48 protein-coding genes, 2 tRNA genes and 2 rRNA genes (2 of these 52 running past the window's edge) are annotated in these 57,671 nt (G+C 60.4%); 28 read left to right on the top strand and 24 right to left on the bottom strand.

Features of this window, described 5'->3' with window-relative positions; genetic code table 11:
• The 6 genes from PF1751_RS03255 to aptA form a co-directional block, all read right to left on the bottom strand.
• Positions 1-2,368, bottom strand: a 23S ribosomal RNA gene (locus tag PF1751_RS03255) (it extends 524 nt beyond the left edge of the window).
• 249 nt (positions 2,369-2,617) lie between these two features.
• Positions 2,618-2,693, bottom strand: a tRNA-Ala gene (locus PF1751_RS03250).
• A 30-nt stretch (positions 2,694-2,723) separates the two neighbouring features.
• Positions 2,724-2,800 (bottom strand) — tRNA-Ile (locus PF1751_RS03245).
• 82 nt (positions 2,801-2,882) lie between these two features.
• Positions 2,883-4,419 (bottom strand): 16S ribosomal RNA (locus PF1751_RS03240).
• The 16S and 23S rRNA genes sit together here with 2 tRNA genes alongside, the layout of an rRNA operon.
• Before the next feature lie 565 nt (positions 4,420-4,984).
• The gene (locus tag PF1751_RS03235; RefSeq protein WP_042570908.1) at positions 4,985-6,481 is read right to left on the bottom strand and encodes a CoA-acylating methylmalonate-semialdehyde dehydrogenase; all 1,497 of its coding nucleotides are present in this window, start codon (positions 6,479-6,481) and stop codon (positions 4,985-4,987) included.
• A 39-nt stretch (positions 6,482-6,520) separates the two neighbouring features.
• Positions 6,521-7,870, bottom strand: a complete 1,350-nt coding sequence (gene aptA / locus PF1751_RS03230; RefSeq protein WP_010213406.1) for an omega-aminotransferase AptA — start codon at positions 7,868-7,870, stop codon at positions 6,521-6,523.
• A gap of 125 nt (positions 7,871-7,995) precedes the next feature.
• On the opposite strand from aptA, the gene PF1751_RS03225 reads away from it, so the two are divergent.
• The 6 genes from PF1751_RS03225 (at position 7,996) to PF1751_RS03200 (ending at position 14,002) form a co-directional block, all read left to right on the top strand.
• The gene (locus PF1751_RS03225) at positions 7,996-8,916 is read left to right on the top strand and encodes a LysR family transcriptional regulator (protein WP_010213407.1); all 921 of its coding nucleotides are present in this window, start codon (positions 7,996-7,998) and stop codon (positions 8,914-8,916) included.
• A gap of 88 nt (positions 8,917-9,004) precedes the next feature.
• Positions 9,005-10,399, top strand: a complete 1,395-nt coding sequence (locus PF1751_RS03220) for a uracil-xanthine permease family protein (RefSeq protein ID WP_010213408.1) — start codon at positions 9,005-9,007, stop codon at positions 10,397-10,399.
• An 87-nt stretch (positions 10,400-10,486) separates the two neighbouring features.
• Entirely contained in the window at positions 10,487-11,146 is a 660-nt protein-coding gene (locus tag PF1751_RS03215; RefSeq protein ID WP_010213409.1) for a TetR/AcrR family transcriptional regulator, read from the top strand.
• Positions 11,147-11,158: 12 nt separating this feature from the next.
• Positions 11,159-11,740, top strand: coding sequence for an IMPACT family protein (locus PF1751_RS03210; protein WP_010213410.1), 582 nt, complete (start codon positions 11,159-11,161; stop codon positions 11,738-11,740).
• A 35-nt stretch (positions 11,741-11,775) separates the two neighbouring features.
• On the top strand, positions 11,776-12,462 hold the full coding sequence (locus PF1751_RS03205; protein ID WP_010213411.1) for an SDR family oxidoreductase: 687 nt from the start codon (positions 11,776-11,778) through the stop codon (positions 12,460-12,462).
• 184 nt (positions 12,463-12,646) lie between these two features.
• Entirely contained in the window at positions 12,647-14,002 is a 1,356-nt protein-coding gene (locus tag PF1751_RS03200) for an 8-oxoguanine deaminase (protein ID WP_044286591.1), read from the top strand.
• Here the strand turns inward: PF1751_RS03200 and PF1751_RS03195 are convergent, their stop codons facing one another.
• Positions 14,003-15,094 (bottom strand): calcium:cation antiporter, encoded by a 1,092-nt coding sequence (locus PF1751_RS03195; RefSeq protein ID WP_010213414.1) that lies wholly within the window; start codon positions 15,092-15,094, stop codon positions 14,003-14,005.
• 194 nt (positions 15,095-15,288) lie between these two features.
• On the opposite strand from PF1751_RS03195, the gene PF1751_RS03190 reads away from it, so the two are divergent.
• Entirely contained in the window at positions 15,289-16,242 is a 954-nt protein-coding gene (locus tag PF1751_RS03190; protein WP_044286590.1) for an adenosine deaminase, read from the top strand.
• Positions 16,243-16,266: 24 nt separating this feature from the next.
• On the opposite strand, the gene PF1751_RS03185 is transcribed toward PF1751_RS03190, so the two are convergent.
• On the bottom strand, positions 16,267-16,956 hold the full coding sequence (locus PF1751_RS03185; RefSeq protein WP_044286588.1) for an ArsR/SmtB family transcription factor: 690 nt from the start codon (positions 16,954-16,956) through the stop codon (positions 16,267-16,269).
• 137 nt (positions 16,957-17,093) lie between these two features.
• On the bottom strand, positions 17,094-18,020 hold the full coding sequence (locus PF1751_RS03180; protein WP_021493193.1) for a LysR family transcriptional regulator: 927 nt from the start codon (positions 18,018-18,020) through the stop codon (positions 17,094-17,096).
• A gap of 118 nt (positions 18,021-18,138) precedes the next feature.
• Between PF1751_RS03180 and PF1751_RS03175 the strand changes: the two genes are divergently transcribed.
• The 3 genes from PF1751_RS03175 (at position 18,139) to PF1751_RS03165 (ending at position 19,919) form a co-directional block, all read left to right on the top strand.
• Positions 18,139-18,432, top strand: coding sequence for a putative quinol monooxygenase (locus tag PF1751_RS03175; RefSeq protein WP_010213420.1), 294 nt, complete (start codon positions 18,139-18,141; stop codon positions 18,430-18,432).
• Between the two features lie 144 nt (positions 18,433-18,576).
• The gene (locus PF1751_RS03170) at positions 18,577-19,590 is read left to right on the top strand and encodes a zinc-binding alcohol dehydrogenase family protein (RefSeq protein WP_044286585.1); all 1,014 of its coding nucleotides are present in this window, start codon (positions 18,577-18,579) and stop codon (positions 19,588-19,590) included.
• A gap of 146 nt (positions 19,591-19,736) precedes the next feature.
• Positions 19,737-19,919 (top strand): hypothetical protein, encoded by a 183-nt coding sequence (locus PF1751_RS03165; protein WP_010213424.1) that lies wholly within the window; start codon positions 19,737-19,739, stop codon positions 19,917-19,919.
• An 8-nt stretch (positions 19,920-19,927) separates the two neighbouring features.
• Here the strand turns inward: PF1751_RS03165 and PF1751_RS03160 are convergent, their stop codons facing one another.
• Entirely contained in the window at positions 19,928-21,121 is a 1,194-nt protein-coding gene (locus tag PF1751_RS03160) for a multidrug effflux MFS transporter (RefSeq protein WP_010213426.1), read from the bottom strand.
• A gap of 85 nt (positions 21,122-21,206) precedes the next feature.
• Positions 21,207-21,404, bottom strand: a complete 198-nt coding sequence (locus PF1751_RS03155; RefSeq protein WP_010213427.1) for a heavy-metal-associated domain-containing protein — start codon at positions 21,402-21,404, stop codon at positions 21,207-21,209.
• A gap of 147 nt (positions 21,405-21,551) precedes the next feature.
• On the opposite strand from PF1751_RS03155, the gene PF1751_RS03150 reads away from it, so the two are divergent.
• From PF1751_RS03150 to cueR, 3 genes are all read left to right on the top strand, one after another.
• Positions 21,552-21,932 carry a hypothetical protein gene (locus PF1751_RS03150; RefSeq protein WP_010213428.1) on the top strand — a complete coding sequence of 127 codons (381 nt, stop codon included), beginning with the start codon at positions 21,552-21,554 and terminating at the stop codon, positions 21,930-21,932.
• 66 nt (positions 21,933-21,998) lie between these two features.
• The gene (locus PF1751_RS03145) at positions 21,999-24,200 is read left to right on the top strand and encodes a heavy metal translocating P-type ATPase (RefSeq protein ID WP_044286584.1); all 2,202 of its coding nucleotides are present in this window, start codon (positions 21,999-22,001) and stop codon (positions 24,198-24,200) included.
• On the top strand, positions 24,197-24,598 hold the full coding sequence (gene cueR, locus PF1751_RS03140; RefSeq protein WP_044286583.1) for a Cu(I)-responsive transcriptional regulator: 402 nt from the start codon (positions 24,197-24,199) through the stop codon (positions 24,596-24,598). Before PF1751_RS03145 ends, cueR begins: the two co-directional genes overlap by 4 nt.
• A 145-nt stretch (positions 24,599-24,743) precedes the next feature.
• Here the strand turns inward: cueR and PF1751_RS03135 are convergent, their stop codons facing one another.
• Positions 24,744-25,640, bottom strand: coding sequence for a PA4780 family RIO1-like protein kinase (locus PF1751_RS03135; RefSeq protein WP_010213433.1), 897 nt, complete (start codon positions 25,638-25,640; stop codon positions 24,744-24,746).
• 124 nt (positions 25,641-25,764) lie between these two features.
• A complete protein-coding gene (locus PF1751_RS03130) occupies positions 25,765-27,042 on the bottom strand; it encodes an acetyl-CoA C-acetyltransferase (RefSeq protein WP_044286582.1) in 1,278 nt (425 codons plus the stop codon).
• 114 nt (positions 27,043-27,156) lie between these two features.
• Between PF1751_RS03130 and PF1751_RS03125 the strand changes: the two genes are divergently transcribed.
• The 4 genes from PF1751_RS03125 (at position 27,157) to PF1751_RS03105 (ending at position 33,175) form a co-directional block, all read left to right on the top strand.
• Positions 27,157-28,500: a 3-oxoacyl-ACP reductase gene (locus PF1751_RS03125; RefSeq protein ID WP_044286581.1), complete on the top strand. Its 1,344-nt coding sequence runs from the start codon at positions 27,157-27,159 to the stop codon at positions 28,498-28,500.
• Positions 28,501-28,502: 2 nt separating this feature from the next.
• Positions 28,503-29,351 (top strand): MaoC family dehydratase, encoded by an 849-nt coding sequence (locus tag PF1751_RS03120; protein WP_021493199.1) that lies wholly within the window; start codon positions 28,503-28,505, stop codon positions 29,349-29,351.
• A 301-nt stretch (positions 29,352-29,652) separates the two neighbouring features.
• Positions 29,653-31,320 (top strand): collagen-like triple helix repeat-containing protein, encoded by a 1,668-nt coding sequence (locus PF1751_RS03110; protein ID WP_167337363.1) that lies wholly within the window; start codon positions 29,653-29,655, stop codon positions 31,318-31,320.
• Between the two features lie 172 nt (positions 31,321-31,492).
• Positions 31,493-33,175, top strand: a complete 1,683-nt coding sequence (locus PF1751_RS03105) for a ShlB/FhaC/HecB family hemolysin secretion/activation protein (RefSeq protein WP_010213441.1) — start codon at positions 31,493-31,495, stop codon at positions 33,173-33,175.
• 28 nt (positions 33,176-33,203) lie between these two features.
• Here PF1751_RS03105 and PF1751_RS03100 read toward each other — a convergent pair whose 3' ends face one another.
• Both PF1751_RS03100 and PF1751_RS03095 read right to left on the bottom strand, forming a co-directional pair.
• Positions 33,204-33,608 carry a response regulator gene (locus PF1751_RS03100; protein ID WP_010213443.1) on the bottom strand — a complete coding sequence of 135 codons (405 nt, stop codon included), beginning with the start codon at positions 33,606-33,608 and terminating at the stop codon, positions 33,204-33,206.
• Positions 33,609-33,666: 58 nt separating this feature from the next.
• A complete protein-coding gene (locus PF1751_RS03095; RefSeq protein WP_010213444.1) occupies positions 33,667-33,858 on the bottom strand; it encodes a Flp family type IVb pilin in 192 nt (63 codons plus the stop codon).
• A gap of 332 nt (positions 33,859-34,190) precedes the next feature.
• Between PF1751_RS03095 and cpaB the strand changes: the two genes are divergently transcribed.
• The 8 genes from cpaB to PF1751_RS03055 are packed head-to-tail and all read left to right on the top strand — an operon-like array spanning position 34,191 to position 41,612.
• Positions 34,191-35,132, top strand: coding sequence for a Flp pilus assembly protein CpaB (gene cpaB, locus PF1751_RS03090; RefSeq protein WP_010213445.1), 942 nt, complete (start codon positions 34,191-34,193; stop codon positions 35,130-35,132).
• Between the two features lie 19 nt (positions 35,133-35,151).
• Positions 35,152-36,369 carry a type II and III secretion system protein family protein gene (locus PF1751_RS03085; protein WP_042570898.1) on the top strand — a complete coding sequence of 406 codons (1,218 nt, stop codon included), beginning with the start codon at positions 35,152-35,154 and terminating at the stop codon, positions 36,367-36,369.
• Positions 36,366-37,559, top strand: coding sequence for a CpaE/TadZ family protein (locus PF1751_RS03080; protein ID WP_010213447.1), 1,194 nt, complete (start codon positions 36,366-36,368; stop codon positions 37,557-37,559). Before PF1751_RS03085 ends, PF1751_RS03080 begins: the two co-directional genes overlap by 4 nt.
• Positions 37,556-38,827 (top strand): TadA family conjugal transfer-associated ATPase, encoded by a 1,272-nt coding sequence (locus PF1751_RS03075; protein ID WP_021493204.1) that lies wholly within the window; start codon positions 37,556-37,558, stop codon positions 38,825-38,827. The genes PF1751_RS03080 and PF1751_RS03075 overlap by 4 nt, the downstream gene beginning before the upstream one ends.
• Before the next feature lie 10 nt (positions 38,828-38,837).
• A complete protein-coding gene (locus PF1751_RS03070) occupies positions 38,838-39,719 on the top strand; it encodes a type II secretion system F family protein (protein WP_010213449.1) in 882 nt (293 codons plus the stop codon).
• 1 nt (position 39,720) lies between these two features.
• Positions 39,721-40,608 (top strand): type II secretion system F family protein, encoded by an 888-nt coding sequence (locus PF1751_RS03065; protein WP_010213450.1) that lies wholly within the window; start codon positions 39,721-39,723, stop codon positions 40,606-40,608.
• 10 nt (positions 40,609-40,618) lie between these two features.
• On the top strand, positions 40,619-41,329 hold the full coding sequence (locus PF1751_RS03060) for a tetratricopeptide repeat protein (RefSeq protein WP_042570897.1): 711 nt from the start codon (positions 40,619-40,621) through the stop codon (positions 41,327-41,329).
• A gap of 10 nt (positions 41,330-41,339) precedes the next feature.
• Positions 41,340-41,612 (top strand): DUF3613 domain-containing protein, encoded by a 273-nt coding sequence (locus tag PF1751_RS03055; RefSeq protein WP_042570896.1) that lies wholly within the window; start codon positions 41,340-41,342, stop codon positions 41,610-41,612.
• Here PF1751_RS03055 and PF1751_RS03050 read toward each other — a convergent pair.
• On the bottom strand, positions 41,609-42,397 hold the full coding sequence (locus tag PF1751_RS03050) for a response regulator transcription factor (RefSeq protein WP_010213453.1): 789 nt from the start codon (positions 42,395-42,397) through the stop codon (positions 41,609-41,611). The two genes, PF1751_RS03055 and PF1751_RS03050, sit on opposite strands and share 4 nt — an antisense overlap.
• A gap of 125 nt (positions 42,398-42,522) precedes the next feature.
• Positions 42,523-42,972 (bottom strand): prepilin peptidase, encoded by a 450-nt coding sequence (locus tag PF1751_RS03045; RefSeq protein ID WP_010213455.1) that lies wholly within the window; start codon positions 42,970-42,972, stop codon positions 42,523-42,525.
• Positions 42,973-43,044: 72 nt separating this feature from the next.
• On the opposite strand from PF1751_RS03045, the gene PF1751_RS03040 reads away from it, so the two are divergent.
• Complete coding sequence (locus PF1751_RS03040) at positions 43,045-43,488, top strand: TadE/TadG family type IV pilus assembly protein (RefSeq protein ID WP_044286579.1); 444 nt, start codon at positions 43,045-43,047, stop codon at positions 43,486-43,488.
• The gene (locus tag PF1751_RS03035; protein ID WP_021493206.1) at positions 43,485-46,211 is read left to right on the top strand and encodes a PAS domain-containing sensor histidine kinase; all 2,727 of its coding nucleotides are present in this window, start codon (positions 43,485-43,487) and stop codon (positions 46,209-46,211) included. Before PF1751_RS03040 ends, PF1751_RS03035 begins: the two co-directional genes overlap by 4 nt.
• Here the strand turns inward: PF1751_RS03035 and PF1751_RS03030 are convergent.
• From PF1751_RS03030 to pbpC, 6 genes are all read right to left on the bottom strand, one after another.
• On the bottom strand, positions 46,208-48,154 hold the full coding sequence (locus tag PF1751_RS03030; RefSeq protein WP_044286578.1) for a pilus assembly protein TadG-related protein: 1,947 nt from the start codon (positions 48,152-48,154) through the stop codon (positions 46,208-46,210). The genes PF1751_RS03035 and PF1751_RS03030 overlap by 4 nt on opposite strands.
• A gap of 155 nt (positions 48,155-48,309) precedes the next feature.
• Positions 48,310-48,867, bottom strand: coding sequence for a DUF4136 domain-containing protein (locus PF1751_RS03025; protein ID WP_010213466.1), 558 nt, complete (start codon positions 48,865-48,867; stop codon positions 48,310-48,312).
• Positions 48,868-48,912: 45 nt separating this feature from the next.
• Positions 48,913-49,515: a DUF4136 domain-containing protein gene (locus PF1751_RS03020; RefSeq protein WP_010213468.1), complete on the bottom strand. Its 603-nt coding sequence runs from the start codon at positions 49,513-49,515 to the stop codon at positions 48,913-48,915.
• Positions 49,516-49,539: 24 nt separating this feature from the next.
• Entirely contained in the window at positions 49,540-50,289 is a 750-nt protein-coding gene (locus PF1751_RS03015; RefSeq protein WP_010213471.1) for a methyltransferase, read from the bottom strand.
• Positions 50,282-50,590: a MazG-like family protein gene (locus PF1751_RS03010; protein WP_010213473.1), complete on the bottom strand. Its 309-nt coding sequence runs from the start codon at positions 50,588-50,590 to the stop codon at positions 50,282-50,284. Before PF1751_RS03010 ends, PF1751_RS03015 begins: the two co-directional genes overlap by 8 nt.
• Positions 50,591-50,741: 151 nt before the next feature.
• Positions 50,742-53,054, bottom strand: a complete 2,313-nt coding sequence (gene pbpC, locus PF1751_RS03005; RefSeq protein ID WP_032883097.1) for a peptidoglycan glycosyltransferase PbpC — start codon at positions 53,052-53,054, stop codon at positions 50,742-50,744.
• Positions 53,055-53,284: 230 nt separating this feature from the next.
• On the opposite strand from pbpC, the gene PF1751_RS03000 reads away from it, so the two are divergent.
• Positions 53,285-53,578, top strand: a complete 294-nt coding sequence (locus PF1751_RS03000; RefSeq protein WP_010213476.1) for a hypothetical protein — start codon at positions 53,285-53,287, stop codon at positions 53,576-53,578.
• Positions 53,579-53,677: 99 nt separating this feature from the next.
• On the opposite strand, the gene PF1751_RS02995 is transcribed toward PF1751_RS03000, so the two are convergent.
• A protein-coding gene (locus tag PF1751_RS02995) for an alpha-2-macroglobulin family protein (RefSeq protein WP_021493209.1) crosses the window boundary here: on the bottom strand, positions 53,678-57,671 show its 3' portion. It continues 905 nt past the right edge of the window; 3,994 of the gene's 4,899 nt are visible here — the last part of the coding sequence; the start codon falls outside the window, past its right edge; the stop codon is at positions 53,678-53,680.

The following is a 57,671-nucleotide window of genomic DNA, read 5'->3' as shown; positions in this document are numbered from 1 at the left end:
ACTTTCGTACCTGCTCGACGTGTCTGTCTCGCAGTCAAGCGCGCTTTTGCCTTTATACTCTACGACCGATTTCCGACCGGTCTGAGCGCACCTTCGTACTCCTCCGTTACTCTTTAGGAGGAGACCGCCCCAGTCAAACTACCCACCATACACTGTCCTCGATCCGGATAACGGACCTGAGTTAGAACCTCAAAGTTGCCAGGGTGGTATTTCAAGGATGGCTCCACGCGAACTGGCGTCCACGCTTCAAAGCCTCCCACCTATCCTACACAAGCAAATTCAAAGTCCAGTGCAAAGCTATAGTAAAGGTTCACGGGGTCTTTCCGTCTAGCCGCGGATACACTGCATCTTCACAGCGATTTCAATTTCACTGAGTCTCGGGTGGAGACAGCGCCGCCATCGTTACGCCATTCGTGCAGGTCGGAACTTACCCGACAAGGAATTTCGCTACCTTAGGACCGTTATAGTTACGGCCGCCGTTTACCGGGGCTTCGATCAAGAGCTTCGCGTTAGCTAACCCCATCAATTAACCTTCCGGCACCGGGCAGGCGTCACACCCTATACGTCCACTTTCGTGTTTGCAGAGTGCTGTGTTTTTAATAAACAGTCGCAGCGGCCTGGTATCTTCGACCGGCATGAGCTTACGGAGCAAGTCCTTCACCCTCACCGGCGCACCTTCTCCCGAAGTTACGGTGCCATTTTGCCTAGTTCCTTCACCCGAGTTCTCTCAAGCGCCTTGGTATTCTCTACCCAACCACCTGTGTCGGTTTGGGGTACGGTTCCTGGTTACCTGAAGCTTAGAAGCTTTTCTTGGAAGCATGGCATCAACCACTTCGTTAACTAAAAGTTAACTCGTCATCAGCTCTCGGCCTTAAGATCCCGGATTTACCTAAGATCTCAGCCTACCACCTTAAACTTGGACAACCAACGCCAAGCTGGCCTAGCCTTCTCCGTCCCTCCATCGCAATAACCAGAAGTACAGGAATATTAACCTGTTTTCCATCGACTACGCTTTTCAGCCTCGCCTTAGGGACCGACTAACCCTGCGTCGATTAACGTTGCGCAGGAAACCTTGGTCTTTCGGCGTGGGTGTTTTTCACACCCATTGTCGTTACTCATGTCAGCATTCGCACTTCTGATACCTCCAGCAAGCTTCTCAACTCACCTTCACAGGCTTACAGAACGCTCCTCTACCGCATCACTTACGTGATACCCGTAGCTTCGGTGTATGGTTTGAGCCCCGTTACATCTTCCGCGCAGGCCGACTCGACTAGTGAGCTATTACGCTTTCTTTAAAGGGTGGCTGCTTCTAAGCCAACCTCCTAGCTGTCTAAGCCTTCCCACATCGTTTCCCACTTAACCATAACTTTGGGACCTTAGCTGACGGTCTGGGTTGTTTCCCTTTTCACGACGGACGTTAGCACCCGCCGTGTGTCTCCCATGCTCGGCACTTGTAGGTATTCGGAGTTTGCATCGGTTTGGTAAGTCGGGATGACCCCCTAGCCGAAACAGTGCTCTACCCCCTACAGTGATACATGAGGCGCTACCTAAATAGCTTTCGAGGAGAACCAGCTATCTCCGAGCTTGATTAGCCTTTCACTCCGATCCACAGGTCATCCGCTAACTTTTCAACGGTAGTCGGTTCGGTCCTCCAGTTAGTGTTACCCAACCTTCAACCTGCCCATGGATAGATCGCCCGGTTTCGGGTCTATTCCCAGCGACTAGACGCCCTATTAAGACTCGCTTTCGCTACGCCTCCCCTATTCGGTTAAGCTCGCCACTGAAAATAAGTCGCTGACCCATTATACAAAAGGTACGCAGTCACCTAACAAAGTAGGCTCCCACTGCTTGTACGCATACGGTTTCAGGATCTATTTCACTCCCCTCTCCGGGGTTCTTTTCGCCTTTCCCTCACGGTACTAGTTCACTATCGGTCAGTCAGTAGTATTTAGCCTTGGAGGATGGTCCCCCCATATTCAGACAAAGTTTCTCGTGCTCCGTCCTACTCGATTTCATGACTAAGAGATTTTCGCGTACAGGGCTATCACCCACTATGGCCGTACTTTCCAGAACGTTCCGCTAATCTCAAAGCCACTTAAGGGCTAGTCCCCGTTCGCTCGCCACTACTAAGGGAATCTCGGTTGATTTCTTTTCCTCAGGGTACTTAGATGTTTCAGTTCCCCTGGTTCGCCTCTTGCACCTATGTATTCAGTACAAGATAACCATCTTATGATGGCTGGGTTCCCCCATTCAGACATCTCCGGATCAAAGTCTGTTTGCCGACTCCCCGAAGCTTTTCGCAGGCTACCACGTCTTTCATCGCCTCTGACTGCCAAGGCATCCACCGTATGCGCTTCTTCACTTGACCATATAACCCCAAGCAATCTGGTTATACTGTGAAGACAACATTCGCCGAAAATTCGAATTTCTCAATTAAGAGAACTCACAAATTTTACCTTAGCCTGATCCGTTACCAGTGAAAGTAACGTTCAGTCTATCTTTCTATCACATACCCAAATTTTTAAAGAACGATCTAATCAAAGACTAGAAATCAACATTCATCATCAACCCGATGGAATGCTCATTTCTAAGCTTTCAAAACTTTCAGAAGCAGTAGTGGTGGAGCCAAACGGGATCGAACCGTTGACCTCCTGCGTGCAAGGCAGGCGCTCTCCCAGCTGAGCTATGGCCCCGTATTTCTACAGGCGTTTCCCACACAAAATTGGTGGGTCTGGGCAGATTCGAACTGCCGACCTCACCCTTATCAGGGGTGCGCTCTAACCAACTGAGCTACAGACCCAATTTCGGGCTGCTTCTTATCGTCTTCTTCAATGAATCAAGCAATTCGTGTGGGAACTTATGGAGCAGCTGATGTCGTCGATTAAGGAGGTGATCCAGCCGCAGGTTCCCCTACGGCTACCTTGTTACGACTTCACCCCAGTCATGAATCACACCGTGGTAACCGTCCTCCCGAAGGTTAGACTAGCTACTTCTGGTGCAACCCACTCCCATGGTGTGACGGGCGGTGTGTACAAGGCCCGGGAACGTATTCACCGCGACATTCTGATTCGCGATTACTAGCGATTCCGACTTCACGCAGTCGAGTTGCAGACTGCGATCCGGACTACGATCGGTTTTATGGGATTAGCTCCACCTCGCGGCTTGGCAACCCTCTGTACCGACCATTGTAGCACGTGTGTAGCCCAGGCCGTAAGGGCCATGATGACTTGACGTCATCCCCACCTTCCTCCGGTTTGTCACCGGCAGTCTCCTTAGAGTGCCCACCATTACGTGCTGGTAACTAAGGACAAGGGTTGCGCTCGTTACGGGACTTAACCCAACATCTCACGACACGAGCTGACGACAGCCATGCAGCACCTGTCTCAATGTTCCCGAAGGCACCAATCTATCTCTAGAAAGTTCATTGGATGTCAAGGCCTGGTAAGGTTCTTCGCGTTGCTTCGAATTAAACCACATGCTCCACCGCTTGTGCGGGCCCCCGTCAATTCATTTGAGTTTTAACCTTGCGGCCGTACTCCCCAGGCGGTCAACTTAATGCGTTAGCTGCGCCACTAAAAGCTCAAGGCTTCCAACGGCTAGTTGACATCGTTTACGGCGTGGACTACCAGGGTATCTAATCCTGTTTGCTCCCCACGCTTTCGCACCTCAGTGTCAGTATTAGTCCAGGTGGTCGCCTTCGCCACTGGTGTTCCTTCCTATATCTACGCATTTCACCGCTACACAGGAAATTCCACCACCCTCTACCATACTCTAGTCAGTCAGTTTTGAATGCAGTTCCCAGGTTGAGCCCGGGGATTTCACATCCAACTTAACAAACCACCTACGCGCGCTTTACGCCCAGTAATTCCGATTAACGCTTGCACCCTCTGTATTACCGCGGCTGCTGGCACAGAGTTAGCCGGTGCTTATTCTGTCGGTAACGTCAAAACAATCACGTATTAGGTAACTGCCCTTCCTCCCAACTTAAAGTGCTTTACAATCCGAAGACCTTCTTCACACACGCGGCATGGCTGGATCAGGCTTTCGCCCATTGTCCAATATTCCCCACTGCTGCCTCCCGTAGGAGTCTGGACCGTGTCTCAGTTCCAGTGTGACTGATCATCCTCTCAGACCAGTTACGGATCGTCGCCTTGGTGAGCCATTACCTCACCAACTAGCTAATCCGACCTAGGCTCATCTGATAGCGCAAGGCCCGAAGGTCCCCTGCTTTCTCCCGTAGGACGTATGCGGTATTAGCGTTCGTTTCCGAACGTTATCCCCCACTACCAGGCAGATTCCTAGGCATTACTCACCCGTCCGCCGCTCTCAAGAGAAGCAAGCTTCTCTCTACCGCTCGACTTGCATGTGTTAGGCCTGCCGCCAGCGTTCAATCTGAGCCATGATCAAACTCTTCAGTTCAAACATCTTTGGGTTTTTAAGAAACCCTAAACTTGGCTCAGCAATCGTTGGTTACATCTTTGATTTCTCGCGGAGTAACTTGTGATGCTGATAATCTTGTTGACTATCAGTCTGACTCCACAAGCACCCACACGAATTGCTTGATTCAGTTGTTAAAGAGCGGTTGGTTAAGATCTTTCGTCTCAACCGAGGCGCGCATTCTACAGCAGCCTCATTTGCTGTCAAGTGATTATTTTCAGAAGTTTTCGAAGAATTCTTCAACAACTTCAACCACTTGCGCCTTCGATCTCTCGTTAGCGGGAGGCGAATTCTACAGCGTTACACGCTGCTGTCAACACCTCTTTTTCAACTCCCTTTTGGCTTCGATGAACTGAAGCAACCTGCTGCCGAAACCTACATAACTCATTGTTTACCAAGGAGTTTTCCGTTTCGACTGCGCCGGAAGTGGGGCGAATTATAGACGTCTGGAATCTGCCGTCAACACCTTTTTCATATTTCTGTCATATCGGTCAAAAAACCCCAAAAAAGCGAAAGCCGGCCCCGAGGGGCCGGCTTTCTACTTGCATTACGACAAGCTAGGGAAAGCAAACTGCGACGCTTCATGACTGGCACGTTGCGGCCAACGCTGGGTGATTGCTTTCCGACGGGTATAGAAACGCACCCCATCCGGCCCATAGGCATGCAGGTCGCCAAACAACGAACGCTTCCAGCCACCAAAGCTGTGATACGCCACCGGCACCGGCAGTGGAACGTTCACGCCCACCATGCCCACTTCAATCTCGTCACAGAACAAACGTGCGGCCTCACCATCGCGAGTAAAGATGCAGGTGCCATTGCCATATTCGTGATCGTTGATCAGTTGCATTGCCGCTTCCAGGCTATTCACCCGAACCACGCACAGCACCGGGCCAAAGATCTCTTCCTTGTAGATGCGCATCTCAGGCGTCACACGGTCAAACAGGCTGCCGCCGAGGAAGAAACCCTCCTCATGTCCGGCAACACTCAAGCCACGACCATCAACCACCAACTCAGCACCCGCCGCCACACCGTCCTCTATATAGCCACTGACTTTGTCACGTGCTTGCCCCGTCACCAGCGGCCCCATATCCAGGCCGCAGGACGTGCCCGCGCCGATCTTCAGCGCCTTGACCTGCGGCACCAGCTTGGCAATCAACGCATCCGCCACCTGCTCGCCCACGCACACGGCCACCGAGATCGCCATGCAGCGCTCACCGCAAGAACCGTATGCCGCCCCCATCAAGGCACTGACGGCGTTATCCAAGTCCGCATCCGGCATCAGCACCGCATGGTTCTTCGCACCACCCAGCGCCTGGACGCGTTTGCCGCGCTTGGTCGCTTCGGAATAGATGTACTCGGCAATCGGCGTCGAACCCACGAAACTCAACGCTTTCACTTCCGGTGCTTCAATCAGCGCATCCACAGCGCCCTTGTCGCCATGCACCACGCTCAATACGCCTTTAGGCAGACCGGCTTCCTGCAGCAGTTGTGCGATCAACAACGTCGAACTCGGATCACGCTCCGATGGTTTCAGAATGAAACAGTTGCCGCACACGATCGCCAACGGATACATCCACAGCGGCACCATCGCAGGGAAGTTGAACGGCGTAATACCAGCAACTACACCCAGTGGTTGGAAATCCGACCACGCATCGATGTTCGGTCCTACGTTACGGCTGTACTCGCCCTTCAGAATCTCCGGCGCCGAGCACGCGTACTCGACGTTTTCAATGCCGCGCTTCAATTCGCCGGCGGCATCTTCCAAGGTCTTGCCATGCTCTTCGCTGATCAATTGCGAGATACGTGCTTCGTTCTGCTCCAGCAATTGCTTGAAACGAAACATCACCTGCGCACGCTTGGCCGCAGGGGTGTTGCGCCAGGCAGGGAACGCCGCCTTGGCCGAGTCAATTGCCTGCTGGATGGTTTCACGGCTGGCCAACGGCACTTGGTGGATCACCTGGCCGGTGGACGGGTTGTACACGTCGGCACTGCGACCGCTGTCGTTGACCAACTCACCGTTGATCAAATGCTGGATAAGGCTCATGCAGGGCTCCTGAAAAATTGTTCTATATAGAAGGAGAAATCAGTCGATCTTGTTCAGCACTTCGCCGACCGCATCGAACAGGCGATCCAGGTCCTGCGGCTTGCTGTTGAAGGTTGGGCCGAACTGCAGGGTGTCGCCACCAAAACGCACGTAGAACCCGGCTTTCCACAAGGCCATGCCGGCCTCGAATGGACGCACGATCGCATCGCCGTCACGCGGAGCAATCTGGATCGCGCCGGCCAGGCCGTAGTTACGGATATCAATGACGTTCTTGCTGCCCTTCAGGCCGTGCAGCGCATTTTCAAAGTGCGGTGCGACTTCGGCTACGCTCTGCACCAGGTTTTCCTTCTGCAGCAGGTCCAATGCCGCCAGCCCGGCCGCGCAAGCGACCGGATGCGCCGAGTAGGTGTAGCCGTGGGGGAATTCCACCGCGTACTCAGGCGTCGGCTGGTTCATGAACGTCTGATAGATCTCGCTGCTGGCAATCACCGCGCCCATCGGGATCGCGCCGTTGGTGACTTGCTTGGCGATGCACATCAGGTCCGGGGTCACGCCGAAACTGTCGGCACCGAACATCGAGCCAGTACGACCGAAACCGGTGATCACTTCGTCGAACACCAACAGGATGTTGTGCTGATCGCAGATCTCACGCAGACGCTTGAGGTAACCCTGTGGAGGCACCAACACGCCGGCCGAACCGGCCATCGGCTCAACAAACACGGCGGCGATGTTCGACGCGTCATGCAGCTCGATCAACTTGAGCAGTTCATCGGCCAGCGCAATACCGCCCTGCTCCGGCATGCCACGGGAGAATGCATTGCTCGCCAACAAGGTATGCGGCAGATGGTCAACATCCATCATCGCCTGACCAAACATCTTACGGTTGCCGTTGACGCCGCCCAGGCTGGTACCGGCGATGTTCACTCCGTGATAACCCCGGGCACGGCCAATCATCTTGGTCTTGGTGGCCTGACCTTTTAGACGCCAGTAAGCACGCACCATCTTCACCGCCGTATCGGCGCACTCGGAGCCGGAGTCAGTGAAGAACACATGGTTCAGATTGCCAGGGGTCAGGTCGGTGATCTTTTCCGCCAATTGGAAGGACAATGGATGACCGTATTGAAAGCCCGGCGAGTAGTCCAGCGTGCCCAATTGTTTGGCCACCGCTTCCTGGATTTCCTTGCGGGTATGCCCGGCGCCGCAGGTCCACAGGCCCGACAACGAGTCGTACACTTTGCGACCCTTGTCATCAGTCAACCAGCTACCTTCGGCCGCCACGATCAGGCGCGGGTCACGCTGGAAGTTACGGTTGGCGGTGTACGGCATCCAGTGCGCGTCCAGCTTCAATTGGCTGGCCAGGGACGAAGGGGCGTTTTCGGGCATGTTCATCAGCAAAACCTCGCAAGGCAAAAGGCAGCGTCGGGATTGAAAAGCGTTCTTGCAGCTAAGTTGCCACGGGGATAAAGTCGGTGAAATCCAACTTTTCTAACCTTCAGTCAGGCCGTTACTAAACTATGAGCATCCGTCGACCCGATCCGCTGGCCCAAGTCAGCGACTTCGATATTCGCCTGCTGCGCATCTTTCGCAGTGTGGTGGAGTGCGGAGGCTTCTCGGCGGCGGAGACTGTGCTCGGCATTGGGCGCTCGGCCATCAGCCAGCAGATGAGCGACCTGGAACAACGCCTGGGATTACGCCTGTGTCAGCGCGGGCGCGCCGGATTCTCCCTGACCGAAGAAGGCCGCGAGGTCTATCAGTCGGCGCTGCAACTATTGAGTGCCCTGGAAAGCTTTCGCACCGAGGTCAACGGCCTGCACCAGCATTTGCGCGGCGAGTTGATCATCGGCCTCACCGACAACCTCGTCACCCTGCCCCACATGCGCATCACCCACGCACTTGCACAGCTGAAGGAGCGCGGCCCGGATGTGCAGATCCAAATTCGCATGATCGCCCCCAACGAAGTCGAACAAGGCGTACTCGATGGACGCCTACATGTGGGGGTCGTGCCCCAGGCCAGCGCCCTATCGGGGTTGGAATACCAGCCGCTGTACAGCGAACGCTCATTGCTCTACTGCGCCGTTGGCCACCCGCTGTTCTATGCCGACAATAAACAGCTGGACGATGCCCGCGTTGATGCCCAGGACGCCATCGCCCCGACCTTCCGCCTGCCTGCCGAGATCCAGGCCCACTACCAGGCGCTCAACTGCACCGCCAGCGCTTCCGACCGTGAAGGCATGGCGTTCCTGATTCTCACCGGCCGCTACATCGGCTACCTGCCCGACCACTACGCCAGCCTGTGGGTGCAACAAGGCCGACTGCGAGCGCTGAAACCCGCTACACGTTTTTACGATTTAAGCCTCGCATCGGTCACGCGCAAGGGACGCCGCCCTCATTTGGTGCTGGAAAGCTTTCTGGAAAGTCTCGCGGCTACCCGCTAACTCGGCTCCAAGCCAAAAAGCTGAGCAGTTGGACAGTTTTTTGCAGAAGCACAAGGACCTTGAACCGTCCGACGCGAGTTTGCCCACCATGCCACCAGAATCCACCAGCCCCAGCGACCTGATCTACGGCCTCAACGATCGCCCGAAACCCGCCCCTGCCTTTCTCGCCGCACTGCAACATGTACTCGCCGCATTTGTCGGCATCATCACCCCGCCGCTGATCATCGGTTCCACCCTGGGCCTGGCCGATCATTTGCCCTATCTGGTCAGCATGGCGTTGATGGTTTCCGGTGTAGGTACCTTCATCCAGGCGCGTAGGCCATTTGGCATCGGTGCCGGGATGATCTGTTTGCAAGGCACCAGCTTTGCGTTTCTCGGCGCGGTACTGTCGGCGGGATTCCTGGTGAAGCAACGCGGTGGCAGTCCGGAAGACATCATGGCGATGATCTTCGGCGTGTGCTTTTTCGGCGCCGTGGTGCAGATCGTGCTGAGCCGCTTTATCGGACAACTGCGCCGAGTCATCACGCCTTTGGTTACCGGGATTGTCATCACCCTGATCGGCATCAGCTTGATCAAGGTGGGTATCACTGACCTCGGCGGCGGTTTCAACGCCCCCGACTTCGGCGCCCCCACCAATCTGGCGTTGGGCCTGTTCGTCGTACTGACGATCATTCTGCTCAACCGCTGCAACACACCTTGGGTACGCCTCTCGGCAATCATCATCGGCTTGGCCCTCGGCAGTCTTGCAGCCTGGTTCAGCGGCAAGCTCGTGCCTCAAGCCCTCCCCGACCTGCCCCTGATCAGCCTGCCGGTCCCATTCCGCTTCGGTTTCAACTTCGACTGGAGCGCTTTCCTGCCGATTGCGCTGATTTATCTGATCAGTAGCATCGAAACCGTCGGCGATCTCACCGCCAACTGCATGATCGCCCGCCAGCCCATCAGCGGCCCTTCTTATATAAGCCGGCTTAAAGGTGGCGTTCTCGGCGATGGCGTGAGCTGCATGATCGCCGCCACCTTCAGCGCCTTCCCCAATACCACCTTCGCGCAGAACAACGGCGTGATCCAACTGACCGGTGTAGCCAGCCGTTACGTCGGCTTATATATCGGCGCGCTGTTGTTTTGCCTCGGCTTGTTTCCAATGATTGGCGCGGTGCTGCAGCAAATCCCCAAACCGGTATTGGGCGGCGCCACCCTGGTGATGTTCGGCAGCGTGGCCGCCGCCGGCGTGCGCATCCTCGCCCAGGCGCCCCTGGACCGGCGCAGCATGCTGATCATCGCCACTTCGTTCGGCGTTGGCCTGGGTATCGCCGCCCAACCGAACCTGCTGCACCTTATGCCGACGCTGGTACAGAATCTGTTCGACTCCGCCATCACCAGCGGCGGGCTGACCGCCATTGTGTTGTGCCTGTTATTGCCCGAAGCCGGAACAACCGAGACCGCCGCAAACCACACACCGGAAAGCGACACACTGGAACCGCTTTGACGGTTTTATTGCATCAGGACTTGTCTGAGGCTTGAGGGTGGGTTATCTGTGCACACGTCGTCTCTATCGATCAGCACGGAAACCTCCATGAGCCTCGAAGTTCCTGCCCACAGCAATCACGCCGGTAAGCCCGCCAGCCGCATTCGGCAAAAGAACGAACAAGCGATACTCCAGGCTGCTGAAGATGAGTTCGCGCGCCATGGCTACAAAGGCACCAGCATGAACACCATTGCTGCCAGCGCCGGGCTGCCCAAGGCTAACCTGCATTACTACTTCACCAACAAGCTGGGCCTGTATATTGCGGTGCTCAGTAACATCCTCGAACTGTGGGACAGCACCTTCAACACCCTGACCGCCGAGGATGACCCTGCCGTAGCCCTCACCCGCTACATCCGCACCAAGATGGAGTTCTCGCGGCGCCAACCCCAGGCCTCGCGGATTTTCGCGATGGAGATCATCAGCGGTGGCGAATGCCTTACCGAGTATTTCAGCCAGGATTACCGTGCCTGGTTCAGTGGCCGTGCGGCGGTGTTCCAGGCCTGGATCGACGCAGGCAAGATGGACCCGATCGACCCGGTGCACCTGATCTTCCTGCTGTGGGGCAGCACCCAGCACTACGCCGATTTCGCCACCCAGATCTGCCGCGTCACCGGTCGCACCAAGCTGACCAAGCAGGATATGGAAGACGCTGGCACTAACCTGATTCACATCATTCTCAAGGGGTGCGGCATCAAGCCGGCCCCGTAGACGAAGCGACTTATGCCTTTCACGCTCACCGGCCTTTGCGAGTTTCGCGAAGAAATACGCAAAAGCCGCTTTATTACCCTCGCGGCTCCCATCACCAGCCCGCAGGACGCACAGGCGTTTTTCGAGCAGCACAGCGACTTGAATGCCACACACAACTGCTGGGCCTGGAAGCTCGCCGACCAATATCGCAGCCATGACGACGGCGAACCCGGCGGCACCGCTGGCCGGCCAATACTGGCAGCCATCGAGGCACAGGGCTTTGATCAGGTCGCGGTGCTGGTGATTCGCTGGTACGGCGGCATCCAGTTGGGCACCGGCGGTCTGGCCCGAGCCTACGGCGGTGGCGCCAATAAATGCCTGCAGACGGCCGAACGCATCGAACTGATAAGCCGCGTGCCTTTGAGTTGCGCTTGCGGTTTCGCCGAGCTGAACCTGGTGAAGCTGCGCGTTGCTGACCTCGGTGGACTGGTGGTTGAAGAAACCTTCACCGCCAACGGCGTCGAGTTGCAGCTCGCCTTGGGCGAAGCACATATTGACACCCTGCAGATTCAACTCGCCGACCTCAGCCGTGGGCGTATCCTGCTACAACGCTGAACACCCTGAACCGCGACTCTTAAAGGAAGCTTTTCATGTCTACGCCAAAAACCGCATTGATCATCGGCGCCTCCCGTGGGCTGGGCCTTGGCCTGGTCAAGCAACTGCTCCAGCAAGGCTGGGACGTGACCGCCACCGTGCGTGATCCAAGCAAGGCCGACGCCCTGAAAGCCGTGGGCCCGGTACAGATCGAGAAGCTCGACATGGACGATCAACAAGCCGTGATCGCCCTGAGCCAACGCCTGAAAGAACGCACCTTCGACCTGCTGTTCGTCAACGCCGGCGTCAAGGGCCCCGCCAATCAGGAGCCGGGCCACGCCACGTTGGCAGAAGTCGGCCAACTGTTCTTCACCAACGCCGTAGCACCGATCAACCTGGCCCAGCGCTTTGTCGGGCAAATCCGCAAGGACACGGGCGTGCTGGCCTTCATGAGTTCGGTACTGGGCAGTGTGACCATCCCCGACGGCTCTGACCTCGCCTTGTACAAAGCCAGCAAAGCGGCACTCAATTCCATGACCAACAGCTTCATCACCCAACTGGGCGATCACACGTTGACCGTGCTCTCATTGCACCCGGGCTGGGTGAAGACCGACATGGGCGGCGAAAACGCGCACATCGACGTCGACACCAGCGTACGCGGCCTGGTGGAACAGGTGAACGCCTACACTGGCAAAGGCGGCCATCACTTCATCGATTACAAAGGCGACACCATCGCCTGGTAAATGCCCGTACGCTGTAGGAGCGGTCTTGCCCGCGATGGTCTCAAGGGCATCGCGCTCCTACAGATAGACCCGAACATGGACTACAAGTAAACTTTGCACCTCGCCCTCACCGGCGACCCTGGATCAGCAGACAGGGCAACACTGAGCTGGCAAACCTGAACCCATCATTCAGAGGAGCCGGCCAATGCCTGCGACCCGTATCTGGTTAAAAAACCCCCTCGCGATTTTCACTGCCAACGGCCTCGACGCCCGTGGCGGCCTGGTGCTGCAAGACGGTGTGATCACCGAACTGCTGGCCCAAGGCCAAGAGCCCGCACAGCCCTGCGCCCAAGTGTTCGATGCGCGTGAGCATGTGGTCCTGCCGGGGCTGATCAACACCCACCACCACTTCTATCAAACCCTGACTCGCGCTTGGGCGCCGGTGGTCAATCAGCCATTGTTTCCCTGGTTGAAAACCTTGTACCCGGTTTGGGCGCGGCTCACCCCGGAAAAACTCGGCCTCGCCAGCAAAGTTGCGTTGGCCGAATTGCTGCTCTCGGGCTGCACCACGGCAGCAGACCACCACTACCTGTTCCCCGACGGCCTGGAAAATGCCATCGACGTACAGGTAGAAAGCGTGCGCGAGCTGGGCATGCGCGCCATGCTCACTCGCGGTTCCATGAGTTTGGGTGAAGCCGACGGTGGCCTGCCACCGCAACAGACCGTGCAGCAAGGCCAAGTCATCCTTGAAGACAGCCAGCGCCTGATCCACGAATACCATGAGCGTGGTGACGGCGCGCAGATCCAGATCGCCCTGGCACCCTGCTCACCTTTTTCCGTCACCCCGGAAATCATGGCAGCCAGCGCCGAGCTGGCCAACCGCCTGGATGCGCGCCTGCACACCCACCTGGCGGAAACCCTCGACGAAGAAGACTTCTGCCTGCAGCGCTTCGGCCTGCGCACCGTGGACTACCTCGACAGTGTCGGCTGGCTCGGCCCGCGCACCTGGCTGGCCCATGGCATTCACTTCAACCCGGATGAAATCGAGCGCCTGGGCGCCGCCGGCACCGGTATCTGCCATTGCCCAAGCTCGAACATGCGTCTGGCGTCCGGCATCTGCCCTACGCTGGATCTGCTCGCTGCGGGCGCGCCTATCGGCTTGGGCGTGGACGGTTCAGCCTCCAACGATGCGTCGAACATGATCCTTGAAGCCCGCCAGGCCTTGTACATCCAGCGCCTGCGCTACGGCGCGGAAAAGATTACCCCGGAAGGCGTATTGGGCTGGGCAACCAAAGGGTCGGCGCAGTTGTTGGGCCGTACGGATATCGGTGAATTGGCCGTCGGAAAACAGGCCGATCTGGCGCTGTTCAAGCTCGATGAGCTGCGCTTCTCCGGCAGCCACGATCCGATCTCGGCGCTGCTGTTGTGCGGCGCCGACCGTGCGGACCGGGTGATGATTGCAGGCAAATGGCGCGTCATCGACGGTCAGGTCGAAGGATTGGACCTGCAAGGCTTGATCGCCGATCACACCCAGGCCGCGCGCCAGTTGATCGCCGGCTGATTACAACCCCAGCAGCGACAACATGATAAAGGTCGCAAACAGCACAAAATGGGTCATCCCTTCGATGGCGTTGGTTTCGCCATCGTTGAGGTTGATCGCACTGACAATCAGCGTGATAAGCACCATCACGGTCTGTACCGGGGTCATTGCCATCTGGAACGGCTGACCGGTGTAGAGCGCCATCGCCTCCATCACCGGCACCGTCAGGATCACCGTCGACAGCGAAGCACCCAACGCAATATTCACCACCGACTGCATGCGATTAGCCAACGCGGCACGTAACGCCGTCAGGATCTCCGGCGCCGCTGAAATCGCCGCGACCACAATCGCCGTAATCACCGGCGGCGCCCCCGTGCCTTCCAACCCCAGATCCAGCGTCTTGGACATCACCTCGGCCAGTGCGCCGATCACAATCACCCCAAACACCAGAGTGCCAATGGAAAACGCCAGGTTGACCGGCGGCGCCTGCTCTTCTTCCGGCAGTTTCTTGCGGCGTTTTTCCGGGTAGCTGTAGCTGAAGAAATAACTGTGCGGCCCCACCTGCATCCGCAGAAACAGGGTGTACAACACCACCATCGCGCCAATGGTGAAGGCCGAGTAAATTTTCCAGTCGGCCTCGGGGATGAATTCCGGAACGACCATCGACACGCCCATGGCGGTAAGGATCATCACACTGTAGGTGCGTGCCGAATCATCGTTGTAGGACTGCTCGCCATGTTTGATGCCCCCCATCAACGCGGCCAGGCCGAGGATGCCGTTGATATCGAGCATGACCGCCGAATAAATGGTGTCACGCACCAGGGTGGGCGACGGCTCGTTACTCATCATGATCGCCAGGATCACCACTTCCACCAGGACGGCGGCGAGGGTGAGGATCATGGTGCCGTAGGGGTCACCAACTTTTTCCGCCAGTTGCTCGGCATGGTGGGCCACGCGCATCGACGCCACCACGATAAAGCCGATCAACACCACGCCGGCCAGCAACGCCGTGATTTGCCCGCTGTGAAGCATCCAGTGCTCCAACGGGTAGGCGGCGATGGCAGCAATCAGCGCCAGCAGCATAAATTTTTCTTGCTTGAGGGATGTGAGCATTCCGGGCCTTTTAGTGCGGCAAATCAGTCATTGATGGGGTACAGACTGCGTCACGCCGCTAACGTTTCGTTACACCTTAGTTCAAGTGGCCCTTGCGCGAATGCAACGAAAACGATCCTGCTGGTCAGGTTTTGCCGATTATTTCGGCCATGGGCTGTAGAATGCCGCCATTGCACCTGATGAGATTTTAGAAAATGTACGATTGGCTCAACGCCCTGCCCAAGGCTGAACTGCACCTGCACCTGGAAGGCTCGCTGGAGCCTGAGCTGTTGTTCGCCCTGGCCGAGCGCAACAAGATTGCGCTGCCGTGGAACGACGTCGAAACCCTGCGCAAGGCGTACGCCTTCAATAACCTGCAAGAGTTTCTCGACCTGTATTACAAGGGCGCCGATGTGCTGCGCACCTCCCAGGACTTCTACGACCTGACCTGGGCCTACCTGCTGCGCTGCAAAGAACAGAACGTGATCCACACCGAACCCTTCTTCGATCCACAGACCCACACCGACCGTGGCATTCCGTTCGAAGTGGTGCTCAACGGCATCGCCGCTGCGCTGAAAGATGGCGAGCAGCAACTGGGTATCACCAGCGGCTTGATCCTCAGCTTCCTGCGCCACCTCAGCGAAGCCGAAGCGGAAAAAACCCTGGACCAGGCCTTGCCGTTCCGTGACGCGTTCGTGGCCGTGGGCCTGGACAGCTCGGAAATGGGTCACCCGCCGAGCAAGTTCCAGCGCGTGTTCGATCGTGCTCGCCACCAAGGCTTCCTCACCGTGGCCCACGCCGGCGAAGAAGGCCCGCCCGAGTACATCTGGGAGGCCATCGACCTGCTGAAAATCCAGCGTATCGACCATGGCGTTCGCGCCATCGAAGACGAACGCCTGATGCAGCGCATCATCGACGAGCAGATCCCGCTGACCGTGTGCCCGCTGTCCAACACCAAGCTGTGCGTGTTCGATGACATGGCCCAGCACAACATCCTCGACATGCTCGAGCGTGGCGTGAAGGTCACGGTGAACTCCGATGACCCGGCGTACTTCGGCGGTTATGTGACCGAGAACTTCCATGCGCTGCACACCGCGTTGGGCATGACCCAGGACCAGGCCAAACGCCTGGCGCAGAACAGCTTGGATGCGCGGCTTGTAAAGCCCTAACTGAGTCAATAACGATTGGCGATGTCACGCAGACATGGCCAATCGGGTGATTTCCCTGTGTCCTACGGCGTTGACCCGTAAAGCCTGGGACTCATTGATCACACTGATCCAGTTCGACTGCAGAAACAGTTGCAACAACCCCCCGCCCAACGCGCCGCCCAGATGAGGTTGGTGCTGGCTCCAGTCAAAACAATTACACACCAGCGGCGACGCCAGGGCCTGGGTAAAAATCCCCAGGTTTGCCAGGCGCTGCGCGCCCTTGACCGTGACATCGGCACGCTGCTCATGACGTTCTATCCAACCCTCTTCCAGCAGATGCTGATACAACTGCGCGCCCAATTCGCCGCCGAGGTGGCCATGGCACAACCGCGCATGGCGTAACAACGCCGGAGCAACCAGCGCTGGCGGTAGTGCCTCCGGCGCTCTGCGTGCGGCGCACGCCACGGTGGTCCTGGCCAAGGCATCAATAGCGGCGCTGACATCAGGCGCCGCAACACGGAACAAACGCTTGCCACGCCTGGCTTCCACTCGCAACACACCACTTGCCGTCAGTCGCGCCAGATGCGCGTTGGCGGATGTCGGTGACAACCCGGCAAGCGTCGCCAACTCGACGGGTGATTTGGCCGAGCCATCCATCAAGGCCCACAACATGGCGGTACGTTTGGGTTCGGCGAGCAAGCTGGCGATCTGACTGATGCAAAGTGCAGCTTCCATCTTTTCACTCCCTGTCGATTTATTTTTCTGCTGAAGTAGGCCCCAAAGTATAGGGGCGCAAACCGCCGGTTCCACGGCGTCTGACAGCGTAGAGAGGGACAAGATCTGAGTGAAATTTCCTGCTTTGATGGAGTCCGTTACGTTGTGCTGGATCGCTCTGGCAATTGGGCGGTCAATGTCGCACAGCGGGACACGAGCATTTCCCGCAACAAGTTAACGGGTTTGCTCAATTGCGCCCGATGGGCACACAGCAGATTGAGCGGCGTGCGCTCGCCACGCAGCTCCGGCAGGATAAGGCGCAAGCGCCCGGCCAACACGTCGGTACTCACATCCAGCCACGACTTGTAGGCAATGCCGACACCCGCCACCGCCCAGCGGCGGACCACATCGGCATCGTCACTGAACCGGTCGCCGGTAACCGTCAGGCTGACTTCACGCTTGCCGTCGTGAAAGGTCCAGTGATCGTGGACCCGGCTGCCGAGCATATACAGCAGGCAATTGTGCTGGGCCAGTTGTCCCAGATGCCGGGGCTCACCATAACGTGCGAGATAGCTGGGAGAGGCACACAACACACGCACATTGTCCGGGGCGACGGGCAGCGCGATAAGGCTGGAGTCTTCAGGTTCACCATAGCGCAGGGCGATATCCACCGGCTGACGGAACAGATCGGCAATCCGATCGCCCAACAATAGCCGTACCGTGAGTTGCGGGTAGTCACGCTGGAATTCATCCAGCCAGGGCAACAGCTGATTGCGCCCGAAATCCGACGGGGCCGACAATTGCAGCACACCACTGACATGGTCCTGCCCGCTGGCCAATAAGCGTCGCCCTTCATCCAGCGAGCTCAAGGCAGCACGGGCATATTCCAGGAAGCCTTCACCTTCGGCGGTCAGGCGCAGGCTGCGAGTGGAGCGTGCCAGCAAACGCGTATTCAGTTGCTGTTCGATACGCTTGAGCGCCGCACTCGCCACCGCTGGCGACAGGTCCATCACCCGTGCCGCAGCCGACAGGCTACCCAGGTCTGCCGCACGTACAAACAACTGCAAATCATCAAAACGCAGCATGCATTACTGTCCATTATCAAAATTTTGTTGAAACAGACTGCTGTTTTAGCCGCTTTTATCTGCGCGGGAAATAGCCAATCATCTACGCATCCCGTTCATCACGTGTCTGGAGTTGAATATGCCCACTGCCTTTAACGTCATCGCCACGCTGATCGCCAAACCCGGCCAACAGGCCACCCTGGAAACCTTGCTGCGCGGCCTGTTGGAACCCACTCGCCTGGAAGCCGGTTGCGAGCAGTACGACCTGCACCAGGATCTGCAACACCCCGAAACGTTCTACATGCTCGAGCGCTGGAGCGACGACGCGGCGTTGGCCGACCACGACCAGAGCGCGCATATCCAGAGCTTTCGCGCCAAAGCCGCTGATGTGATCGAACACTTCGAACTCAAGCGCCTGAAATTTCTCGCCTGATCATCACCATTTTTCTGTAGGCGCGAGCTTGCTCGCGAAAATCGTCAACGAAAACGCAGCGTGTCTGGTTTAACGCGGCGCCCTTGAGTGTTTCGCGAGCAAGCTCGCGCCTACAGTCGGTTAACCTTGTTTTCTGGAGACATCATGAAAGCCATTGCCTACTACGCCTCACTGCCGATCAACGATCCAAATGCCCTGCAAGACATCGAACTGCCAGCGCCTGTCGCCGGCCCGCGTGACCTGTTGGTGGAAGTCAAAGCCATCTCGGTCAACCCGGTGGACACCAAGGTTCGCCAGAACGTCGCCCCGGAAAAGGGTGCGGCCAAGGTACTGGGTTGGGACGTGGCCGGTGTGGTCAAGGCCGTCGGCAGCGACGTGACGCTGTTCAAGGCGGGTGACAACGTGTTTTACGCCGGTTCCCTGGTGCGTCCGGGCGGCAACAGCGAACTGCATACCGTGGATGAGCGCATCGTCGGGCATATGCCGAAAAGCCTGGGTTTTGCCGAAGCTGCCGCGTTGCCGCTGACCGCCATCACCGCCTGGGAATTGCTGTTCGAACGCCTGCAAGTGCAGGAAGGTCAACAGGACAACGGCCAGAGCCTGTTGATCGTCGGTGCCGCCGGTGGCGTGGGGTCGATCCTGACTCAACTGGCCAGCCAACTCACCGGGTTGAAAGTGATCGGCACCGCTTCGCGTCCGGAAACACAAGAGTGGACCAAGGCCCTCGGCGCCGACCTGGTGATCGACCACAGCCAACCGCTGAGCGATGCGCTGAAAGCCGCCGGCCATCCGCAGGTGACCCACGTCGCCAGCTTGACCCAGACAGATCATCACCTGGACCAGTTGGTCGAAGCCCTGCAGCCCCAGGGCAAGCTGGCGCTGATTGACGATCCCAAGACGCTGGACGTCAGCAAGCTCAAGCGCAAGAGCCTGTCGCTGCATTGGGAATTCATGTACACGCGCTCGATGTTCGAGACCCCGGACATGATCGAACAGCACAACCTGCTCAACCGAGTGGCCGAACTGATCGACGCCGGCACCCTGAAAACCACGGTGGGTGAGCACTTCGGTGTGATCAATGCCGCAAACCTGCGGCGTGCCCATGCGCTGCTGGAAAGCGGCAAGGCCAAGGGCAAGATCGTGCTGGAAGGCTTCTGAACAACTAGCTGTCAGGGTCGTCCATTATTCATGTGAGTAATGGACGACACCGCTAGTCAGAGAGTTGACCTTTGTCATATTTGTGAGCGTATTCGGGTTTATATTGGCCGCCTTTGCCACGATTCTTTTACGTGAGGAAGTCAGCAATGAAAATCCTGATAAAAGCGTTAGCAAAATCCGCAGGCAATAAATGGCAGGTCCGTCTCGACCAAGACGCTTTCACCTTCCGCACCGAGGCCGAAGCCCGTGCCTTTGCCGACACCCTGCAAGCCCGTATCCAGGCGCCCCACCGTTTTCCGAACAGTCAGCAACGCTCCGCCGCTGGCTGACCCGCTGTTCAGACCTGAGCCTGCAACGCCCGTTTACGTTGCAGGCGCTGGGTAGACATCGCAATCGTCACCGCCAACACACCGCACAAGCTGATGACCATCGCCATCGGCATCGCCGTGCCGTCGTGCAAAACCCCAACCAACGACGCCGCCCCCGCCGCGACGCCAAACTGAATGCAACCGAGCAACGCCGAGGCGCTACCGGCCCGTGCGCCCTGCCCACTCATGGCACAGGCCGAGGTATTCGGCAAAATGCAGCCCAGGCTGGCAATGCAGATAAACAGCGGTACCAGCAATGGCCACAGCGCATCGGTGCGCAACGATGCAATACCGAGCAAGCTCAACGCCGCCAACAGGTAGACCCACACACTGCGCGACAACAGGAACGCCGGGCCGCGTTTGGACAGCAACCGCGCGTTGACCTGCGCCACCAGGATAAAGCCTGCGGCATTGGAACCGAACAGCCAGCCGTAATGCTCAGCCGGCACGCCGTAGAGCTGGATGAAGACGAAAGGTGAACCGGCGATGTAGGCAAACATCCCGGCAATCGAGATACCGCCGGTGAGGGCATAGCCCAGGTAGACCCGGTCCGACAACAACGCCGCATAGCGACGCAGCGACCCGGACAACGGCTGACGCGGCTGATGGGCCGGAAAGGTTTCCGGCAGCCCGACCGCCACGGCGATGGCCGCCATCACGCTGAAGATCGACAGCGCCAGGAAAATCGACTGCCAGCCCCACAGCCCAACCATCAGCCCGCCGGCCAGCGGTGCGAGGATCGGCGCCAGGCCGGTGACCAGCATCAACTGGGAAAACACTTTGGCCGAGCCAACCGCATCGCATTTGTCACTGACCACCGCGCGGGAAATCACCATACCGGCGCAGCCACCGAGGGCCTGCACAAAACGCGCGCCGATCAGCCATTCCAGGGACGGCGCAAAGGCGCAGGCAAAGGACGCAAGGGTAAACAGGGTGACACCACTGAGCAGCGGGCCGCGGCGGCCAAAGCGGTCAGCCAGTGGGCCATAGATCAACTGACCGAGGGCCAGCCCACCGAAATACACCGCCAGGGTCAGCTGGATGTGTTTTTCATCGGTCGCGAAGGCCTTGGCCATGGCTGGAAAGCCGGGCAGGTAAAAATCGATCGCCAATGGCGCGAAGGCGCTCAAGGCACCCAGAATCAGAATTATGCGGAGGTTCATCGGGCACCCAAGTGAGACGGCAGCCCGATAGTCTAGCCGCGCTTGGGCGCATTGAACACGATAGCTCGCTAACTATTTATCCGCGTCAGGCAAGCTTGACGCTGTAGCCCTCTTCGGTGATCGCCTGGATCACTTGTTCGGCAGACAAACGGCTTTCGACGCCCACTTCCTTTGCCGCCAGGTCGACTTTCACACTGGCCGCCGGATCCTGGCTCTGCACTGCCTGGGTCACCGCTCGAACGCAATGGCCGCAGGTCATTCCTTCAACGCTGAATACTTGCATGACATGACTCCTTTGATGAGGTTGGACCCAGTCTCGACCTTGCCACGATGGCAAGGTCAAGTTCTGAAAACATCTGCCGGGCTGGTATTTGGCCGCTTCAAAGGCCAAGCTTCACCCATCTTTGATTCACACCACGGAGCATTCGCCATGCGCTGGTCGTTTTTTGCCCTTGCTGGCCTGATGAGCTTGTCGGCCGCTGCGCCCCAAGCCCTCGCCGCAGAAGACTATGCGGTGCTGATCATTTCCAGGGAACGCCTGGAAGTGCCGACCAACTGCGAAATCGGCCTGTACCTGAATGACCAGCTGGCAGGCCGGCTGTTCCAGGAACAGGCCACTTCGTTCAACCTGCCGGCGGGAAACCTGTCCTTGCGCCTGAAGCTGCTGCCGGGCCAATCCCCTGGCTGCCTGCCGGGGATGCTGGCGCCGCCGGCGCAGAACATTACGCTCAAGGCCGGGGATGTACGCAAACTGCGTATTGCCCAAGGCTCGGATGGCATGTATCTCAAGCCCGCCGCATTGGAATATTAAAGGCGCTTGACCTTCCCCACAGGTCAAGGTTGATCCTAGGGGCAACTTCTCTTGGAGGACTGCCCCATGAATGGATCCACCACCTTTGACCTGCCCATCAGCGGCATGACCTGCGCCAGCTGTGCCGGCCGGGTCGAGCGTGCACTGGGCAAGGTGCCGGGGGTGCAAAGCGTCAGCGTCAACCTGGCCAACGAACGCGCCCACGTTGAAGTGCTCGGCCAGATGGACCCGGGCGTGCTGATCGCCGCCATCGACAAAGCCGGCTACACCGCCACCCTCCCCCAGAGCGAAAAGGCCACCGACGCGAATCAAGCCCAGCGCCTGCAACGCGAGCGTTGGTCGCTGCTGCTGGCGATCCTGCTGGCATTGCCGCTGGTGCTGCCGATGCTGGTGGAGCCGTTCGGCCTGCACTGGATGCTGCCCGCCTGGGCACAGTTTGCCCTGGCAACCCCCGTGCAATTCATCTTCGGCGCACGCTTCTATATTGCCGCCTGGAAAGCCGTGCGTGCCGGTGCCGGCAACATGGACCTGCTGGTGGCCATCGGCACCAGTGCCGGTTACGGCCTAAGTATTTATGAATGGCTCACCGCGCACCCCGGCATGGCACCGCACCTGTACTTCGAAGCCTCCGCGGTCGTGATCGCCCTGGTGCTGCTGGGTAAATACCTGGAGAGCCGCGCCAAGCGCCAGACCGCCAGCGCTATCCGCGCCCTGGAAGCCCTGCGTCCGGAGCGGGCGGTTCGGGTGATTGAAGGCCGTGAAGAAGATGTCGCCATCAATGCCCTGAAACTCAATGATCTCGTGCTGGTAAAGCCCGGCGAACGCTTCCCGGTAGACGGTGAAGTGGTCGAAGGACAAAGCCATGCGGACGAAGCCTTGATCAGCGGCGAAAGCCTGCCCGTCCCCAAACAACCCGGCGATAACGTCACCGGCGGCGCCATCAATGGCGAAGGCCGCCTGCTGGTACGCACCCTGGCCCTCGGCGCTGAGAGCGTGTTGGCGCGGATCATCCGCCTGGTTGAAGACGCCCAGGCCGCCAAGGCCCCAATCCAGAAACTGGTGGATAAAGTCAGCCAGGTGTTCGTCCCAGCCGTGTTGGTGCTGGCATTGGTGACATTGGCGGGCTGGTGGCTGTATGGCGCGCCCCTCGAGACCGCGATCATCAATGCCGTCGCCGTGCTGGTGATCGCCTGCCCTTGCGCCCTGGGCCTTGCTACACCCACCGCGATCATGGCCGGTACAGGCGTTGCCGCGCGCCACGGCATCCTGATCAAAGACGCCGAAGCCCTGGAACGCGCCCATGAAGTGAGCGCCGTGGTCTTCGACAAGACCGGCACCCTCACCTCCGGCGCGCCGAAGATCGCCCACCTGACGGCAGTGGATGGCAACGAGGCCTTGTTGCTGCAACAAGCCGGGGCGTTGCAACGCGGCAGCGAACACCCGTTGGCAAAGGCCGTATTGGATGCCTGCAACGAACAAGGTCTGGCAGTGGCGGACGTGACGGCCAGCCAATCCCTGACCGGGCGCGGCATTGCCGGCACGCTGGATGGCCGGCAATTGGCCTTGGGCAATCGTCGCCTGCTGGAAGAAAGCGGCTTGAGCGCAGGCAATCTGGCCGACTCCGCCAAGGCTTGGGAGGCAGAAGGCCGCACCTTGTCCTGGCTGATCGAGCAAGGCGCACAACCCCGAGTGCTTGGGCTGTTCGCGTTTGGCGATACCCTCAAGCCCGGTGCGCTGGAAGCGGTGCAGCAACTCAAGGCCCAGCGCATCAGCAGCCACCTGCTTACCGGTGACAATCGCGGCAGTGCCCGCGTGGTGGGCGAGGCGTTGGGTATCGAAGACGTGCACGCCGAAGTATTGCCCGCCGACAAAGCCGCCACTGTCACAGAGCTGAAAAAGACCGGCGTGGTGGCCATGGTCGGTGACGGCATCAACGATGCCCCGGCCCTGGCCGCTGCCGACATCGGCATCGCCATGGGCGGCGGCACCGACGTGGCCATGCACGCCGCCGGTATCACCCTGATGCGCGGCGATCCGCGCCTGGTGCCGGCCGCGCTGGAGATCAGCCGCAAGACCTACGCAAAGATCCGCCAAAACCTGTTCTGGGCCTTTGTGTATAACCTGATCGGCATCCCCCTGGCGGCGTTCGGCCTGCTCAACCCGGTGCTGGCCGGCGCGGCGATGGCCTTGTCCAGCGTCAGCGTGGTGAGCAATGCGTTACTGTTGAAGACTTGGAAACCGGAGCACCTGGAGGATCAACGCCCATGAACATCGGCCAAGCCGCACGCCAGAGTGGGTTGAGTGCCAAGATGATTCGTTACTACGAATCCATCGGCCTGCTCAAAGCCGCCCATCGCACCGACAGTGGCTACCGCGTGTACGGCCAGGATGACTTGCACACCCTGGCGTTTATCAAGCGCTCGCGGGATCTGGGGTTTTCATTGGAAGAGGTGGGCAAGCTGCTGACCCTGTGGCAGGACCGGCAACGGGCCAGCGCCGATGTGAAGGCCTTGGCGCGCCAGCATATCGAGGAGCTGAACCAGAGGATTCTGGAACTGGGGCAACTGCGCGATACCTTGCAGGACCTGGTGGAGCACTGCCAGGGCGATCATCGGCCGGATTGTCCGATTCTCAAGGAGTTGGCGTCCGGTAGCTGCTGCGCCTGATGGAATCTATCTGAATACCGGCGAACCCAATGTGGGAGCGGGCGTGCTCGCGAAGGCGGAGTGTCAGTCAGCACACGTATCGACTGACACTCCGCTTTCGCGAGCACGCCCGCTCCCGCATTTTTGCGCTTCATCTACCCAAAGATCATTGCATCCAAGGCGGTGGCGGTTCTTCCGCCTTCTTGCTCTGTGGCGCATCATCCTCCGCCCGAATCGCCTGGCGACGCTCTTCATCCAGCCGCGCCGCTTCGATTTCACGAATCACACCGCCGACATCCGCCAGCTCTTCGGGCTCATCGAACTCGCCGGTCAATACACTGGCCGGGTGCAGGGTCCCGGCTTCGTACAGCGCCCACATTTCCTTGGCGTACTTGGTCTTCTTCAACTCCGGAGCAAAGCGCCCGAAGTAGGAAGCCATGTTGCCCACATCCCGTTCCAGCATGCTGAAAGCGTGGTTATTACCCGCAGCATCTACCGCCTGGGGCAGGTCGATAATCACCGGACCGGTTGGCGTGAGCAGCACGTTGAACTCGGACAGGTCACCGTGCACCAGACCGGTACACAGCATCAGCACGATCTGGGAAATCAGGAAGGCGTGGTATTCGCGCGCCTGGTCCGGCTCCAGTACCACGTCGTTCAGACGCGGTGCCGCATCGCCGTACTCGTCGGCCACCAATTCCATCAGCAATACGCCTTCGAGGAAGTCGAACGGCTGGGGCACGCGAACGCCCGCACCGGCCAGGCGGAACAACGCCGCGACTTCGGCGTTCTGCCAGGCATCTTCGGTTTCTTTCTTGCCGAACTTGGACCCCTTGGCCATGGCCCGGGCCTGCCGGCTGTTACGGACCTTACGGCCCTCCTGGTATTCGGACGCTTGACGAAAACTTCGTTTGTTCGCCTCCTTGTAAACCTTGGCGCAACGCAATTCGTTGCCGCAGCGCACCACATAAACAGCTGCTTCTTTACCACTCATGAGTGGGCGCAGCACTTCGTCGACCAGACCGTCTTCGATCAGGGGTTCAATGCGTTTAGGAGTCTTCATCAGCTTTTATTGTGGGTCCTTTATTACCAAATACGCGTATGGCACTCGTTATACGGCAATCAGCTCGCCGGTGGGAGGGGCTACCGACCGTTGATTACTTAAGAATGCATCCAATATGCCAGTTTCAGCGCTCAATGATCGCCGTCACCCCTTGCCCGCCCGCTGCACAGATGGAAATCAGCCCTCGGCCCTTGCCTGCCGCGTCGAGCAACTTGGCCAGATTGGCGACGATACGTCCACCTGTGGCGGCAAATGGGTGCCCGGCGGCCAGGGAGCTGCCTTTCACATTGAGTCGACTACGGTCGATGGCGCCCAGGGGCGCGTCAAGTCCCAGACGCGTCTTGCAATAGTCCGCATCTTCCCAGGCCTTGAGCGTGCACAACACTTGGGCAGCGAACGCTTCGTGGATTTCGTAGTAATCGAAGTCCTGCAGCGTCAGACCATTCCTCGCCAGTAAGCGCGGTACCGCGTACACCGGCGCCATCAGCAAGCCTTCGGCGCCGTTGACGAAGTCCACTGCCGCCGCTTCGCCATCGCGCAGATACGCCAGGATCGGCAAACCACGCTCCTGGGCCCAGGCCTCACTACCCAGCAGTACCAGCGAGGCGCCATCGGTGAGCGGCGTGGAGTTGCCGGCAGTGAGCGTGCCCTTGTCGCTGCGTTCGAAGGCAGACTTGAGGGCGGCGAGTTTTTCCAGGGTCAGGTCGGGCCGCAGGTTGTTGTCGCGGGTCAGGCCCAGAAACGGGGTAAGTAAATCGTTGTGCCAGCCTTCGGCGTAGGCGGCGGCCATTTTCTGGTGGCTTTCCAGCGCCAGCTGGTCCTGCTCGGCACGGGGAATCTGCCAGGTCTGTGCCATCAATTCACAGTGCTGGCCCATGGACAAGCCGGTGCGGGGTTCGCCGTTGCGCGGCAGTTCCGGCTTGAGATGATGAGGACGAAGTTGTAACAGGACTTTTAATTTGGCTGCCATGGATTTGCTGCGGTTGGCTTGCAGCAGGATCTTGCGCAGGCCTTCATTCACACCGATGGGTGCGTCGGAGGTGGTGTCCACTCCACCCGCAATCCCGCACTCGATCTGGCCCAGGGCGATTTTATTGGCCACCAGCAACGCCGCTTCCAGCCCCGTGCCACACGCCTGTTGAATGTCGTAGGCCGGGGTCTGCGGCGACAGGCGCGAGCCGAGCACACATTCGCGGGTCAGGTTGAAGTCACGGGAATGCTTGAGCACCGCGCCGGCAGCCACCTCGCCCATGCGCAGGCCGTGCAGGTTGTAGCGTTCGATCAGGCCTTCCAGGGCAGCTGTCAGCATCGCCTGGTTGCTCGCGGTGGCATAGGGGCCGTTGGAGCGGGCGAAAGGAATGCGATTACCGCCAATGATCGCTACACGGCGCAATTGAGTCATGGAAAGCTCCCTGATGGTTGTGGGTGGAATCACCAAGCCTAGCCTAGGCTCAATCGAACGACTGCCACCCTGGGGTGGTCAACCCTTTGAACCCCAGCCTTCGGAGAGCGTTCCATGTCTGACCGTTATATCGACTTCGCCAACTCAAGCCTCGGCCATCGCCTGGTCGCCGCCATTGGCCTGCCGTCACCGGTACGCCTGGAACGCTGGCAAGCCGGGCGCCTGCGTCCGGTGGAAGGAGCGCTGCTGCTGGGCGGCGGTGCGCTGGTGAGCAATGTGCAGGCATTTGCCAACAGACTCACCGACGCCATTTACACGTACGGCAGCGAGACGTCGACGTGGATTCCCGGCCACGGCCCCAAGCTGAAAGCCGTGGTGTTCGACGCCAGCCATTTGCAACACACAGACCAACTTAAACAACTGCGCGAGTTCTTCCAGCCGCTGCTGAAAAATCTCGATAACAGCGCCCATCTGGTGATCCTCGGTCGCGCGCCGGAAACCCTCAGCGACCCGTTTGCCGCTAGCGCCCAGCGCGCTCTTGAAGGTTTCAGCCGCTCGCTGGCCAAGGAACTGCGCAATGGCGGCGTGTTGCAATTGCTCTACGTCGGCGACGGTGCCGAAGACCAACTGGAAGGCGCGCTGCGCTTTTTTCTCTCGCCGAAAAGTGCGTATATCTCCGGCCAAGTGATTCGCCTGCAAGCGTGCGCCACTCCGGTTGAGGATTGGACGCGGCCACTGGCCGGGCGCAAGGCACTGGTCACCGGCGCCGCCCGTGGCATTGGCGCGTCCATCGCTGAAACGCTGGCCCGCGACGGTGCCGAAGTGATCCTGCTCGACGTGCCCCAGGCCAAGGCCGACCTCGAAGCCCTGGCCGCGCGCCTGGGTGCACGCACCGTCGCGCTGGATATCTGTGCTGAAGACGCTCCCAGCCAATTGATCGAACAGTTGCCCGATGGCCTCGACATTCTGGTGCACAACGCCGGGATCACCCGTGACAAAACCTTGGCCAACATGACGCCGGAATACTGGGACGCGGTGCTGGCGGTCAACCTCAATGCGCCACAGGTGCTGACCAAGGCGCTGCTCGACAGCGGCACCCTGCATGACAACGCCCGCGTGGTGTTGCTGGCGTCGATCAGCGGCATCGCCGGCAACCGTGGGCAGACCAATTACGCCGCGAGCAAGGCCGGGTTGATCGGCCTCGCACAAGCGTGGGCACCGTTGCTCAAGGAACGCGGTATCAGTATCAACGCCGTGGCCCCCGGTTTTATCGAAACCCAGATGACCGCGCATATCCCCTTCGCGTTGCGTGAGGCCGGGCGGCGCATGAGTTCGTTGGGCCAGGGCGGCCTGCCGCAAGACGTCGCAGAGGCCGTGGCCTGGCTGGGCCAACCGGGTTCCGGAGCGGTCAGCGGGCAAGCGTTGCGGGTGTGTGGGCAAAGCCTCTTGGGAGCATAAGCATGCAATGGAAGACGCTAGGCACTACTCCCTTTTTGCCGCCGCTGTATTGGCGCGCAGCGCTCAAACGCAAGATCACCGGCAGCACGTTGCCCGAACAGGGATTGCGCTGTCGGGTGAGCATCAATCCCAAGCACGTGGCGGCGTATCGCAAGGTCTGCGGTTTTTCCGACAGCCCGGTCTTGCCGGCGACGTATCCCCATATCATGGCGTTCGGATTGCAGATGCAGTTGCTGACGGACAAAAACTTTCCGTTCCCACTGCTGGGGTTGATTCACCTGAGTAACCGCATCCGCATTCATCGCCCGCTGGGTGGGGTGAGCGAATTGTCCGTCGGTGTCCACACGCAGAACCTCAAGCCCCACCCCAAGGGCGCGACCTTTGATCTGATCACCACCGTCGAGGACTCACTCGGCCTGCTATGGGAAGCCGAAAGCCGCATGTTGTGCCGAGGCGTAAAACTGCAAGGTGAACCCGAGGATGACGCCCAGCCCGCCCCCACTCAGGTCAGCGAACTGACCCGCTGGAAGGCCCCCGCCGATATTGGCCGCCGTTATGCCCGGGTCTCCGGCGACTACAACCCCATCCATCTCAGCGCCTTGACCGCCAAGCTGTTCGGTTTTCCCCAAGCCATCGCCCACGGGCTGTGGAACAAGGCGCACACCCTCGCCGCCCTTGGCGAACACTTGCCCGCTGCCAATATCGAGATCAGCGTTGAGTTCAAAAAACCCGTGCGCCTGCCCGGAGAAGTAACGTTATTGGCCAGCGCCGCCGGGTCCAGCGGCGAGTTGTGGTTAAAAGGCGCGGGCGGTATTGAACATATGGTTGGCAACTGGCAACCGATCGCCTGAAATAAACTGATTAATTGTATATATACACCCTAAGTACTAGCGGACTTTTTTAAGTCCGCTTTTTTATTTAACTTATTGTTTTTTAATAAATAAATACCTTGATACATCCTCCCCTTACACCCTTGGTATTAGTCGCTTAGCCGATACACTGCTGCGGTATATAAATCGTTAATACCAAGTAGAGCATTGAGAGGAGGCACCGCCGGGGCTGTTATAGCCACACGGACAAACACATCACGACCTCGAGAAGCAGTGAGTGTTTGAAGACAACCAAGGTTGTACAGGTGCAAGGAACTCAATCATGAAAACTCAAGTAGTGTTTTGGAAAGCAAGTACCGCGCTGGCCCTGGCAGTAGCACTGGCACTCGGCGGCTGCAGCAGCGGTGGTGGTGGGCATAAATCCAGCGTGGCATCGTCCTCACCGGATGCGGGTGCGGGAACGGGTGGTGGCACCGGTGGCGGTGATGGTGGAACCGGTGGTGGCACTGGTGGCGGTACTGGCGGTGGCACAGATGGTGGTACTGGCGGAGGCACTGGCGGAGGCACTGGTGGCGGTACTGGCGGAGGCACTGGTGGCGGTACTGGCGGAGGTACTGGTGGCGGCACTGGTGGCGGTACCGGTGGCGGTACTGGCGGAGGTACTGGTGGCGGCACAGGCGGTGGCACAGGCTCGACAACCACTCCCCTGGTGACTGGCCAGATTGTCGGCACTCTGGGCGGTACTGTCGGTAATGTGGGTGCTGCGGTTGGCGACCTTGGCGACACCTTGAACAACGTTCCCATCGTCGGCACCACCGCTGGCGGTCTCGTCACCGCTACCGGCGACGCCGTCACCAGCATTGGTACCGGCGTGACTGCCGGCCTGGGCTCCCTGGGCACCAACAGCAACTCCCTCGGCATCACCGTGGCGGGCGTCGGTAACGGCGTTGCCGACCTGGGTGACGGCCTTTCGACCACCGGCAAATCCCTGTCGACCACACTGGGCGGTATTCCAGTGGTGGGCGGCTTGACCGGCGGTGTCGGCGGTGCTGCCGGCGGCCTGGTCGACAAGGTAGGTCAGACCGTCACCATGCTGGGCGATACATTGAGCACCGCCAGCACCACCGGACCGCTGGGTTCTCTCACTAACACGGTCGGCGGCAAAGTGTTGGTGCCCGTGGTCTCGCTGGTGGAAAACACCACCGGCAACCTCGGCAAGGCCACCGGCCTTGGCAACCCGGTCAATGGCCTGCTGGATAAAGTCGGCTCGACGGTGACCGGCCTGGGTGGCCAGGTCGCCAGCGCGGGCGGCACCGGCAATCCGGTTACCAACATCGTAGGTGGCGCATTGACCGGCGTCGGTGGCGTGCTCGACAAATCCGGCGGCTATGTTGCCCCAGCGGGCGGCGGCGCGAAATCCGGCCTGCCCGAGTTGGTGGGCGGCCTGATCGCCAACGTCGGTAACGGTCTGAATGTCGGCAACACTAATGGCACTGTCAGTGCCGCCGGTGTAACCGGTGGCGCCCTCGGCGGCACTGTTGCCTCCCTGGGCACGGTCATCGGTGGCAATGGCATCAGCAACACGGCAGCCACATCGCCCGTTGCCGGCTTGGCCACTCAGGTCGGTGCGGCCCTCAACCCAGTGACCTCCGGCGTCGCCAGCCTGACGCAAAATATCGGAACCACCACGGGCATCGGCGCGCCGGTCAACGGTCTGGTGACACAAGTGGGCGGCGCCGTCAGCGGTATCGGTGCCAACCTGACAGCCGCCAACGCCAACCCGATCACCAATGCCCTCGGAGGCACCGTCAGTGCGGTGGGCAGCACCGTAGGCTCGGTCGGTGGGTTGGTCACAGGCGGCACCGGCACCAGTGGAGGCCTGCTTGGCGGCCTGAACGTAGGCGCCAACGCCTCGGCGGGTGGCAGTGCAAACACCAACACCGGCAGTGGGCTGGGCGGCTTACTGAACGGCCTGACCGGCAAAAAATAGAATTGCACCTGGCCGATTAGACGGCCTCCCCTACAGCGCCTACGCTTGGTTGAGACGAGAGACCCCAATAAGTCTCTCGTCTTTTTTATGGGGCTGGAATCATGCCCTCCCGAACCGAGTCCCAGAACCCGGCGGGCCCGAAACGCTGCTGCAGTTGACCATGGAGTGTCCTATGCGCGTGTTGACGCCGATGTTAGTGCTTACCCTCAGTGCCTACGCACAGGCCGAGACCCTTCCCAACTTCCTCAACAGCAACGACACCATTCGCAACTTGCCAGTGCCCAACCTCCCCGCCGACGCCTATCGACCGGTCACGCCGCAAACCCAGGTGCCCGAAGCTCCGCCCACTCAGGGCCAGCCGCTGTTGATGGACACCAAGGTCACGATTCGCAAGCTGCAGATCGAGGGTGGCACCGTCTACCCGCTCGCCGAGACCGCCAAGGCCTACGAACCGTTGATTGGCCATGAGACCAACCTGGCGCAACTGATCGAAGCCACCCGTGGCATTACACGTCGCTACCAGCAAGACGGTTATCTGTTGTCCTACGCATTCTTGCCCCAGCAAGACTTCGAAAATGGCCTGGTGCGCGTGGTGCTGGTGGAAGGCTATATCAAGGACTACCAGCAAAGTGGCGATATCGGCTCGGTCTCGGCTTACGTCGACAAACTGGCCAATAAACTCCTGGCCGAACGCCCACTGACTCGCAAAACCTTCGAGCGCTACACCACGCTCATGGGCCGTATCCCCGGTGTCACCCTGCAAGCGCAAGTACCGCCGCCAGGCACTACCGACGGTGGCACACGCATGCAGATCACCGCCAGCCGCAAGCCCTTCACCAGCAGCATGAGCATGACCGATGACAACCGCGGTGGCCTGCAGGCCTTGCTCACTGGCACAAGCAACTCCCAAACCTCAATGGGCGAGCAGCTCAATATCAGCGGGCTGTTCCCACCTGGCGAAGATAAAGAGCACTACTACCGCGTGGGCTACAGCCAGTTCATCAATGCCGAAGGCACCCAGTTGGCGCTCGCCGCCGAACGCTACCGCGCCGACCCCAACGCCAACCTGCAACTGGACGGCGGCTTCGAGCTCAAGCCGCACCAGTCCATCGATCGCTACTCCATCGGCCTCAGCCACCCGCTGGTAGCCTCTCCGACTGAGTCGCTGACCCTCGGTACGCGCCTCTACGCAGTGGACCAGACCACACGCTACAAACTCGTGGGTTACCCCCAACGTTTCGACATCGAAACCAACCTGCGTGCCCTGGCGTTCGAAGGTGACTGGCGCAAATCCGACACCCGCCAACTGCGTATCCTCAGCGCCGGCCTGTATCAGGGAATAAATGGCCTGGGCGCCAGGACCCACAGTGATTTTGAAGGGCTCAAGCCCGACCTGGACTTTTTCCGCCTGCGCCTGTCCGGCGTACAAAGCGACAAGTTCTTCGATAACTGGCAAGGCGTACTGTCGGGCGCGTTTTACTGGAGCAATGACACCCTGCCCGACAGCGAACGCGCCACGTTCGGCGGGCAGAACTTCGGTCGTGGCTACCCTGACGATCAAGGCTCCGGTGACAAGGGTTGGGGGGTGGCTTATGAGTTCAACTACAGCTACAACCGCGCCGGCGACTGGGTGAGGATCCTGCAGCCCTATGTCGTGTTCGACCGCGCCAAGAGCTGGTTCAACGATCTGCCAGTCAAGAGCAACGATATGTCATCGGCTGCCGTAGGGCTGCGCTTCGGGGACAACAAGTACTACAACATCGCCCTGGAAGCGGCCAAGCCGATGTCGGATATCGCGCTGGACAGCTTCAACCGGCGGCCACGGTACACGTTGAGCTTCAGTTATCAGCTCTGATCCCGCCCTGTAGGCGCCGGCCTGGCGCCTACAGCCTGGATTTCGGCAGGGGAAACAGGTTGTTCAGCGTATCAATCAACCGCACCAGGTAGATCGGCTTGCGAAACAAGTCCAGCACCTGCAAGCGCAGCATATCGCTCACGTCATCCATCTCGGCATGACCGGACATCACAATCACTGGCAGGTGAGAACGTGAGGTGTGCTCACGCAGGCGTTTGATCAAGGAGATGCCGCTTTCTTCGGGCATACGCAGGTCGGTGATGACCAGGGCAATATCGGGGTGGAGTGTCAATTCTTGCAGGGCGAAGGTGACGGAGGTGGCGGTAAAACAGACAAACCCCTCATTTTCAAGGGACTCGGCAAGTTCGATCAGGGCGTCCTCTTCGTCGTCCACCAAAAGAATTTGCTGGCGGTTAGGCGAAGAGGCGCTCATGGCTGTACCTGAACAGAAAGAACTTTGATAGGCAGTTTCCACATGTACAAAGGGGCGTTCACGTCGTCATTTTAGTCGCGACGCTATCGAAGATAGACTTGATCTTATCTCCAAGCCCTGTACCGGCCCCCACGATCACCAGTGCAACCATTGCCACGATAATCGCGTACTCAATACCCGACGCGCCATCTTTACGTTGAAAAAAGAGTTGGGTCTGGACATACATCTTCAACATCAGCTCAAGGAACATGAGACTTCTCCCTAAAACGCCTTTAAAAGCCGGAACGGCTCTAGTACCAGATGATCGCGGCGTGCCGTTAGAGCATTGTCAACAAACCTCGGGCTCACAACTGTAAGAACGGATTAATCACAAAGTATTAGTCGCAAAGTTGACGCAATGACCCCGGCCTTTAAACGGTTGCGCTTCCAGTTCAGATAATTTTTTTCCGGGTTAATGGCATTTTGTCCTAGCTGAGCTACCTTCAAATAGCCAAATCGTTAGATGTTCATTACAGCCAGGTTGCGGATTAACCCGATTGGATTAAACGGGCATGCAGTGCAACGGGGAAAGGGAGAGCCGTCATGAACAGTCGCATCAGCATGGTCCTGGCCGGCTTGTTGCTGATTGGGGCATTGATCGCCGGGTACTGGGGGCTTGTATTGAGCCGCGCACCGGAGCCCGTCGCCGCCCCCGTTGCACCTGTCGTTTCCGTGGATAACACCGTCGCTGCCGTTGAAGACCAGACCCGCCAACCGGTGGTGGTGCTGGTGCACGAAGTGTCCGCCTTTACGCCACTGACCGCCGCTGACCTGGCCATAGAAAAACTGCGTACCGTACCCGCCGGCAGCCTGTCCCAGCTTGACCAAGCCATCGGTCGTATCCCCCTTCGCACCTTGGGGGCGGGCACTTGGCTCACCGAAGAAAGCTTCAGCAGCGGCGGTCCGCTCGCTCGCATGATTCGCCCGAACGAGCGGGCCCTGGCCGTGGCGGTGGATGAGGTGAGCGGCGCTGGAGGCCAATTGACCCCCGGCGACTACGTGGATGTATTGCTGTTCCTGCGCCAGGATGCCAGCAACGCCGAACAGTCAGCTCAGGTCGTCCTTCCAGCGATGCGCCTGCTCAGCGTTGGCGACCAGTTGGGCCTGGCCAACGATGGCACCCCCGCGGTGCCACCGCCGGCCACGGTCGAAGAACGCGCCCAGGCAGCACAACGTCGGGCCGCCGCGCGCACCGTGGTGCTGGCGGTGCCGGAGCCTCTATTGAGCCGCCTGATGCTCGCCGCCCAAGCAGGCACGTTGCGCCTGGCCGTACGCAGCGCCGAGGAGCAACTGCTCAGCCGCTACTGGGCCGGCGAAAGCGACGCATCACAAAGGCTGGAAAGCGCCAACCGCGACCTCTACCAATTCACGCAACTGGCCCTGACCGGGCCGCCCAAGCGAGTCACGTCCGCCGCAAGTGAGCCTGGCGTTCGGCGTGGCATTGAAGTCATTCGCGGTGCCCAGGCGGCTCCCCTCACCCCGTAATCGAACAAGGATGCCTTGAATGAGCCAGCGCTACGCACCCGTGTTCACGCAAATGGCCTGGGCCTTCCTGCTGTCGAGCCTGCCGCTCGGCGTGGCCTTGGCGGCGCCAGGCAATTGCAGCGCCCTGGGTCAGTTGCCTGCCGTGGTCGAGGTAGGAGAAGGTCTGCAACAAGAGCTGCAATCGCCCGTGGCCATCACCCGGCTGGCCATCGGCGACCCGAAAATCGCCGATGTGCGCGTGAATGGCGACCGTAATTTCCTGCTGACCGGCGTCTCGTCCGGCGCCACCAGCCTGTTGGTGTGGACCGCCTGCGCCCGTTCACCGCGCCAGAGCATGGTGTTCGTCAAGGGCAAGGCCACGTCGGCGCTGACCAGCCTGTCGCTGTCGCCGTCGGAAGACCCTCTGCTGCCCAGCCAGGTGCAGACCGATATTCGCTTTGTCGAGGTCAGCCGTACCAAGCTCAAGGAAGCCAGCACCCGACTTTTGGGCTCAGGCGCAAACTTTTTCTTCGGCAGCCCCAACCTGCTGTCCCCTTCGGAAGGCGTTTTCAAGCTGCCGGTAAGCACTGATGGCTTCAACGTCGGTTTCGGTGGCGGTCGGGTCAAAGCTATGATCAACGCGCTGGAGCGCAGTGGTTTCGCCTATACCCTGGCACGCCCCAGCCTGGTCGCCATGAGCGGCCAGAGTGCTTCCTTCCTGGCTGGCGGCGAGGTGCCGATCCCGGTGCCCAGCGCGGGCAGCGACACGATCTCCATCGAATACAAGGAGTTCGGCATTCGCCTGACGCTGACGCCGACAGTGATTGACCGCAACCGCATCTCCCTCAAGGTCGCACCCGAAGTCAGCGAGCTGGACTACAGCAACGCCGTGCAGATCCAAGGCATCCAGGTGCCGGCCCTGACGGTGCGCCGTACCGACACCAGCGTGTCCCTGGCCGATGGTGAAAGCTTTGTGATCAGCGGCCTGATCAGCAGCAACAACCGCTCCACCATCAACAAGTTTCCAGGGCTGGGCGATATCCCGATCCTCGGGGCGTTTTTCCGCGACTCCAATATCAGCCGCGAAGAAAAAGAGCTGTTGATGATCGTCACACCGCACCTGGTACAGCCATTGGCCGCCAACGCCCAACTGCCGTCCTTGCCCGGCGAAAAACTGCGCAGCTACGACCCGAACTGGTACCGGTTGTTTTTCCTGGAAAACGGCAATTTCGACCGCCGTAGTGGACTTTCCCAATGAGCGATAGCCTGAGCCAGACCTTTCTCGCCATCACCCGCAACACCACTGACCTGGAGTGGCTGCAGGGCGCCCTGGCGCCCCTTGGCCAGGTCGTGAGCGCCGGTACCGGCAGCCTGGACGAATTGCTCGCGCTGGTCGACGTCACCTTCGCCAACCTGGTATTCGTGGGCCTGGACCGTGAGAACCTCGTGGCCCAGAGCGCACTGATCGAAGGTGCCCTGGAGGCCAAGCCGATGCTCGCCGTGGTTGCCCTGGGCGATGGCATGGATAACCAGCTGGTCCTGAACGCCATGCGCGCCGGCGCCCGCGACTTCGTGGCCTACGGCTCACGTTCAAGCGAAGTGGCCGGCCTGGTGCGACGCCTAAGCAAGCGCTTGCCAGCCGTCGCCCACAGCGCGCAACTGGGCGGCCTGACCGTGCTGTTTGGCACCCAGAGCAATGCCGACGGAGCGATGCTGGCGACGCACCTGGCCTTGGTGGTGCAGAAAAGCGGGCAGCAAACGTTGCTGCTCGACCTGGGCCTGCCACGCAGTGACAGCCTGGCGCTGCTCGGCCTGGAAAGCACGTTCAATTTCGGCGACGCGCTGAGGCATTTGCGCCGCCTCGATTCCACCTTGATCAACAGCGCCTTCACCACAGCGCTGGACGGCTTGCGCATCCTGGCGTACGCCACCGGTGATGAACCGCTCAAACTGACCAGCGCCGCCGAATTGTTCATGCTGCTCAGCGCACTGCGCCAACATTTCCAGCATATCGTCGTGAACATTACCGGGCAGCCCGACAGCGAAGCGTTGCGCACCTTTGTCAGCCACTGCGACAAACTGCTGTGGTGCACCGACCAGAGCGTACTGGACTGCCGGCGCAACCTCGCAGTGCTCAATCGCTGGCGCGAAAAAGGCATGAAGCTTGATCATGCCAAACTGGTAGTAGACCGCTACATCAAAGCCTGCGCACCGGACATCGAAGCCCTGGAAAAAAGCTTCGGTCTTGCGTGCATCGCCGTACTGCCCCTGAGCGCGGAATTGCGCCTTAATGTGAAAAACCAGGGCCAGCCCCTGTTTGCCCTGGCCCCACGCGAACCCTTGACCCAAGCCGTGCGCACGTTGGGTGAGCTCCTGGCTAAACGTTCTGAGGGGCTTGCAAAACCGTCAATGCGTTGGTTTGAACGCCTCCTGGGATCAGGACAATGAACGGCGAAAAATTATTTGGCGGCCCCGCCCGCAGCACAAGCGGCAGCACCGATAACGACGGCCTCAAACTGGTGTTGCATCGCTACATCATTGACGCCATCGAGGAGTCGGGCAAGAACCTGCTCGAAGGCACTCGCCAATCCCTGGCGCAATTTGTCATCGACAAGGTCTCCGAGTACATCACACGCATGCGCCTGGCGATTTCGCGCTATGAGATGGAACGCCTGGCCGAAGAAATCGTCGATGAACTCACCGGTTTCGGCCCGCTTGAGGTGTTGCTGCGTGACCCGTCGGTGACCGAGATCCTGGTCAACGGCCCACACCGGGTGTTTATCGAACGTGACGGCCTGCTGCACCAGAGTGACTTGCGTTTCATTGACGATCATCACGTCGAACGCGTGATGCAGCGCATCCTCGCACCGCTGGGCCGACGCCTGGACGAGTCCTCGCCGATGGTGGATGCGCGCTTGCCCGACGGCAGCCGGGTCAATGCGATCATCCCGCCGATTGCCCTGGATGGGCCCTGCCTGTCGATTCGAAAATTCCGCAAGGACATGCTCAAAAGCACCGACCTGGTCGCCATGCAAACCATCGATCAGAGCATCTTCGAGTTCTTCCAGGAGGCCGTGGGCAAGCGCTGCAATATCCTGATCAGCGGCGGCACCGGCACCGGCAAGACCACGTTGCTGAACATTCTCAGTCAGTTGATCAACCCCCACGAACGCCTGGTGACCATCGAAGACGTGGCCGAACTGCAGTTGGGTCATCCCCATGTAGTTCGCCTGGAGACCCGCCCGCCGAATGCCGAAGGCCACGGTGAGGTACGTTCCAGCGACCTGATCCGCAACGCCCTGCGGATGCGCCCCGATCGCATCATCCTGGGCGAGATCCGCGGTGTGGAGGTGCTCGATGTAATGACCGCAATGAACACCGGCCACGACGGTTCCATGAGCACCGTGCACGCCAACAATGCCCAGGATGCGTTGCTGCGCCTGGAAACCCTGGTGGGGCTGACTGGCCGGGTGATTGCGGAGAAAACCCTGCGCCAGATGATCTGCGCCGCGCTGGACGTGATCATCCAACTGACACGCATGCCCGATGGCCGTCGCTGTGTGAGCGAGGTGGTCGAAGTCGTGGGCGTGCGCGATGACGTGTATGTCACCAATACCCTGTTCCGCCTCGACCGGCGCACCGGCTTCGGTTTCCTGCGCGAAGCCCTCAACCCGGCCGGCGACAAACTGCGCCGCGAATCGACCTTGCAGTCATAGGGAGCGTTGGATGACAGGACCGGTGTTGTTGCTTATCTGCCTGCTGCTGATCGCCCTGTCGTTCTGGCAGTTTCACCATGGCCTGCGCAAGGCCCGGACGGACCGCGTGCTGGAACGGCTCGGCGACGGCCAGCCCGAGACCCAGGAACCGAGTACCACCTGGACCGGCCTTGAGCACATGTTCCAGCGCGCCGGGCTGGGCAAACCCACGGACCGCCTGGGCTTGTGGCTGAGCGCCTGGGTGGTCGGCGTGCTGCTGGGCTGGCTGCTCGCGGACGGGCTGGGCCTGATCGCGATGATCGTTGGGCCACCCCTGCTACTTCGCGTGTACATCAGTTGGCGTTATCAGCGCCGCGTGCAGCGTATGGTCGAGCAATTGCCGCAGTTGTTGGACCACAGCGTCCGTAGCCTCAAATCCGGCAGAACCCTGGCCGACTCCGTACTGGGGGGGATCGAGGGCGTCGAAGCGCCCCTCAAGGACGCCATGGGACGAGTGCAGCGCAACGTGCGCATGGGGGTGAGCCTGCCCGATTCAGTCAGCGATTTCGCCGAGTTCTACGAACAGGACGAATTCCGCCTGTTCGCACTTGGCCTGAAGGTCAATCACCGCTATGGCGGTAACGCCAGCGAGTTGCTGGAAAACCTGATCAAAATGATTCGCGAGCGGGAACAGGGCGCCCGTCAACTCAAGGCCATGACTGGCGAAACGCGCATGACCGCGTATGTGTTGGGCGGCTTGCCAGTGCTGATCGTGGGTTACTTCATGATGGTCAACCCCAGCTACTTGATGACCATGTGGAACGACGACACGGGGCGCATCATGCTGTTCAGCGCGCTGGCCATGGACCTGGGCGGCACCTTTGTCATGTGGCGCATGCTGAGGAGTGTCTGAGATGGCACTTCTGGCCTGCGCCTTGTTGCTCCTCGCCGCTGCGGTATTGGTGGGGGGCCAATTGCTCGAGAACCGCCGGCGCGAACGGCGAGTGGCGGAACGCTTGCAGGGGCGGATGGCCGGCGAAGACCGGCTCGGCAGCCTTATGCGCCAGCTGGGCGGCAGCGCCCTGGCACAGCGCTCGGTCAGTCTGGACAACGAGACGCAGACCCTGCTCAACCGGGTCGGTTGGCGCAAAGCCAGTCAGCGCTCGTTGTTCGCAGCCTTCCAGATCGGTACGCCTATCGTGTCACTGGGCCTGACCCTCCTCGGCCAGCAACTGCTCTTCCCCCACGCAACCCCGGTATGGATTGCCTCGATGTTTGCTTTGGGCATTGGCTACCTGCTGCCAAAACGTGTGCTGGCCGCTGCCGCCAAGCATCGCCAGCAGACCATCGCCAAAGAGGTCTCAACCTTCATTCCACTGCTGCGCATTCTGTTCGAGTCCGGCATGGCGGTTGAACAGTCGCTGCGCGTACTGAGCAACGAAGCCCAGCGCCTGCTTCCCGCGCTGACACACGAATTACGCTTGATCCTGGCACGGGTCGATTCCGGGCTGGAGCTTGGCGAAGAGCTGGGCAAGACCGCCCGTTTGCTGGAAGTGGATGAGTTCACCGACACCTGCATCATCCTCCAGCAGTTGATCCACCAGGGCGGCGGCGCGATGAAGTCCTTGCTGGCCCTCAAGCAGTTGCTTGACGACCGCCGCCTGACCCGCCTGCAGGAATACATCTCGAAGATGTCGGCCAAAATGTCGGTGGTGATGATGGTGTTTCTGTTCCCCGCTTTGCTGATTGTGCTTGGCGGCCCGGCCTTCATCGGCATCGCCCGCGCGTTGAGTCACTTTTGAGGAGACATTGATGAAAGTACTGATTGCCGGCCTGGCCCTGCTGATGCTCAGCGGCTGCGCCACCAATGGCCAATCACCCTGGGCAGCGTTGACCTCACCGGGCAGTTGCGCCAAGCCGAGTTCGGAGCAGGAACTGGCGCTCAACCTGTCCGATGATTTGGCCAACGAAGGCAAGTTGCACGCCAGCCTGGCCAACCTGCAAAGCCTGCCCGACGGCTTGCCCCAGGTGCGGCAACGCAAGGCCCGCACTTACCGCCTGCTCGGGCGCAGCGAAGCCGAACCGTTGTACCGCAGCCTGCTCGGCACCTGCATGACTGCCGAAGGCGAGCACGGCCTGGGGCAATTGGCGGCCGCCAAGGGCAACAACGCCCTGGCCATGACCCACCTGCAACGGGCGGCGCAGCTGGCGCCCACTGACGAAAAGATCCGCAATGACTTGGGCGTGGTGTACCTCAACCAATTGCGCTTGGAAGACGCGCGCTTTGAATTCATGACGGCCATCGAACTCAAGCAGGGCGACCCGTTGGCCGCCGTCAACCTGGTAACGCTGTTGATCTACCAAGACGACTGGGGGCAAGCGGCCAAGGTCGTCAGCCAGTTGGGTCTGAGCCGCGAGCAGTTCACCGATGCCCAGGCCCGCGCGGAAAAACTCAAGGGCGCTGGCGCGGCGGCGCGCAAAGTAGCGGCGGTCCGCGATGCCCTGCCTGTGAGTCTCAAGTAAGGAGTGATCGATGAAAGCACATTACCTGATCGGCCTGGCGCTATTACCGCTGGCCGCAATGGCCATCGAACCGGGCCCGTCGTCCCCGCAGCAGGCGGAAACGGAAAACTGGATGGCCCTGCAGATCAACGGGCCGGTGGCTTCGCCGACGCCGCAAAGGGCCACACCCGCGGAACGGGAGCAGTCCTTGCAGCGGTGGCTGGACAGTTACAAGCACCCGATTCCCGAGTTCTTTGAACAGGATGTCGGCGGGAAATCGCCGGGCGGAGGGAGTAATAACTAGTGCGCCGTCACCCGCTGACGCATCGCCGAGTTGCTCGGTGAAAGGGCCAGCGCCAGTTGGGTGCGGTTATGCATATGGGTCAGGCGCAACACCTGGGACACGTATAGTTTGACCGTGTTTTCGGTGATCCCCAGTTCGCAAGCGATCTGGTAATTGGTCTGGCCTTTGCCTACCAGGCGCGCTACGTCCAACTGGCGCGGTGAGAGTTGGTTGAAGATAGTCGGAATCTCCACAGACCCGGCGTCTTCGGCGACCAGCTCACCATCATCCGTCCCCCCCGCACCAGGGCTGCGGCGCACCTTGTCGAGATCCTGGTACAGGTCATTGATGGATTCCGAGAGGTATTGCAGCTTCTGGTTCAAGTGCCCCAGTTGCAGCTCTTTCTGCCGCTCTTCCAATGCCGCTTCCTGACGCTGGAGACCTTCAAGCAATTCGTCGAGGTTGATCGGCTTCTGGTAGTAATCCGAGATCCCCGTGCGCAGGGCCTTGATCACGTCCTGTTTGTCGGCCCGTCCGGTGAGCATGATCGCCTCAAACGCCCGAGCCTTACCGGCCACTTTTTGCATGGCTTGCACCAACTCGATGCCGTCCATGTCTGGCATATGCAGGTCGCACAACACCAGCCCGATTTCGGCGTCTTCGCTGAAGCGCTGCAACGCCTGCCGGCTGGAACCACACGGGACGCACCGGTAACCACTGCTTTCGAGAAATTCACAGAGCTCTTCCACAATCAAAGGTTGATCGTCGACGACGAGCACTTTTACCGCCGAGGTAAGCTTGTTCACGCGCTACTCCATGCCTGGCAAACCAAAAGATTGGCCTATCCTTTTGGCGAAGAATCCTACATATCTATGCAATAAACGTAGACCTACTTTCCGACTATGTACATAGCGATAGAAACCTTGTGCGATTAATGAATCCAAAGCCAATACAGCGCAAACCCGGTCAGTACAAAGGGGGCAAAAGGCTGCTTGGTTGACGCTGCAGTAAGCCCATTGTGCTGACGCGCCCTAAGCCGTTGACGGATAAGCACCCAGCCACCTTGGAACACCGCAGCACCAATCAAAGACCACAACAACGCATCCCACGTACTGGCCAGGGCCAGGGCGGCCAGCAGCTTCACGTCCCCGGCGCCAAAACGGCCCAGCGCATAGCCGGGCAAGGTCAGCAGCAGCGCCACGGCAAAGGCCCAGCCCCCCTCACTGGCGGGCGCTCCCAGCCAGGTAGCGCCGTTCCACACCAAGTAAGCCAACGCCAGCAGCGCCACCCCCAGGGTCAAGCCATTGGCGATTTGCCGTTGACGCATATCCTGCAATGCACAGAGCCCCAGCCAGACCAGTATCACCACGCCATGGATCACGTAAAAAACATCCCTTTTCGCTGATTGATTCTATGCTGATATCAAGTAGTAGCCGTCAGGGTAGACGCAGTCATGAAAACAGGCCTGCCTAGAAAGCAAAAAGGTGCGGCGGCGATTGAGTTCGCCCTGGTCTTCGGGATCTTTTTTGCGGTGTTCTATGGGTTGATCAGCTACAGCCTGCCGCTGCTGTTGATGCAGTCGTTCAACCAGGCTGCGGCGGAGGGAGTGCGCCAGGCCTTGTCCGTGGACCCGGTGGCCGCCGGCACCGCTTACTCCACCCAGGTGAAAGACCGCGCCAAAACCACGGTGCTCAACCAATTGAACTGGATCCCGTCCAGCTTTCAGTTCTCCTCCAGCTTCATTAGCACCACCTACGACGGCACCACGCTGACCGTGGAGATCACCTACCCCACCACCAACCTTTACTCTGTATTCCCGGCACTGGTGGTACCGGGCATAGGCCCCGTCCCAAATCTGCCGGCCAACTTGACCGCCCGTTCGAGTCTCAAGTTTTGACCTCTGGAGACAAGCTCTTCGGGCGACTGCTCGGCCGCACCAGCGCCCCGCACCTCGATACGCCCGGCGTGCCCATCCCCGGGCTGCACCTGCGCCTGGATCCTCAAGGACACGTGTTGAGCGTTGGCGGCACGCTGAGCCCGCAACTGACGCCCTACAGGGTGGGCGACCCGCGCCCGCTGCTGCGTGAACTGCTGTGCGCCAGCAGCGCCCTGAGCATTGAAGGCAGCCCGGCTGATTGGCAACACCAAAGCCTGGACCTGGACTTCCAGGGCGCTACCGGCCAAGTGCTGCACACACGTGGCTGGATCGAACCCGAGGAGGACGGCTGGTACCTGCGCCTGCAGGACGTTGGCGACTTGCTGGCCGGCAGGCAACTGGCCCAGCACCGCGAGCAGAACCATCAACTGGCCTGCCAGATGAGCGAGCAATTGCGGGTGTGCAGCCTGACCCGCCTGCCCGAGGTGCTCAACGAGCACCTGCGCAGCCTCGCCCAGCGCTGGCGAATCCCCTGTGTGGCCCTGGCCTTGCTCGATGCAGATGACCAGGGTTGGCGGGTCTACAACCAGTATGCGGCCCACGACGCCCCGGCCCTGTGGCAGGCCGGCCAGCACCTGGGCACCAGCCTGGACAGTGCCAGCGGCAACACGCCACTGAGCCTGGCCCAAGGGCGCGACGACAACCCGCGACTGCACAGCATTTTCGGCAACTCTGATGGGTTCCTGGTGCCCTACCGTGACAGCCAGGGTGTCGCCGCCTGGTTGCTCTGCGGCTTCTACAGTGGCCAACAACACACCAGCGAGCGGGACTGGCTGAACCTCACGGCCGCCCTCGCCGCCCCCCTGCTGAGCCGCTTGCGTGAACAACGCTACCACCAACAGCTCGAACGCACGGAAGCCCTGCAAGGTTTACTCGGCACCGGCTGGTGGGAACTGCTGCCAGCCACTCAGGAGATCCAGCTCGCCCCGCAATTGCTGCACAGCCTCAGCCTGGAAGACAGCCCGACCCGCCAGGCGTTGAGTCAGTGGCTGGCGCTGATCCACCCCGCCGATCGCCAGGCACTCACCAGCCGCCTGCACGACCTGCAAGCCCTGGGTAAACCGCTGCTGACCAGCGTACGCCTGCAACGCAGCGACGCCGAACAAAAGCCCCTCTGGTATCGCGTGCAAGGCCAAGTGCTGGGGGTCGGTGATAACCGCCGCTGGATCGGCTTCATGCTCGACATCAGCGACATCAAGAACCAGCAACTGCAAGCCGCCGCCGCCCATGCGCGCCTCGATAACCTCATCGCCAGTTCCCCCGCGGTGATCTATGTGCAGCGCTACGTCAGCGGCGCCCTGCACCCGGCGTTTTTCAGCGACAGTCTGTTGCCACTGCTGGGCTGGACCTTGGCCGACTGCAACCACGACAGCCTGGCATCGCTGATCCACCCGCAGGACCGTGAGCTGTACTTCGAGCGCAGTCGCCAGCTATTGCGCGAGGGTAGCGTGCGCAGTCGCTACCGCCTGCGCGACAAACAGGGCCATTACCACTGGCTGCTGGATGAAGCCAAGTTGCTGCGTGATGACCTTGGACTGCCGCTGGAAGCCGTCGGGCTCTGGCTGGATGTCACCGACGCAACCTTGGCCGCCGAGCACATCAAACAAAGCGAAGAGCGCTACCGCATCCTGGTCGAGGACTCCCCGGCGATGATCTGCCGCTACCGCCCGGACCTGACCCTGACGTTCGGCAACACACCGCTGGCCAACTACCTGGAATGCCCACCCGAGCAACTGCCAGGACTGAACCTGGGGGATTGGCTGTCGGACGAACAGCGCCAGGCCTTTGCGCACCGCATCGGCCAGTTGAGTCCTGAATTCCCGGTCAGCACCGCCGAAATCAGCCTGGAACTGCCCGGGCGCGAACATGCCTGGTGGGTGTGGTCGGACCGGGGCGTGTTCGACGAGCAGGGCGCGCTGGTGGAAGTACAAGCCGTGGGCCGCGACAACACCGAAGTGCGCCGCTCCCAACAGCAACTGACCCAAAGCGCCAAGATGGCCACCCTCGGCGAAATGGCCACGGGCCTCGCCCATGAGATCAACCAGCCCTTGAATGTGATGCGCATGGCTATCGTCAATGTGCTCAAACGCCTGAGCAACGGCGATGCGCAAATCGACTACCTCACCGAAAAACTCCAACGCATCGACACCCAGGTGCAGCGCGCAGCGCGCGTGGTCGACCATATGCGCGTGTTCGGCCGCCGCTCGGAAATCGAACAACAGCCCTTCGACCCGTCGCAGGCGGTGGAAGGCACCCTGTCGCTGCTCGGTGACGGCTTGCGCGGCAAAGGTGTGGACGTGCGCATCACGCCGGCGGATTTTACGGTGCAGGTCAAAGGTCACGTCGACCAGTTGGAGCAAGTGCTGATCAACCTGATGGTCAATGCCCGTGATGCGCTGTTGAGCAAGCGGCAAAAAGACCCTGAGTTCCGCCCCTGGATCGCGGTGCACTGCGAGCATGACAGCCGGCATGTGCGGATCTGGGTGGAGGACAACGGTGACGGCATAGACCCACGGTTACTGGAGCGGATTTTCGAACCGTTCTTCACCACCAAGCCGATTGGCGTGGGCACGGGGCTGGGGTTGTCGGTGAGCTACGGGATTGTGGAAAACATGGGCGGACGCTTGAGCGTCGCCAATGCAGAGCAAGGCGCGAGGTTTTGTGTGGAGTTGCCGATCAGCTAGATCACCAGGTAGGCGCGGCCCATGTGACAACTGAGGTTGGCGCCGACTTCGGCGTTGCCGAGGCTGATGCCCAACGCCGAGAGCAGTGTGTTGACGATGGGGTCGAGTATCGGCGCCAGGACGTTTTGGACAAGGCCGACCACCGAGCTGATGATGGTCGCCAGCGCATTGGTAACGGTGCCGTTCGCCGGGTTGGGTGTGCTGCCGCTTGGCGGTACGTAGGTGACCTGCAGACCGTTCAGGGTATTTCCCAGGCTGAACAGGATATCGGCAGTGCCGGGTGGGCTTTTGTAGATCGTTGCCGCGTTGATGTCATTTACCGGAGAAAACACCAACGTATTGGTTTGCGCGCCTACGGTGGACAACGCTCTCAGATTCAAGCCGCCGCCGACGCCGGCAGTACGCGGACCGCACACCAATGTCAGCAGGCAAAAGCGCTGGCCAAAATCAATCAGCCGCACCGGCTGCACATTGACCGCCGCAGACGATGAAAAGGCCGACACCGGCTCAACGTAACCAACGCCCAAGGTGGCGAGTGAAGTGGTGGCTCGCACCGTCAACGACTTAGTGGCCGGCGTGGCGCAATTGAAGTCTGTCACGTGGCTCTCTGCACTGGCCGCCTCGATATAGATGGATAAGGTCTGGTTGATATCCACGTCAGCGACATTACAGCCCACTAAGCACACGACACCGGCCACCACATCGAGAAGATTCAAGTTCAACAAACCACCGACCACCTTGGATACCGGCGTCGCCAGCCCGGTCAGAATCGATGTAACCCCAGACACTGCCTTGATGATCGGCGCGTCAATCTTGACCAACGTGCGTACCTGGGCAGTTCGCACAACAATCTGATCCGTCGGCGGATTATTCAAAAGCCCCGCCTTGGCCTTTGCCGGATTGCCAATCGCCGACAGTTGCGGTGGCTCGATGACTTTGGTCTGGATCGAGACGGTGCCTACCAGCGGAATATTCACCTGGGCTGCGGCACTGACCGCACTTTTGCTACTGGAGAGTTGCGCCACAGTCTCCAGCAACTGAAACAACTGCACACTGGTGTTCAAGGCCGCCGCCGGCGTTCCGGTAGCGACTTTCAGCAAGTCTCCAACCTTCAGAAGCTGGGTATTCGGCGCGATGGCCTTCACTGTAATCAAATCGTTGATGACCGCCGTGGCGACCGCGCCGTTTTTTTGCAGGACCTTCACGGCGGCGTCGAGCAACTGGCTGGCGGATACGGCGGTGCTCAGCAGCGCATCGTAGTCACCCGCCTTTACGTTCAATTCAATCGCCAACTGATCCAGATAGCTGAGCAGGTTCACGTTCGTCGTCAACAGCCCGTTCCAGCCCGCGGCCGTCAGCGACAGGCTACCGCCCAACAGATTGCCGATGACCATGTTCAAGAGTGGAGAGTTACCCGAGTTCACCGATGCCAGAGCGGTGCGGATCGTCAGCTGCGCCACAGGCGGTGCAGAAGCCGCCACCGCCGTTGCAGTCAGGACGGTTTGCGCCGCCACAGGCGCGCCGCCAAACAGGCTCCAGATTCCACTGGCGATACTCGCCATCACGGTGCGGGTCGCGACCACGCGCACGGCGTCGTTTTTGGTGGCGTCTGCGGTAAACACACGGATATTGCTGGCATTGCTGGCCAATGTGCCGCAGGTCACGGCCAGCCCACGGCTGCTGTCGCCGGCGACCACGGTGAAGCCGTTGCGGGCGGCGTTTTCCTTGGCATAGTCATTCGCGGTGGTGGTGGGCGTGCACAGGCCGCCACGGCTGGCGGCTTCGAGGGCCGAGGTGTCGGCGATAGATTGCAACTTGCGCTTTTCCAGGTAGAGGCGACCGCTGTCCACCGCCAGCAACATAAACACCAAGGCCACCGCCAGGATGCCCGCTGCCATCAGGCCAATCGCACCACGCTGACTGGAACCAAGTCGGGGAGACATCAGGCACTCCTTAGCGCTTACTCTCCTTAGTTAGTGTTGAGTGTAGACAAGGGCTGGCCAGTCGCCAGATGAATGACTGACAGAGATTTATTGGCTGACCTCGTTCCAATGTGGGCGCGGGCTTGCTCGCACCCACATTGAATCTGTGCCGGGTTTTAGCGGGGTGGGTAGCTGGAGAGGACGCGAGTGACGGTGCTGCGAATGGCCTTGTCACGATCCTGGGGATTGGGCGAGGCGGCCATTATCTGTTCGTCGCTGCCGCGCCACACCAACTTGCCATCCTTGCCGTCGAGCAGGTCGATCTGGAGGGTGGCGACTTTGTAGCTGATGTTGCGCGTTTCGTTGTACATCGGCGCGCCCCAATAGCCATTCCATGGGCCGCCCCAGGCGCCGCCGTAATTGGTGGTGACTTGTTGCTGGCGGTCTTCGACGATCAGGTAGGCCTGCACGTTCACGTCAGCCTTGCTACCCGGCGCCGCTGGGCGCAGGCCGCGCTGGTCGAGTTGTTCGCCCACCGCCTGGCGGATGCGCTGTTCGGTGAGGTCGCTCTTGATGCGTGGGTCATCCGGGCGGTATTGCAGGGCCGGGTCTTTCCAGGCCCAGCTGCGGTAGGCGCCGAAATCCCGGCTGGGGTCAAAATCGTGGTTGACCTGGCTGGTCTGGCAACCGCCCAGCAGCACTGCAACTGCAAGCGTAGCGATACGACGAAACATGATTGTTCTCCAAAGAGCGAGCCGCACTGAAGATGGGAGTAGCCGTTAACTGGGAGGATACGCTGTCATTGCCTTTTGCACCGCCTGGCGCAAAGCATCTCCCCGCTCACTGAGACTTCCCTGGCTGCCGGTTTCCGCGCTGGCACTCCACACCGGCTGGCCGGTGCGGGCATCGAACAGATTGACGCGAACCACCACGACCTGCACTTCATAGGTGCGCACGATCGGCACCGAGTTGTACATGCCGTACCCATTTCCATAGCGGTTGTAACCGCCGTAACCGTAGCCGTAGTCATCCTGGACCTGCTTGAGGCGCTTCTCCAGGCGCACATCGGCACTGACAAAGAGGTCTGCCGGACGATTATCGTGCAACGGGCGCAGCCCCCGTTGGTCAAGGGCACCGCTGACCGCTTCGGCAATCTGCGCCGAGTCGGCCCAGGCCGTGCCCGCCGGCAGCTGGCCGTTGCGCCAGGCCCAATTACGGTAGGCGCCATAGTCGCGCACGGGCGCCGGGTAGGCGCTGGCATCAAAGGTGGTGGCAGCCTGGGGCGGCGCCGGAGGAATCGGCGCCGAAGCGGCAACGTAGGGGTTTGGGCTGGAACACGCGCCCAGACCAAGACACAACAGGATCAAACAGAGACGACGCATTTCGACCTCCGCAGACTGGGCCGCTTAAACCGGACGGCAGATCCAGTGTAAATAACGCCCAAGTCCGGCAAAGCTTGGGTGACGACGGTGAGCGAGTTCCATCTCCAAAAGGTCCTGCAAATCGGCGCGGGCCTGGAACTCCACTGGCATATAGTCGTGGAACACCCGCACGCCACTTTGGCTTTCGACCTGCCAAAGGCCTTCGAGTTGCGCCGCCAGCTCACGTGGATCGAGAGGTTGTTGCGGCGTAAGGCTCTGTTTTTCGCCGGCCATGTCGTTCTTACGCATTTTGCGGAAATGGCCTTTGAGCAGGTTGCGGTAAATCAGCGCATCGCGGTTGTAGAACGCCAGCGACAGCCAGCCGCCCGGCACCGTGAGCTGGTGCAGCACCGGCAGGATCGCATGGGGTTCGGCCAGCCATTCCAGCACCGCGTGGCACAGCACCAAGTCATAGGGCTCGGTGAGTTGGCCAAGCAGGTCTTGCCAGGGCGCATGAATAAAGGTGGCGGTCTGCCCTGCGTCGGCGAAGCGTTGGCGGGCGCCTTCGAGCATCGGCTCGGCAGGCTCGGCCAGCGTGACCTCATGGCCTTGTTCGGCTAGCCACAGCGACATATGGCCCAGGCCTGCGCCGATATCCAGCACGCGCAAGGGGCGTTTGGGCAGCGCTTCGGTCAGGTCGGCCTGGAGCACCGCGAGGCGAATCGCGCCTTTGGCACCGCCGTAGATTTTCTCGGCGAAACGCGTGGCGAGTTGGTCGAAATGACGATCACTCATGGGCAAACCGCCGTTCGCTGTCGGCCAACTTGGCGCGCACCACTTCGTTCATGTCCAGGCCCAGCTCGCTGCACAGCAACAGCAGGTACAGCACGATATCGCCGACTTCCTGCCCGGCATGGGCGAGTTTGTCGGCCGGCAATTGACGCGACTGGTCTTCGGTCAGCCATTGGAAGATTTCCACCAGTTCGGCCATTTCCACGCTGGCGGCCATGGCCAGGTTTTTCGGGCTGTGGAATTGTTTCCAATTATTTGTATCGCGAATGCGGTGCAGGCGTTCGGTGAGGTGTTCGAGGTTCATGCGGGGGCTCCTGAAGGTGGGTAGCTTCGGGGGGATTGGCGGTTAAGGCAAGTGAATCTCTGGTGTGCTTGAGGACGCCTTCGCAGGCAAGCCCGCTCCCACATTGGAATGGGTTTGCAAATCAAAAGGTAGGCTTGCCTGCGCTAAGGCTCTAGTCGATGACGCTGAATTCCAGGCGGGCGGTCTGGCCGGCTTCGTCGAGGACGCTGAGTTGGTAGCGGCCCAGGTGTTCGAAGCTGGCGTTGATAAAGTCCTGGTTGGCGCTGTCGCCCAGTGGCGCGCCGTTGAGGAACCACCAGCGCCGCCCGCTCCCTCCCAAGGCGGAGATTTTCAGGCGCAGGGCCTGTTGGCTGGCGGCGGGCAGGCGCAGTTGGTCGCCTTCGCGCACGCCGACAATCGACAGCGGTGACGACGCGGCCAACGCCGGTGGCGGGCAATCGGGGTCGGCGGCCGGGATGCGTGCTTCGCGGCGCTCGACCCGTGGCAGCCAGGGTTCCAGGGGCGCGGGCCACAGGGCGATGTTTTTCAGCTCGGCGCCAGGGCAATGGGCGTCGACCCGCAAGCCCTTGGCATTGACCCAAACGCTTTCCATCAACCCCACGCTCAACGGCTGGTCCAGTGCCTGCAACGTCGGCGGCGTGGTGTTATCCAGGGTCCAGGCAAAACGCTGGCGGCGGCAATTGGGATCGCTGCGGCTCATGGGCTGGCCCAGCGGCCAACAGATCGCCGCCACGCCGACATTGGCCGGCACCGGCTTGACGGGGGCGCTGATGCCGCGCTGACTGTCACGGTTGGTCAGCACGTCGTGCACTTGCAACATCAACGGCGCTGCCGAGGCCAGGCCGAACTGGCCCGGCACTGGCGTGCCGTCAGGGCGGCCGATCCACACACCGATCAAATAGCGCGGGCCCACGCCGATTGCCCAGGCATCGCGAAAACCATAGCTGGTGCCGGTTTTCCAGGCCAGTACAGGGCGCTGCACCAGCTCGGCACGCGGGTCGCGGTCGGGCCGCGCCTGGCCGCTGAGGATGCGCCGCACGATCCAGGCGGACCCTGGCGACAGTAAGGGCCGTTCCCTCAGCGTATCGTCCGGCTGTAATCGGAGGGTCGCGCTCTTGCCGTCCCGGGCGAAGGCGCTGTAGCCACTCACCAGGTCTTCGAGACGACTGCCTGCACCGCCCAGAATCAGCGCCAGGTTCGGTTCGGCCAACGCCGGCAGCGCCAGAGGCACGCCGCCGATGCGCATTTCGGCGGCAAAGCGCTTGGGCCCATAGGCTTCCAGCAACTGCACCGCCGGCAGGTTGAGCGAACTGGACAGCGCCGTACTCGCCGGTACCGCGCCGGTAAAGCCCATGGAGAAGTTGCCCGGCCGGTAATCGCCATAACGCCGGGGCACGTCCTGCAACAAGGATTCGGAGTGGATCAACCCATCATCCAGGGCCATGCCGTAGAGGAACGGCTTCAGGGTGGATCCCGGCGAACGCAAGGCGCTGATCATGTCTACATGGCCGAAGCGCTTGGCATCGTTGATATCCACCGACCCCAGGTAGGCGCGCACGGCCATGCTTTCCTCTTCCACCACCAGGATGGCGGCGGAAGTATGTTCCGGCAGACGCGCGCGCCACCCCAGCAGCAAGTCTTCAAGACGGCGTTGCAACGTGGCATCCAGGGTGGTGCGGATCAGCGGCGGGCTGTCGGGGCGATTCAGGCGGCGCGCGAGCAACGGCGCCAGGCTCGGTTCCAGGCGTGGGGCGAGCAACAACGGTTCTTCCAGGGCTTCATCGACGGCCGACTGTGGCCACACCTGGAACTCCGCGAGGCGCCGCAGCACCTTGTCGCGGGCTTCCTGGGCGCGCTGGGGATGGCGATCCGGGCGTAAGCGACTGGGCGCCTGGGGCAGTACGGCCAGCAAGGCCGCTTCGGCGTGAGTCAGTTGCGAAGGGGATTTGCCCAGGTATGCCCAACTGGCCGCCGCCACGCCCTGCAACGTGCCGCCAAACGGCGCGCGGTTCAGGTAGAGGTTAAGGATTTCTGCCTTGGACAGGTGCCATTCCAGCTGCGCCGTGCGCCACAGCTGACGCAACTTGCCATGGAAGGTGCGCGAATGCGGATCCAGTAACCGCGCCACCTGCATCGACAAGGTGCTGCCCCCCGACACCACGCGCGCGCCGGTAAGGTTCTGCCAGGTCGCCCGCGCCAGCGCCAGCGGGTTCACGCCAGGGTGCTGGTAGAACCAACGGTCTTCATAGGTGAGCAATGCGTCCAGGTAATACGGTGACACTTCGTGGGTCTGTACCGGGTAGCGCCACACGCCATTGGCATCGGCAAAACGCCACAACGGCGTGCCATCCTCGGCCAGCACCACTCGCGCCAGGTCATCCTGAGGCAACGGCAACGGCCAAACCCGATCCGCCCCCCACAACACCACCACCACCAACACCACTGCCCCCAAAGCCCAGCGCAGTAAATGTGGGAGCGGGCTTGCTCGCGAATGCGGTGGGTCAGTGAGAGCATTCGTCACTGATACACCGCATTCGCGAGCAAGCCCGCTCCCACATTGGTACGCGTACACCCGCAAATGACACAACTTAATCGCAAACTCAAACGGGCAAACCTCTATGCTGATAGGGAACTAGCCTGTTGCAATAACAACCAAAGGCACAGACACGCCCACCTTCTCATCAGGACACACATATGCAGGTAGAAAGCTTTTTCGAATGGTTGGGCCAGGCGCTCGGTTCCATCATCCGTTTTATCGTCGACGGGCTCAGCGGCCTGTTCGGTGCGCTGACCAATGCGGGTGGCAACTTCATCGATGGCCTGTCTCGCACGTTGGGCATGGACACCTCGATCATCAGCATCATCACCCTGATCATCGGCCTGATGCTGCTGTACTCGGCAGTGCGCGCCTTCATGCGGGCGTCGATCATCATGGGCATCATCTGGCTACTGCTCGGCCTGTGGCTCCTGAGCTGGGTCGTCCACTAACCCCAGAGTATCCCCAAACTACTGTGGGAGCGGCGGTGCGAGCAAGTCGAATCGTCGCACCGCCGCTCCCACATTTAGACTCCATCTCACATTGAAATATCAGCGCCCCTTGATCACCAGGTCCGCCGGCGTCTCACCCACCGCCTGCCAGTTCGGCCGGTACATCGACTCCACTTGCGGCGGTGGCACGCGGTAGGTGCCCGGCGTCACGGCACGCGCCAGGTACAGCAAGTGCGTCGTGCCGGAGCCTTCCAGGTTGATCGCCGCTACGTAGCGGTCATCGCGGAACTCCTGATGCTTGAGCGATGCGTTCTGCATCGACTCACGCCACTCCTTCACCTGACTGCTGGCGTTTTCCAGGCTGGCGGCGCTTTGGGCCAGGTTCTGGTTCTCCAGCTCCAGGCCGGCCGGCAACAGGTCCACCACCAACGCGTCCGGCACCCGCTGCTTGGCACTGACCGCCAAATGCACCAACACCAGATCGCCGCTGTTGAGGCTGCGCAGGTTCAACGGCTGGCCGTTCATGCCCAGGTATTCGCGGCGAATGCTCAGGTTGTCGCCGCCCGGTGCAGGCGGTACTTGTGGGTAACCCGAAATGGTCAGTTGCTGATACACCGGCGTCTCGCCCTGATTGCTCAAGGTCAAATCACTGGACAGCAGCTTGCCTTCCAACTCCAGCGTCGGCTGTTGATTGCTCAGTTCCTGCGCACCACCACTGCCCGTCAATGACACCTGCCAGTTCGAGTCCGGCTTGGCAAACCCGAGACGCCCGGCCAGGAACAGCGAATTGCGCTCCTGGGTCGACAGGTACGGGCTGGCCGCCAATTGATCCGACAGCGTAAACAAACGCTCCTCTCGCTTGCCCTTGGCCAAGTCGTTCTCTTCCAGCAACGCCAGGATCATCGCCTGGTCGCGCAACGGGCTACCGTAATCGGCCAGCCATTCATTGGCATTGCGCTGTGCCGCCAGGCCGGCGAGCAAGGCTTGGTCCGCACGCGGCTGGTCGCCCATCTTCTGCAACGCGATGGCCAACTGCACCAGCGGCAGGCCAGAGCGCGCATCGCTGCGACGTTCGAAAATGCTGCGCAATGCGCCCAACGGCGCCTGCTGACTACGCGCCAAGACCATACCGGCGTAGGCCTGCACGGCAAAGCGGGTGTGGTCGGCGTTGTCGCTGTAGTCGACGTCAATCAGGTTACGTTCCTGGACGTAGCGCAGCAGGCGCTCACTGGCCTTTTTCAAGGCTTCAGGCGGCACCGCAAAACCCTGGTCGCGAGCGCGCAGCAGGAAGTCGGTGACGTAAGCCGTCAGCCAGTATTCTTCTTCACCGTCCGCGCCCCACAACCCGAAGCTGCCGTTGTAGCGCTGCATGCCCAGCAGGCGCTCGATACCCAGCTCGATCTTGCGTTTACGTTCACTGTCCGACTCGCCCTTGATCGACAGGCGCTTGAGCAACGCATCGTCGGCATACAGCGACGGATATAGACCGCTCGCAGTCTGCTCCAGGCAACCGTAAGGGTAGGCCTTGAGTGCACTGATTTGCGCACCGAGGTTCAGCGGCGGCCGGCTCGACAGGCTCAGCAGCGCCTGTCGCCCCGAGGCGTCGAACTGATCCAGCGTCCCCGCCGGCAAGCTCCACGGTTGATCCTTCAGCACCGCACGATAGTGCTTGAGCAGCGCCGGATAGGCCGGACGCACACCCAGGGTCCATTCGCGCGTGAACGGCGGCAGGTTCTCTCCCGGCAGATCCAGGCCATTCACTGTCACCTTGACCTTGCCCTGTCCCAACCCGCCCCAGGCTTTCACCGGGATCCGCAGGGTGGTGCGCTGGCCTTGTTTGAGTTCGACGCTTTGCACGCCGCTGTTGACCAACTCCAACTGCCCATCGGCGCTCAGCTGTACATCGAGTTTCTGCGGTTTGCCTGACAGGTTGGACAGGTCCAACGCCAACGTGGTCTGGTCGCCCCCCGCCATGAAGCGCGGCGCCGACAGCTCGGCAATCAGCGGTGCGGCAATCACCGTCTTGGCTTCGGCCATGCCGTAGCGATCGTCGCTCCAGGCCTGGGCCATCAGGCGCAGTTCACCGTTGAAGTCGGGGATGTTGACGCTGACTTCACCCTCGCCTTGCTCATTCAAGGTTACCGGCGCGCTTTGCAGGGCGACGATGGTCACACTGGTGTCCGGGCGCTTGCCGCCCTTGGCCAGCGCCGCGTCACCACCAAATGCCAGGCTGGCCAGACGGCCCTGGCCGGCTTCGATCAACTGGCCGTAGATGTCGAACTGGTCCACGCCGTAGGCCTTGCGGCCGAACAGGCTGGAATACGGATCCGGCGTCGGGTATTCGGTAATGTTGAGGATGCCCACGTCCACTGCCGCCACCAGCACGTGCACCTGTTTCGGCACGCTGCCGTCGGCATTTTTAGCCGCGATCTTCACCGTCAGCGGTTGTTTGGGGCGCATTTTTTCCGGCGCAGTGAGGGTCACGCCCAGTTTGCGCTGGGTGCGATCCAGCGGCAGGTGCAGCAGGCCCACGGCGCGTTTGGGGGTGATGTTGGCCTTGCGCTCACCTGGACGAATCACCAGGGCGCTGACATACAAATCATGCCGCGACCATTTCGGATCGAGTTTCACAGCGAAGCTCTTGCCCTCGGCCGGCACATCGATTTCCTGCCACCACAGCGGGCCTTCCGCAGACTCCACCAGCAGGTAGCCCTTACCGGCCGCCGGCGGTGTGACGGTCACGTTGGCCGTATCGCCATCGCCGTAGGCTGGTTTATCCAGAGCGAGCTTGACCTGATCAGGGCGCACGGCGCCGCCTTCGGTGTTGTCCTGAGCCTGGTAACCCGCCCAGAAGCGCAGGCTGCTGACCAGCCCGGTCTGCGGATCTTCCACTTCGACGCGGTACGGGCCCCACTCCACCTGGAAACTGACCTTGGCGGTGTCGCCGGCCTTGATGTTCAGGGTCTGTTCGTCGAGGTTGAGGAATTTCTCGTTGAAGTGATAGCTCCAGCCATCGTTCTCGGAGTAGTTCCAGTAGTAGTCACGGCGCTCGCGCACCAGGCGCACCTTGAGGTTTTGCGCGGCGAGTTTCTGCCCGTCCTGGTTGGCCAGCAGTACTTCGAATTCCGCCGGGCCATCGCCATTGGTTTCCTTGCCGTCAAACAACCCGCGCAGGCCCGGAAGCTGCTCGGCGGGCCAGATCGGCTGCACCAGACGCCGCGTGATCGGTCGCCCGCCGGACTCCTGCAGGCTGGCTTGCACGATCAGTTGCAACGGCGACTTGGCCTCGGCCCACTTGCTTTCCAGGGTCAGCGTTTCCTGGCCCTTGGCGTCGAGCACGCTTTCTTCCAGTTCGAAATCCTGGCTCAGCTCTTCTTCGGTCACGGAGCCGAACTGATAGCCCGGCAGCGACTTGACCGCTTCGCGCAACGGTCGCACATAGAATTGGCCGCTGACGCGATTGCCCGAGGCGGGCGCGCCATACAGGTAACGCCCGTTGACCTGGATCACCGCGTCATCCGCCGGGCTCAACGCGGTGTCGCTACCCTTGAGTTCCAGCGCCAGGCGCTCGGGCAGGAAGTCTTCGACGAGGAACTCATAGAGCTGTGGCTTGCCATCGCCCAGGTCGAACACCAACTGCCAACGCCCGGTCGGTGCTTCGCCGGCCAGTTGCAGTTGATATTGATAGAGGCCGGAGGCGTCGGCGTCCCAGACGAATTTACGGCTGACCTGCTCATCCGGGCGACGCACTTCGACGCTCACCGGCTGCGGTTTGACCGCGTTGCCGTCCTTGTCGCGCAGCAAGGCGTTGAGCAGCACGGTTTCGCCAGGGCGATACAGGTCACGCGGACCGAACACAAAGAACTGCAAAGGGTGGGAGGGTTGGCCGCCAATGTCGAACTCGGCCAAGTCCAGTGCCGCGCTGTCGAGGCGCAACATACTGGTCTGTTCCCCCTGCTTGGCCAGCAGCACCTGGGCCTTTTTCGGCAATGGCAATTCGGCGTGGCCGCCCTTCTCGGTCTTGCCCTGGCCCAGCACGCGACCTTCGGCGTCGAGCACTTCAAGGTCGACGCCATCCAGCGCCTTGCCACCT

The sequence above is a fragment of the Pseudomonas simiae genome (assembly GCF_000934565.1).
Taxonomy (GTDB): Bacteria; Pseudomonadota; Gammaproteobacteria; order Pseudomonadales; family Pseudomonadaceae; genus Aquipseudomonas; species Aquipseudomonas simiae.
The sequence above is the reverse complement of the archived record's forward strand: the minus strand, read 5'-3'. Positions and strand labels throughout refer to the sequence as shown.

Coding starts and splice junctions, on each gene's coding strand:
- cpaB (WP_010213445.1), top strand. CDS start 34,191: ATGAACAGTCGCATCAGCATGGTCCTGGCCGGCTTGTTGCTGATTGGG.
- PF1751_RS03205 (WP_010213411.1), top strand. CDS start 11,776: ATGTCTACGCCAAAAACCGCATTGATCATCGGCGCCTCCCGTGGGCTG.
- PF1751_RS03015 (WP_010213471.1), bottom strand. CDS start 50,289: ATGAGTGATCGTCATTTCGACCAACTCGCCACGCGTTTCGCCGAGAAA.
- PF1751_RS03235 (WP_042570908.1), bottom strand. CDS start 6,481: ATGAGCCTTATCCAGCATTTGATCAACGGTGAGTTGGTCAACGACAGC.
- PF1751_RS03085 (WP_042570898.1), top strand. CDS start 35,152: ATGAGCCAGCGCTACGCACCCGTGTTCACGCAAATGGCCTGGGCCTTC.
- PF1751_RS03125 (WP_044286581.1), top strand. CDS start 27,157: ATGTCTGACCGTTATATCGACTTCGCCAACTCAAGCCTCGGCCATCGC.
- PF1751_RS03160 (WP_010213426.1), bottom strand. CDS start 21,121: ATGAACCTCCGCATAATTCTGATTCTGGGTGCCTTGAGCGCCTTCGCG.
- PF1751_RS03150 (WP_010213428.1), top strand. CDS start 21,552: ATGCGCTGGTCGTTTTTTGCCCTTGCTGGCCTGATGAGCTTGTCGGCC.
- PF1751_RS03225 (WP_010213407.1), top strand. CDS start 7,996: ATGAGCATCCGTCGACCCGATCCGCTGGCCCAAGTCAGCGACTTCGAT.
- PF1751_RS03220 (WP_010213408.1), top strand. CDS start 9,005: ATGCCACCAGAATCCACCAGCCCCAGCGACCTGATCTACGGCCTCAAC.
- PF1751_RS03175 (WP_010213420.1), top strand. CDS start 18,139: ATGCCCACTGCCTTTAACGTCATCGCCACGCTGATCGCCAAACCCGGC.
- PF1751_RS03195 (WP_010213414.1), bottom strand. CDS start 15,094: ATGCTCACATCCCTCAAGCAAGAAAAATTTATGCTGCTGGCGCTGATT.
- PF1751_RS03000 (WP_010213476.1), top strand. CDS start 53,285: ATGCAGGTAGAAAGCTTTTTCGAATGGTTGGGCCAGGCGCTCGGTTCC.
- PF1751_RS03135 (WP_010213433.1), bottom strand. CDS start 25,640: ATGAAGACTCCTAAACGCATTGAACCCCTGATCGAAGACGGTCTGGTC.
- PF1751_RS03010 (WP_010213473.1), bottom strand. CDS start 50,590: ATGAACCTCGAACACCTCACCGAACGCCTGCACCGCATTCGCGATACA.
- PF1751_RS03100 (WP_010213443.1), bottom strand. CDS start 33,608: ATGAGCGCCTCTTCGCCTAACCGCCAGCAAATTCTTTTGGTGGACGAC.
- PF1751_RS03185 (WP_044286588.1), bottom strand. CDS start 16,956: ATGGAAGCTGCACTTTGCATCAGTCAGATCGCCAGCTTGCTCGCCGAA.
- PF1751_RS03120 (WP_021493199.1), top strand. CDS start 28,503: ATGCAATGGAAGACGCTAGGCACTACTCCCTTTTTGCCGCCGCTGTAT.
- PF1751_RS03105 (WP_010213441.1), top strand. CDS start 31,493: ATGCGCGTGTTGACGCCGATGTTAGTGCTTACCCTCAGTGCCTACGCA.
- PF1751_RS03080 (WP_010213447.1), top strand. CDS start 36,366: ATGAGCGATAGCCTGAGCCAGACCTTTCTCGCCATCACCCGCAACACC.
- PF1751_RS03020 (WP_010213468.1), bottom strand. CDS start 49,515: ATGCGTCGTCTCTGTTTGATCCTGTTGTGTCTTGGTCTGGGCGCGTGT.
- PF1751_RS03180 (WP_021493193.1), bottom strand. CDS start 18,020: ATGCTGCGTTTTGATGATTTGCAGTTGTTTGTACGTGCGGCAGACCTG.
- PF1751_RS03215 (WP_010213409.1), top strand. CDS start 10,487: ATGAGCCTCGAAGTTCCTGCCCACAGCAATCACGCCGGTAAGCCCGCC.
- PF1751_RS03095 (WP_010213444.1), bottom strand. CDS start 33,858: ATGTTCCTTGAGCTGATGTTGAAGATGTATGTCCAGACCCAACTCTTT.
- PF1751_RS03060 (WP_042570897.1), top strand. CDS start 40,619: ATGAAAGTACTGATTGCCGGCCTGGCCCTGCTGATGCTCAGCGGCTGC.
- PF1751_RS03170 (WP_044286585.1), top strand. CDS start 18,577: ATGAAAGCCATTGCCTACTACGCCTCACTGCCGATCAACGATCCAAAT.
- PF1751_RS03130 (WP_044286582.1), bottom strand. CDS start 27,042: ATGACTCAATTGCGCCGTGTAGCGATCATTGGCGGTAATCGCATTCCT.
- PF1751_RS03210 (WP_010213410.1), top strand. CDS start 11,159: ATGCCTTTCACGCTCACCGGCCTTTGCGAGTTTCGCGAAGAAATACGC.
- PF1751_RS03025 (WP_010213466.1), bottom strand. CDS start 48,867: ATGTTTCGTCGTATCGCTACGCTTGCAGTTGCAGTGCTGCTGGGCGGT.
- PF1751_RS03030 (WP_044286578.1), bottom strand. CDS start 48,154: ATGTCTCCCCGACTTGGTTCCAGTCAGCGTGGTGCGATTGGCCTGATG.
- PF1751_RS03075 (WP_021493204.1), top strand. CDS start 37,556: ATGAACGGCGAAAAATTATTTGGCGGCCCCGCCCGCAGCACAAGCGGC.
- PF1751_RS03065 (WP_010213450.1), top strand. CDS start 39,721: ATGGCACTTCTGGCCTGCGCCTTGTTGCTCCTCGCCGCTGCGGTATTG.
- cueR (WP_044286583.1), top strand. CDS start 24,197: ATGAACATCGGCCAAGCCGCACGCCAGAGTGGGTTGAGTGCCAAGATG.
- PF1751_RS03055 (WP_042570896.1), top strand. CDS start 41,340: ATGAAAGCACATTACCTGATCGGCCTGGCGCTATTACCGCTGGCCGCA.
- PF1751_RS03200 (WP_044286591.1), top strand. CDS start 12,647: ATGCCTGCGACCCGTATCTGGTTAAAAAACCCCCTCGCGATTTTCACT.
- PF1751_RS03040 (WP_044286579.1), top strand. CDS start 43,045: ATGAAAACAGGCCTGCCTAGAAAGCAAAAAGGTGCGGCGGCGATTGAG.
- PF1751_RS03110 (WP_167337363.1), top strand. CDS start 29,653: ATGAAAACTCAAGTAGTGTTTTGGAAAGCAAGTACCGCGCTGGCCCTG.
- PF1751_RS03155 (WP_010213427.1), bottom strand. CDS start 21,404: ATGCAAGTATTCAGCGTTGAAGGAATGACCTGCGGCCATTGCGTTCGA.
- aptA (WP_010213406.1), bottom strand. CDS start 7,870: ATGAACATGCCCGAAAACGCCCCTTCGTCCCTGGCCAGCCAATTGAAG.
- PF1751_RS03070 (WP_010213449.1), top strand. CDS start 38,838: ATGACAGGACCGGTGTTGTTGCTTATCTGCCTGCTGCTGATCGCCCTG.
- PF1751_RS03190 (WP_044286590.1), top strand. CDS start 15,289: ATGTACGATTGGCTCAACGCCCTGCCCAAGGCTGAACTGCACCTGCAC.
- PF1751_RS03145 (WP_044286584.1), top strand. CDS start 21,999: ATGAATGGATCCACCACCTTTGACCTGCCCATCAGCGGCATGACCTGC.
- PF1751_RS03165 (WP_010213424.1), top strand. CDS start 19,737: ATGAAAATCCTGATAAAAGCGTTAGCAAAATCCGCAGGCAATAAATGG.